At 60.7% G+C, this 56,915-nt stretch carries 52 protein-coding genes and 1 pseudogene; 32 read left to right on the forward strand and 21 right to left on the reverse strand.

Annotated features, from left to right (window positions below):
* Window positions 1-119: 119 nt before the first annotated feature.
* Complete coding sequence (locus C0Z16_RS26200; RefSeq protein ID WP_102634978.1) at window positions 120-587, reverse strand: Rieske 2Fe-2S domain-containing protein; 468 nt, start codon at window positions 585-587, stop codon at window positions 120-122.
* A 68-nt stretch (window positions 588-655) separates the two neighbouring features.
* Here C0Z16_RS26200 and C0Z16_RS26205 point away from each other — a divergent pair, with 68 nt between their 5' ends.
* Window positions 656-1,597 carry a LysR family transcriptional regulator gene (locus tag C0Z16_RS26205; RefSeq protein ID WP_102634979.1) on the forward strand — a complete coding sequence of 314 codons (942 nt, stop codon included), beginning with the start codon at window positions 656-658 and terminating at the stop codon, window positions 1,595-1,597.
* A gap of 140 nt (window positions 1,598-1,737) precedes the next feature.
* Here the strand turns inward: C0Z16_RS26205 and C0Z16_RS26210 are convergent, their stop codons facing one another.
* Window positions 1,738-2,514 carry a CbtA family protein gene (locus tag C0Z16_RS26210; RefSeq protein WP_102634980.1) on the reverse strand — a complete coding sequence of 259 codons (777 nt, stop codon included), beginning with the start codon at window positions 2,512-2,514 and terminating at the stop codon, window positions 1,738-1,740.
* An 11-nt stretch (window positions 2,515-2,525) separates the two neighbouring features.
* On the reverse strand, window positions 2,526-2,735 hold the full coding sequence (locus tag C0Z16_RS26215; RefSeq protein ID WP_102634981.1) for a CbtB domain-containing protein: 210 nt from the start codon (window positions 2,733-2,735) through the stop codon (window positions 2,526-2,528).
* Window positions 2,736-2,947: 212 nt separating this feature from the next.
* On the opposite strand from C0Z16_RS26215, the gene C0Z16_RS26220 reads away from it, so the two are divergent.
* The gene (locus C0Z16_RS26220) at window positions 2,948-3,538 is read left to right on the forward strand and encodes a histidine phosphatase family protein (protein WP_102634982.1); all 591 of its coding nucleotides are present in this window, start codon (window positions 2,948-2,950) and stop codon (window positions 3,536-3,538) included.
* Window positions 3,539-3,560: 22 nt separating this feature from the next.
* Here C0Z16_RS26220 and C0Z16_RS26225 read toward each other — a convergent pair whose 3' ends face one another.
* Window positions 3,561-4,001 (reverse strand): hypothetical protein, encoded by a 441-nt coding sequence (locus C0Z16_RS26225; protein ID WP_102634983.1) that lies wholly within the window; start codon window positions 3,999-4,001, stop codon window positions 3,561-3,563.
* A gap of 171 nt (window positions 4,002-4,172) precedes the next feature.
* Here C0Z16_RS26225 and C0Z16_RS26230 point away from each other — a divergent pair, with 171 nt between their 5' ends.
* From C0Z16_RS26230 to C0Z16_RS26260, 7 genes are all read left to right on the forward strand, one after another.
* A complete protein-coding gene (locus C0Z16_RS26230; RefSeq protein WP_102634984.1) occupies window positions 4,173-5,690 on the forward strand; it encodes an ATPase domain-containing protein in 1,518 nt (505 codons plus the stop codon).
* A gap of 4 nt (window positions 5,691-5,694) precedes the next feature.
* Entirely contained in the window at window positions 5,695-7,353 is a 1,659-nt protein-coding gene (locus tag C0Z16_RS26235; protein ID WP_102634985.1) for an ATP-binding protein, read from the forward strand.
* An 81-nt stretch (window positions 7,354-7,434) separates the two neighbouring features.
* A complete protein-coding gene (locus tag C0Z16_RS26240) occupies window positions 7,435-8,001 on the forward strand; it encodes a MarR family winged helix-turn-helix transcriptional regulator (protein ID WP_102634986.1) in 567 nt (188 codons plus the stop codon).
* A gap of 6 nt (window positions 8,002-8,007) precedes the next feature.
* Window positions 8,008-10,110, forward strand: coding sequence for an FUSC family protein (locus C0Z16_RS26245; protein WP_102634987.1), 2,103 nt, complete (start codon window positions 8,008-8,010; stop codon window positions 10,108-10,110).
* 33 nt (window positions 10,111-10,143) lie between these two features.
* Window positions 10,144-10,353, forward strand: a complete 210-nt coding sequence (locus tag C0Z16_RS26250) for a DUF1656 domain-containing protein (protein ID WP_013341883.1) — start codon at window positions 10,144-10,146, stop codon at window positions 10,351-10,353.
* 7 nt (window positions 10,354-10,360) lie between these two features.
* Window positions 10,361-11,326 (forward strand): efflux RND transporter periplasmic adaptor subunit, encoded by a 966-nt coding sequence (locus tag C0Z16_RS26255; protein WP_102634988.1) that lies wholly within the window; start codon window positions 10,361-10,363, stop codon window positions 11,324-11,326.
* Complete coding sequence (locus tag C0Z16_RS26260; RefSeq protein ID WP_102634989.1) at window positions 11,323-12,882, forward strand: efflux transporter outer membrane subunit; 1,560 nt, start codon at window positions 11,323-11,325, stop codon at window positions 12,880-12,882. Before C0Z16_RS26255 ends, C0Z16_RS26260 begins: the two co-directional genes overlap by 4 nt.
* Window positions 12,883-13,105: 223 nt before the next feature.
* On the opposite strand, the gene C0Z16_RS26265 is transcribed toward C0Z16_RS26260, so the two are convergent.
* The 6 genes from C0Z16_RS26265 to xylA all read right to left on the reverse strand — a co-directional run bounded on the left by C0Z16_RS26265 (window position 13,106) and on the right by xylA (window position 21,405).
* Window positions 13,106-13,564, reverse strand: coding sequence for a (2Fe-2S)-binding protein (locus C0Z16_RS26265; RefSeq protein ID WP_102634990.1), 459 nt, complete (start codon window positions 13,562-13,564; stop codon window positions 13,106-13,108).
* A gap of 19 nt (window positions 13,565-13,583) precedes the next feature.
* Window positions 13,584-15,851, reverse strand: a complete 2,268-nt coding sequence (locus tag C0Z16_RS26270; protein WP_102634991.1) for a xanthine dehydrogenase family protein molybdopterin-binding subunit — start codon at window positions 15,849-15,851, stop codon at window positions 13,584-13,586.
* A 221-nt stretch (window positions 15,852-16,072) separates the two neighbouring features.
* Window positions 16,073-17,272, reverse strand: a complete 1,200-nt coding sequence (locus tag C0Z16_RS26275) for a sugar ABC transporter permease (protein ID WP_102634992.1) — start codon at window positions 17,270-17,272, stop codon at window positions 16,073-16,075.
* The gene (xylG, locus tag C0Z16_RS26280; RefSeq protein ID WP_102634993.1) at window positions 17,269-18,828 is read right to left on the reverse strand and encodes a D-xylose ABC transporter ATP-binding protein; all 1,560 of its coding nucleotides are present in this window, start codon (window positions 18,826-18,828) and stop codon (window positions 17,269-17,271) included. The genes C0Z16_RS26275 and xylG overlap by 4 nt, the downstream gene beginning before the upstream one ends.
* A 78-nt stretch (window positions 18,829-18,906) precedes the next feature.
* Window positions 18,907-19,935 carry a D-xylose ABC transporter substrate-binding protein gene (gene xylF, locus C0Z16_RS26285; protein ID WP_102634994.1) on the reverse strand — a complete coding sequence of 343 codons (1,029 nt, stop codon included), beginning with the start codon at window positions 19,933-19,935 and terminating at the stop codon, window positions 18,907-18,909.
* A 147-nt stretch (window positions 19,936-20,082) separates the two neighbouring features.
* Window positions 20,083-21,405 carry a xylose isomerase gene (xylA, locus tag C0Z16_RS26290; RefSeq protein WP_102634995.1) on the reverse strand — a complete coding sequence of 441 codons (1,323 nt, stop codon included), beginning with the start codon at window positions 21,403-21,405 and terminating at the stop codon, window positions 20,083-20,085.
* A 278-nt stretch (window positions 21,406-21,683) separates the two neighbouring features.
* Here xylA and C0Z16_RS26295 point away from each other — a divergent pair, with 278 nt between their 5' ends.
* The 5 genes and pseudogenes from C0Z16_RS26295 (at window position 21,684) to C0Z16_RS26315 (ending at window position 27,213) form a co-directional block, all read left to right on the forward strand.
* A complete protein-coding gene (locus tag C0Z16_RS26295) occupies window positions 21,684-22,907 on the forward strand; it encodes a XylR family transcriptional regulator (protein WP_102634996.1) in 1,224 nt (407 codons plus the stop codon).
* A 34-nt stretch (window positions 22,908-22,941) separates the two neighbouring features.
* Window positions 22,942-24,021: an aldose epimerase family protein gene (locus C0Z16_RS26300; protein WP_102634997.1), complete on the forward strand. Its 1,080-nt coding sequence runs from the start codon at window positions 22,942-22,944 to the stop codon at window positions 24,019-24,021.
* A gap of 173 nt (window positions 24,022-24,194) precedes the next feature.
* Complete coding sequence (locus C0Z16_RS26305; protein WP_102634998.1) at window positions 24,195-24,488, forward strand: DUF4148 domain-containing protein; 294 nt, start codon at window positions 24,195-24,197, stop codon at window positions 24,486-24,488.
* Window positions 24,489-24,757: 269 nt separating this feature from the next.
* On the forward strand, window positions 24,758-25,138 hold the full coding sequence (locus C0Z16_RS26310; RefSeq protein ID WP_102634999.1) for a hypothetical protein: 381 nt from the start codon (window positions 24,758-24,760) through the stop codon (window positions 25,136-25,138).
* A 282-nt stretch (window positions 25,139-25,420) separates the two neighbouring features.
* Window positions 25,421-27,213 (forward strand): annotated as a pseudogene (locus tag C0Z16_RS26315) (methyl-accepting chemotaxis protein).
* Window positions 27,214-27,437: 224 nt separating this feature from the next.
* Here the strand turns inward: C0Z16_RS26315 and C0Z16_RS26325 are convergent.
* Both C0Z16_RS26325 and C0Z16_RS26330 read right to left on the reverse strand, forming a co-directional pair.
* Window positions 27,438-27,896 (reverse strand): hypothetical protein, encoded by a 459-nt coding sequence (locus C0Z16_RS26325; RefSeq protein ID WP_102635070.1) that lies wholly within the window; start codon window positions 27,894-27,896, stop codon window positions 27,438-27,440.
* Between the two features lie 135 nt (window positions 27,897-28,031).
* Window positions 28,032-28,523: a hypothetical protein gene (locus C0Z16_RS26330; protein ID WP_244201367.1), complete on the reverse strand. Its 492-nt coding sequence runs from the start codon at window positions 28,521-28,523 to the stop codon at window positions 28,032-28,034.
* 334 nt (window positions 28,524-28,857) lie between these two features.
* Between C0Z16_RS26330 and C0Z16_RS26335 the strand changes: the two genes are divergently transcribed.
* Complete coding sequence (locus C0Z16_RS26335; RefSeq protein WP_102635001.1) at window positions 28,858-29,490, forward strand: helix-turn-helix domain-containing protein; 633 nt, start codon at window positions 28,858-28,860, stop codon at window positions 29,488-29,490.
* A gap of 9 nt (window positions 29,491-29,499) precedes the next feature.
* Here the strand turns inward: C0Z16_RS26335 and C0Z16_RS26340 are convergent, their stop codons facing one another.
* A complete protein-coding gene (locus C0Z16_RS26340) occupies window positions 29,500-30,633 on the reverse strand; it encodes a 4-hydroxyphenylpyruvate dioxygenase family protein (RefSeq protein WP_102635002.1) in 1,134 nt (377 codons plus the stop codon).
* A gap of 252 nt (window positions 30,634-30,885) precedes the next feature.
* Window positions 30,886-31,890, reverse strand: coding sequence for a pca operon transcription factor PcaQ (pcaQ, locus tag C0Z16_RS26345; RefSeq protein WP_102635003.1), 1,005 nt, complete (start codon window positions 31,888-31,890; stop codon window positions 30,886-30,888).
* 105 nt (window positions 31,891-31,995) lie between these two features.
* On the opposite strand from pcaQ, the gene pcaH reads away from it, so the two are divergent.
* Window positions 31,996-32,700: a protocatechuate 3,4-dioxygenase subunit beta gene (gene pcaH / locus C0Z16_RS26350; protein WP_102635004.1), complete on the forward strand. Its 705-nt coding sequence runs from the start codon at window positions 31,996-31,998 to the stop codon at window positions 32,698-32,700.
* 3 nt (window positions 32,701-32,703) lie between these two features.
* Window positions 32,704-33,285, forward strand: a complete 582-nt coding sequence (gene pcaG, locus C0Z16_RS26355; RefSeq protein WP_102635005.1) for a protocatechuate 3,4-dioxygenase subunit alpha — start codon at window positions 32,704-32,706, stop codon at window positions 33,283-33,285.
* A 139-nt stretch (window positions 33,286-33,424) separates the two neighbouring features.
* Here the strand turns inward: pcaG and C0Z16_RS26360 are convergent, their stop codons facing one another.
* Window positions 33,425-34,699, reverse strand: coding sequence for a serine hydrolase (locus C0Z16_RS26360; RefSeq protein WP_102635006.1), 1,275 nt, complete (start codon window positions 34,697-34,699; stop codon window positions 33,425-33,427).
* A gap of 164 nt (window positions 34,700-34,863) precedes the next feature.
* Window positions 34,864-35,127, reverse strand: coding sequence for an H-NS family nucleoid-associated regulatory protein (locus C0Z16_RS26365; protein ID WP_102635007.1), 264 nt, complete (start codon window positions 35,125-35,127; stop codon window positions 34,864-34,866).
* A 24-nt stretch (window positions 35,128-35,151) separates the two neighbouring features.
* Here C0Z16_RS26365 and C0Z16_RS37505 point away from each other — a divergent pair, with 24 nt between their 5' ends.
* The 5 genes from C0Z16_RS37505 (at window position 35,152) to C0Z16_RS26385 (ending at window position 39,076) form a co-directional block, all read left to right on the forward strand.
* Complete coding sequence (locus C0Z16_RS37505) at window positions 35,152-35,565, forward strand: hypothetical protein (protein ID WP_146014354.1); 414 nt, start codon at window positions 35,152-35,154, stop codon at window positions 35,563-35,565.
* Window positions 35,566-35,644: 79 nt separating this feature from the next.
* Window positions 35,645-36,280 carry a LysE family translocator gene (locus tag C0Z16_RS26370; RefSeq protein WP_102635008.1) on the forward strand — a complete coding sequence of 212 codons (636 nt, stop codon included), beginning with the start codon at window positions 35,645-35,647 and terminating at the stop codon, window positions 36,278-36,280.
* 304 nt (window positions 36,281-36,584) lie between these two features.
* On the forward strand, window positions 36,585-36,788 hold the full coding sequence (locus tag C0Z16_RS26375) for a cold-shock protein (protein ID WP_006047703.1): 204 nt from the start codon (window positions 36,585-36,587) through the stop codon (window positions 36,786-36,788).
* A 291-nt stretch (window positions 36,789-37,079) separates the two neighbouring features.
* Window positions 37,080-37,304, forward strand: coding sequence for a hypothetical protein (locus tag C0Z16_RS26380; protein ID WP_102635009.1), 225 nt, complete (start codon window positions 37,080-37,082; stop codon window positions 37,302-37,304).
* 212 nt (window positions 37,305-37,516) lie between these two features.
* The gene (locus tag C0Z16_RS26385) at window positions 37,517-39,076 is read left to right on the forward strand and encodes a methyl-accepting chemotaxis protein (protein ID WP_102635010.1); all 1,560 of its coding nucleotides are present in this window, start codon (window positions 37,517-37,519) and stop codon (window positions 39,074-39,076) included.
* Between the two features lie 188 nt (window positions 39,077-39,264).
* Here the strand turns inward: C0Z16_RS26385 and C0Z16_RS26390 are convergent, their stop codons facing one another.
* Window positions 39,265-40,395, reverse strand: a complete 1,131-nt coding sequence (locus C0Z16_RS26390; protein ID WP_102635011.1) for a porin — start codon at window positions 40,393-40,395, stop codon at window positions 39,265-39,267.
* An 881-nt stretch (window positions 40,396-41,276) separates the two neighbouring features.
* On the reverse strand, window positions 41,277-41,450 hold the full coding sequence (locus C0Z16_RS38260; RefSeq protein ID WP_167403561.1) for a hypothetical protein: 174 nt from the start codon (window positions 41,448-41,450) through the stop codon (window positions 41,277-41,279).
* 424 nt (window positions 41,451-41,874) lie between these two features.
* Between C0Z16_RS38260 and C0Z16_RS26395 the strand changes: the two genes are divergently transcribed.
* From C0Z16_RS26395 to C0Z16_RS26405, 3 genes are all read left to right on the forward strand, one after another.
* Window positions 41,875-43,194: an MFS transporter gene (locus C0Z16_RS26395; protein ID WP_102635012.1), complete on the forward strand. Its 1,320-nt coding sequence runs from the start codon at window positions 41,875-41,877 to the stop codon at window positions 43,192-43,194.
* Window positions 43,195-43,246: 52 nt separating this feature from the next.
* On the forward strand, window positions 43,247-44,206 hold the full coding sequence (locus C0Z16_RS26400) for a dihydrodipicolinate synthase family protein (RefSeq protein WP_102635013.1): 960 nt from the start codon (window positions 43,247-43,249) through the stop codon (window positions 44,204-44,206).
* A gap of 90 nt (window positions 44,207-44,296) precedes the next feature.
* Window positions 44,297-45,421 (forward strand): LacI family DNA-binding transcriptional regulator, encoded by a 1,125-nt coding sequence (locus C0Z16_RS26405; protein ID WP_244201368.1) that lies wholly within the window; start codon window positions 44,297-44,299, stop codon window positions 45,419-45,421.
* Here C0Z16_RS26405 and C0Z16_RS26410 read toward each other — a convergent pair.
* Window positions 45,410-45,883 carry an Lrp/AsnC family transcriptional regulator gene (locus tag C0Z16_RS26410; RefSeq protein ID WP_102635014.1) on the reverse strand — a complete coding sequence of 158 codons (474 nt, stop codon included), beginning with the start codon at window positions 45,881-45,883 and terminating at the stop codon, window positions 45,410-45,412. The two genes, C0Z16_RS26405 and C0Z16_RS26410, sit on opposite strands and share 12 nt — an antisense overlap.
* A gap of 308 nt (window positions 45,884-46,191) precedes the next feature.
* On the opposite strand from C0Z16_RS26410, the gene C0Z16_RS26415 reads away from it, so the two are divergent.
* Genes C0Z16_RS26415 through C0Z16_RS26445 form a run of 7 tightly spaced genes read left to right on the forward strand, consistent with a single transcriptional unit; the run spans window position 46,192 to window position 54,382 of the window.
* Complete coding sequence (locus tag C0Z16_RS26415; RefSeq protein WP_158244523.1) at window positions 46,192-47,835, forward strand: tryptophan 2,3-dioxygenase family protein; 1,644 nt, start codon at window positions 46,192-46,194, stop codon at window positions 47,833-47,835.
* A gap of 26 nt (window positions 47,836-47,861) precedes the next feature.
* The gene (gene kynU / locus C0Z16_RS26420; protein ID WP_279635079.1) at window positions 47,862-49,067 is read left to right on the forward strand and encodes a kynureninase; all 1,206 of its coding nucleotides are present in this window, start codon (window positions 47,862-47,864) and stop codon (window positions 49,065-49,067) included.
* Between the two features lie 53 nt (window positions 49,068-49,120).
* The gene (locus C0Z16_RS26425; RefSeq protein WP_407070701.1) at window positions 49,121-50,524 is read left to right on the forward strand and encodes an amino acid permease; all 1,404 of its coding nucleotides are present in this window, start codon (window positions 49,121-49,123) and stop codon (window positions 50,522-50,524) included.
* Window positions 50,521-51,585, forward strand: coding sequence for a carbon-nitrogen hydrolase family protein (locus tag C0Z16_RS26430; protein WP_102635018.1), 1,065 nt, complete (start codon window positions 50,521-50,523; stop codon window positions 51,583-51,585). The genes C0Z16_RS26425 and C0Z16_RS26430 overlap by 4 nt, the downstream gene beginning before the upstream one ends.
* The gene (locus C0Z16_RS26435; RefSeq protein ID WP_102635019.1) at window positions 51,578-52,678 is read left to right on the forward strand and encodes a cupin domain-containing protein; all 1,101 of its coding nucleotides are present in this window, start codon (window positions 51,578-51,580) and stop codon (window positions 52,676-52,678) included. The genes C0Z16_RS26430 and C0Z16_RS26435 overlap by 8 nt, the downstream gene beginning before the upstream one ends.
* 18 nt (window positions 52,679-52,696) lie before the next feature.
* Window positions 52,697-53,611 (forward strand): fumarylacetoacetate hydrolase family protein, encoded by a 915-nt coding sequence (locus tag C0Z16_RS26440; protein WP_102635020.1) that lies wholly within the window; start codon window positions 52,697-52,699, stop codon window positions 53,609-53,611.
* Window positions 53,612-53,623: 12 nt separating this feature from the next.
* Window positions 53,624-54,382 (forward strand): maleate cis-trans isomerase family protein, encoded by a 759-nt coding sequence (locus C0Z16_RS26445; protein WP_102635021.1) that lies wholly within the window; start codon window positions 53,624-53,626, stop codon window positions 54,380-54,382.
* Window positions 54,383-54,498: 116 nt separating this feature from the next.
* On the opposite strand, the gene C0Z16_RS26450 is transcribed toward C0Z16_RS26445, so the two are convergent.
* Window positions 54,499-55,713, reverse strand: coding sequence for an aminotransferase-like domain-containing protein (locus tag C0Z16_RS26450; protein ID WP_102635022.1), 1,215 nt, complete (start codon window positions 55,711-55,713; stop codon window positions 54,499-54,501).
* A gap of 27 nt (window positions 55,714-55,740) precedes the next feature.
* A complete protein-coding gene (locus C0Z16_RS26455; RefSeq protein WP_102635023.1) occupies window positions 55,741-56,913 on the reverse strand; it encodes an NAD(P)/FAD-dependent oxidoreductase in 1,173 nt (390 codons plus the stop codon).
* Between the last annotated feature and the right edge of the window lie 2 nt (window positions 56,914-56,915).

Genomic DNA, 56,915 nt, shown 5'->3' on the forward strand with positions numbered 1-56,915 from the left:
CGCGTTCCGCCGCAGCCAGCAAATGAAGAAACGGGCGCGGTTGGCCGCTGCATTCGGAGAACTGGGAAACGGCTGCTGGTGCAGCCGGGGATGTGGATTGCTCACTTGACACCGGCCCGCTAATGGGTGTCAGCAATCAGAAGGTAGTTGACGTCGTAATGCAGATAACCCGGCAAGGAGCGCCACTCCGAATGATCGAGCCACCGCGTATCGGGAATCAGGCTGGGGTCGGCCTTCTCAGGTTCGCCCATCCAGATCCACGTCCAGCGATGCTGCTGCACGACCGGATAGGCGCGAACCCGAGCCTGTGGCGGAATGCGGCTCTGTGCGGGCGCGCCTACGCACCGGCCGGTCCGGTCGAAGACCAGCCCGTGATACATGCAGCGCACACAGTTGCCCCCGTCCTCCTGCCGTCCCTTCGACAGCTTTGCGCCACGGTGACAGCACCGATCCTCCAGGGCGATGACTTCGCCCTGGGCGTCACGCCAAAAGATCAGTGACGTGCCCGTGATTGTTCGGCTCAGAAAACCCTCGGATGGAACTTCGTGGTCCCAGGCGGCCACGTACCAGCAATTGCGGATGAACACGACTCTTTCCTCGTGAACATCGTGGGAGAGCCGCAATTAGATGATTTGTGTCAAAATTAGTAAAGGTCATGACATTAATAGATACTATGAGCGAAATTCATCTACACGAGGCGATGGACCTCAACCTGCTTCGCGTCTTCGACAAGATCTACGAGCATCGCAATCTGACGCAGGCGGCCGAACAACTCGGCGTCACGCAGTCGGCTCTAAGCCACAACCTGCGGCGTCTGCGCGAGGTGTTTCATGACGATTTGTTTGTGCGGCGAGGCATGTCGATGGAACCCACGGCGAGGGCAAACGCATTGCATGAGCCAGTACGCCGCATCATGGAGACACTTCTTTCGGAAGTATTGGCGATGTCGCAGTTCGATCCGGGAACCGCCCGGCGCGAGTTCTCGCTAGCGATGGTGGACATGGCCGAAGTCGTGTTCTTGCCGCCGCTCATGCAGCATCTGAAAAAGCACGCACCCATGTGCACGCTGCGAACGCGTCGCATGCCGAACGAAAACATCGCGGATGCTTTGGAAGCCGGCTCTGTTGAGTTAGCGCTCGGCAATATCACGACGGTGAAGGATTCGATCTATCGGCAAACACTGTTTCAACACGACTATGTAGTGCTCGCCTGGAAGCACCACTCGCGCATCCGTTCAACCCTGAACTGGAAGGCTTACCAAACCGAGGAACACGTTGTCGTAGCCTCCGGCTCAGACGACCATCTGCGCGGCAACATCCTTGAGCGCAAGGGCATACGGCGCAAGATCTTCGTTACAGTCGGCGGCTTTCTTTCGGTGCCCTGGCTCAAAGGCACTGATCTGCTTGCGACGGTTCCGACCCGGCTGAGCGAGGACATTGCGACAGCCGCGGACGTCAAGCAGTATCCATTGCCCGATCGGGCTTCACCGTACGGGCTGTATTCGCTATGGCATGCCCGTCAGCATAACGATCCGGGGCACCGATGGCTCCGCGAATCCATCTTCGAATTAATGCACCGCTATCCGGCTATTTCCTAATGAGTTTCCGAAGGATAGTTGCCCTACAGTTTCAATTGTCGATATCACGCGGGAAGGCGCAAGCCTCTCGGCAATGAGTCATTGCCCGTTCACGATGTCGGCATGCTATCGAGGCACCCCTCAAGCAAACACCAGAGACATCAAACTGACGGAGCCGCCGTCCGGCTCCCCGAACGCATAAACGAACTCCGCTCAACAATTGCCCCAAACAGCAGCCCAATCGTCGTCCACATAATCGCCTGCATGCCGAGCGCCGCCACGCGGAATTTCCACAGCAGCGCGGCAGGAAAACCGGCCGGCACTTCGTCGATAACGGGCATCGAGATCTGCACCACAGCGATGATCGCGATGAACACCAGCCCCGCCACGATCGAGCCGTTCCATGCGCCGAGCTTCAGCGCCGCACGACGCCGCACCTTCACCGAAAAGACCAGCGCCGTCAGCGAGATCGCGATCATCAGGAAGAACAGGCCCGTGCGCGTTCCGATCGTCTCGGGGTCGCCGACCGCTGGCGGATTCGCCGGGTACTTGATGTTCGGAACAATCACCAGCGCGACGAAAGCGCCCAGCGCAAGCCACGCCGACAACGCGCGTGCGCTCATCGCGCCCACTCGCCCGTACGCGTAGGCGAACACCAGCGAAAACAGTCCGCCGAACGCCGCGCCGTATGTCACGACGCCGGCCAGCAGTCCCAATCCGGCTTGCGTATCGCGACTGACGAGTTCCTGCTCGTGCGCATGCTGGTGTTCATCCGCATGTTCATGTTCATGCGCCGCGCCGCCTGCGGCCTCGGCTTTTTCTTCGAAGGAAATCGCCTGATTCACCTGCGGCTCGCCTGCCACGCGGGCAAACGCGAACGTGAGCAGTCCCGCGGCGATGCCTGCGAGCATCCCGCGTAACAGCAACTTACCGACCATGTTCTGCTCCGTTAGTGGCAGGGAAAGCCGAGCAGATGGCGGCCGTCGTGCACGAACTCATGCACGTACATGCCAGGCACTAAAGAAGTCGCGCCCTGTTCCGCACCGACGAAGTACAGCGCGAGCAACAGCAGCAATCCGCCGAATAGGGCCCAAGGCAGCAATTCACGCAGGGGAATCGGCGTGGGCTGAATGGCGGGATCGAAAACAGCTTCAGTCATGATGGACATCTCCTGGGGTAGCGCGCCCCGTTGTCGAATGCAGAGGATGGTGCGAAGCTCAGGTCTGGCTTTCGGCTTGCGATGCCGATTACAGTGGCGCGACCGCGCCGGGCTCTCACCGGCTTCCGCGCTTCGCGGTCCGGCTATTCTACGCGCTAAACTTCGGCGCGAGCTATCGCGGGCACGCAAGCGGTATTCATGGGAAGTGGAGAATGAACATACGGCTGTTACTGGTCAGCCATGCGTCGACGGCGGCCCTGCGCACGGGCCGCATTCCCGCCGACGATCCGCTCGACGCTCGCGGCCTTGCCGAAGCGCAAGCCGCGCGCGCGCGCTTGTCGTTTGCCGGCGATGCAACCGCTTTCGTCAGCCCGGCCGTTTGCGCGCGTGAGACGGCGTTAGCGCTCGGACTGACTGCGACGGTCGATGCCGCGCTCGCAGATATCGACTGCGGCGACTGGCAAGGCCAGCGCCTCGCGGACCTTGCCGCGCACACGCCAGGCGACCTGGCCGCCTGGACGCACGATCCCGAAGCCGCGCCTCACGGCGGCGAGCCGTTCACTCAGGCCCAGCAGCGAATCGGAGAATGGCTTGACGCACTAGACGTAGCGCCGGACCGCGCGATGGCCCATACACGCGAAGTCGTCGCGATCACCCATGCACCGCTGATCCGCGCGGCGCTCGTGCATGTGCTGGGGGCACCCTCGGCCATATTTCCACGCATTGAAATCGCGCCGCTCACCGTCGTGGAATTTCAGCGCTCGCCGCTGCGCGGCTGGACATGGTGGCCCGCCTCATACTGAGCGTCGTTGCGCACATCCACCCTCACCTTCCCGATATCGACAGGCGCAGCTTGCCCGAACCCGCGGAGGTCAAGGTAATTTCAGTGCGCTTGCCAGGCGTGCCAAGATAAAAGTGCTGACGTCCCGGCGAATTCTGATCGTGCGTCGCGTCCGGCAGACACGAAGCAATGTCGGCCGCGACGGCTTGCAACGCATCGGCGGTCGAACCTGAATCGCGATGCGGCGTCCACACGCACTGGTAGCTTCCAGGGGCCGCCGAGCATTGCGCGTCCTCGCCATACGGTTGAGCGACGCCTTTGCCGTCGTCCGGCGTGAGGGAAGCGAATCCGCCCGGCCCAGCGGCCACGATACGTTTGAGGGACGCGCAGGGGGTCGGCGAATCGTCGGCATTCGCTGCGCATGGCACGATGCCGGCCAGCGAAGCAACAGCGAACGTCGTGAAGAACAGCTTGCTGGTTTTCATATCGGCACAGTCCTCCAAAGTGGTTCACGGGTCGATTCGCGGTTTGTGCTGTTCCCCGGCCATCTCCCGCACGCATTTCGCTCCGCGTGGCTCGCAGATAGGCATACAACTTGCGTTCTGGTGTTACGGCTGACCGACCTTCAGTCCAATCATTGATCCCACAACCACGCTATGTCCAAAGACGCTGCCAGTCATACGCCGATCCGCCTTCGCTCGGGAATCGATGGAATCGATAACGTCCTCGGAGGCGGTCTCACGCCACACCGCATGTATCTCGTGGAAGGCGCGCCCGGCACGGGCAAAACTACCCTCGCCTTGCAATTTTTACTCATGGGCGTCGAAGAAGGCCAGGTCGGCCTTTACATTACGCTGTCCGAGACGCGTGCGGAATTGATCTCAGTGGCCAACAGCCATGGTTGGGACATCAGCCGGTTCACCATTCTCGAGTTGCTTTCCGACGAGGGCCTCGATCCGCAATTCGAGCAGACCGTGCTGCATCCGGCCGAAGTCGAACTCGGCGAGACCGTGCGGCATGTCATCCAGCAAGTCGAAGAAATCAAACCGTCGCGCATCGTGCTCGACAGTCTGTCAGAGCTGCGTCTGCTGTCGCAGAATGCGCTGCGCTACCGGCGGCAAATCCTCGCGCTCAAGCGCTATTTCGCCACGCGCGCCTGCACGGTGCTGCTGCTCGACGACAACAAGTCCGACCCTGGCGACGTGCAATTGCACAGCATCGCGCACGGCGTGATTGCGCTCGACAACGTCGTGCACGGTTACGGCGGCAATCGCCGGCGCATGCGCATCGCGAAGATGCGCGGCATCAAATTTCGCGAGGGCTATCACGACTTCACGCTCGACACAGGCGGCATCCACGTGTATCCGCGCCTCGTCGCCGCCGAACATCACGCGGACTTCGACTCGCAAGTAATGAGTACCGGCACGCAAGGCCTCGACTCGCTGCTCGGCGGCGGACTGATACCCGGCACCAATGCACTGTTGATCGGGCCGTCGGGCGTGGGCAAAACGACCACCGTCGTTTCGTGTCTGATTGCGGCCCTCGAGCGCGGCGAACGTTGTGTGTACTACGTCTTCGACGAGACGCTCGTCACACTGACCGCCCGTTGCGCGACGGTCGGCATGATTCTGCAGCCCTATGTTCAGAGCGGACTGCTAACGCTGCGCCAGATCGACCCCGCCGAAATCTCGCCAGGCGAATTCGCGAGCGACGTGCGCAATTCGGTCGAGAAAAGGGGCGTGCGATATGTCGCGATCGACAGTCTGAACGCATACCTGCAAGCCATGCCCGGCGAGCGCTACCTGCTTCTGCAGATGCATGAACTGCTCGGTTATCTCAATCAGCAAGGCGTTATCACGATGCTCGTGCTGGGGCAGCACGGGATCATCGGCGAAGTTCAAAGCGATATCGATATCAGCTACCTGAGCGATGTCGTCATATTGTTCCGCTACTTCGAACACCACGGCGAAGTTCTGACCGCCGTGACCGCCGTGAAGAGCCGCGCCAACGCACACGAACGCTCGATCCGCCAGTTCCGGCTCACGAACCAGGGCATCGAAGTGGGCGAAGCGCTGCGCGACTTCGAAGGCGTGCTATCCGGGCTGCCGTCTTACCGTGGCAGCACCGCGCTACTCGGCGCGACGGAGCACATCATCGACACGTCGCGGCAGTAACGTGATGGAGCAACGCGTCCTCATCCTCGCGCCGTTCGGCCGCGATGCCGATGTCATTGCCGAGGTGCTGAACAAGGACCATCGCGTATGTGTTGCCTGCCGCGATACGAACGCGCTCACAGAAGCGCTGAACGCCGGCGCCGGCAGCGCGTTGATCACCGAAGAAGCGCTCGCGGACGAACACGCGGTGCGTCTCTTCAATTGGCTGGAACAACAGCCAGCATGGTCCGACTTCCCGTTCATTCTGCTCGCGGCCATGCGTGTCGGGCATCGCTCGGCGCACGGGATAGAAGTGCTGGAGCGGCTTGGCAATGTCGTCGTGCTCGAACGTCCGTTGAACTCGGAGACGCTGCGGCGCGCAGTGGCGTCGGCGCTGCGAGCGCGCGCGCGGCAGTATGAATCGCGCCGTCATCTGGCGGAACGGATCGAGGCGCAAGAAGCATTAGTCCAGCTAAACGATTCGCTGGAGAGCCGGATTACAGAACGTACGCAGGAGCTGGCTTCGGCGAACAACCGGCTGATGATGGAAATCCACGAGCGCTCGAAAGTGCAGGCCGTGCTCGTGCAATCGCAGAAGATGGAAGCACTCGGGCAGCTCACCGGCGGCATCGCGCACGACTTCAACAATCTGCTGAACGTCATCATGGTGAATGCGGAATTGATCGCGCGGGTCAGCGGCGACGAGCGCATTCGCGGCATGGCCGCGACGGTGAAGCGCGCGACCGAACGCGGCGCGAAGCTGACGGGGCAGTTGCTGACCTTCTCGCGCAACAGCAACCTGGACCTGAAAGCCGTAGACGTGGTCGCGTTGCTGCAAGGCATGCGCGACATCATCACCGTGTCGCTCGGATCGGGAATTCATTACACCAACGACTTCGAAGGCGACGAGATGTGGACGCAGGCCGACGCGAATCAGCTGGAGCTGGCCGTGCTCAATCTCGCGATCAACGCGCGCGATGCGATGCCGGGCGGCGGCCAGCTCAGCATCCGCGTGAAGGAGCGCGCGGCGCCTGACCAGACACTCGTGGACGGCCGTTATGTCGTGATCGAAGTCACCGATACCGGCTCGGGCGTGCCACCCAATGTCGTGTCGCGCGTGTTCGATCCGTTCTTCACGACGAAGCCGATCGGCAAAGGCACCGGACTCGGCTTAAGCCAGGTCTACGGCATCGCGCGGCAAGCCGGCGGCACCGCGCGGCTCTTCAGCGAGGAAGGCGTCGGCACTACGGTCGAAGTCTGGCTGCCGTTGCGCGACCGCGTGGCGCCGCAGACCACCGAGGCCTCCGATACCGAAGCGAATGCCGTCGGCGAAAAACGCGTGCTCGTGATCGAAGACGACAGCGAAGTGCGGGCGATGCTCGTCGAGTCGCTGAAAATGCTCGGCTACAACGTGACAGAAGCCGCCGACGGACGAGCCGGTTTGAACCGCTTGCAGGACGACAACCCCGACCTGCTGATGGTCGACTTTGCGATGCCGGGCATGAACGGCATCGACGTGATCGCGGAAGCGCGCAAGCTGCGCAGGGATTTGCCGGTGATTCTCGCGACGGGTTACGCCGACATCGATATTTCCGGTCTCGCGGTGGAACGCTGCACCGTCCTGCGCAAACCTTTCCAGCTCGACGACCTGGCGCGTACGATCAGGCTTGGGCTCGCCGCCTGAAACGCATCTCCCGTCCCGCTTCGTCAAAAATTCCCAATTCGATAGTTTGCTAACGATTGTTTTGGAAATACAATACCGGCCATGACGAATCTCGATGCCTTGCGCCGCAAAGTTAGCAGCACGTTGGTGATCGCTGCCCGAAAATGGCGGCGTACGAGTCATGGCGTGCTGTCCGCCTTCAATGTCTCGGAGGCGTGCGCCACGCCGCTGCTCACCGCGGGCCGGCTCGGCGCGGCGGTGCGTCAGGTCACACTGGCGGATTACATCGGCATCGAAGGGCCTTCGCTTGTGCGGCTGCTGGATCAGCTTTGCGCCGCCGGCCTGATGCGTCGCGACGAAGATCCCGAAGACCGGCGCGCCAAAACGGTGGTGCTGACGAAGGAAGGCCGCGCCGTCACCGCACAAATGGAAGAGGAACTGGTCACGCTGCGCGCGCAAGCTTTGAAAGGCGTCTCACGCAGCGATCTGGAAGCCACCTTGCGCGTTCTGGCCGCCTTCACCGCGGATTCCGCCGAGTTCCCTGATGAAGCCAAAGCCGCCGGGTCGACCAGGGCTAGTAAGGCGACCAATCCTGACAAGCCTTTGAAAAGCAGAACAAGCAGTAAACCCCGCGCAACCGCGCCGCGCAACGTCAGAGGTTCGGCGTAACGCGTCATGATCTATCCCTCCGTTCGCGACTGGCTCTTTTCGGTCAAGACATTCGCCGCCGCGATGATCGCGCTTTACCTCGGCCTCGCGCTCCAACTGCCGCGGCCCTACTGGGCGATGGCGACGGTGTACATCGTGTCGAATCCGTTTGTCGGCGCGACGCGTTCGAAGGCAATCTACCGCGCGCTCGGCACCGTGCTCGGCGCGTCGGCGGCCGTTCTGCTGGTGCCGCCTTTCGTCGAATCGCCGTATCTGTTCAGCGTGATCCTCGCGCTATGGACCGGCACGCTGCTATATCTGGCCGTATCGGACCGCACCGCGCGCAGCTATGTGTTCCTGCTGGCGAGCTATACGATGCCGATCATCGCGCTGCCGGCCGTCACCAATCCGTCCGGCGTGTTCGACCTCGCCGTCAGCCGCACTGAAGAGATCACGCTCGGCATCGTCTGCGCGAGCATTGTCGGCAGCGTGCTGTTTCCGAGCCGGCTGGCGCCGACCATCATCGAGCGGACCGACGCATGGTTTCGCGACGCGGCGTTCTACGCCACCGAAACGCTGTCGGGCCGCATCGCGGGCTCGGCGATCTCGAGTGCACGGCAGCGGCTTGCGACCACCATCAACGGTCTGGAATTGCTGCTGAGTCAACTGGCTTACGACCACACACGCCCCGACATACTCAGGCGCGCGCATGAACTTCGCGGACGCATGCAGTTGCTGCTGCCAATCATGTCGTCGCTCGCCGATCCGCTGATCGCGCTGTACAACAGTGGCAGCCACAAGTGGCCCGAAGGTCTGGAAGCGCTGCTCGCCGATGTCATCGAGTGGTTCAATGCGCCGCTGCCCGCGGCCAGCGAGGGCTACCATCCCGACCCCGCCGCGAATGCCCTGCGCGAGCGTATTGCCGCAATGCAGCCGCCGCCCGCCGCGCTCGCCACATGGGACGGCGCATTGCTTTCCAACGCGCTATGGCGCATGAAGCAGGTGATCGATGTGTGGCAGGACTGCCGCTCGCTGCGCATCAGCATCACGCGTGAAGAAGGCTTCTGGCGTCCGCGTTTTCGCCACTGGCGGCTCGGCGGCACGGAGCGTTTTTACGATCGCGGTATGATGCTGTTTTCGACCGGCTCGGCCGGTGTCGCCGTGATTCTCGCGTGCAGCCTGTGGATCGGTTCAGGCTGGGCGGACGGCGCCAGTGCGGTGACGTTGGCTGCGGTAGCCTGCTGTTTCTTCGCCGCGCTCGACGAACCCGCGCCCATGGTGTTCCGCTTCTTCGTCGCAACCGCAATCAGCGTGGTGGCAGCAGGCGTCTATCTGTTCGCGGTGCTGCCGCACGTGCATGACTTTCCGATGCTCGTCATCATGTTCGCCGCGCCGTTCATCCTCGTCGGCACACTGATTCCGCGCCCGCAGTTCAACATGGCCACGGTGCTCGTCGCGGTGAACACGGCCACGTTCATCAGCATTCAGGATGCGTACGACGCCAATTTTCTGACCTTCCTGAACAGCAATCTTGCGGGCCTCGCGGGGCTTCTCTATGCGTATTTGTGGACTCGCGTCACGCGCCCGTTCGGCGCGGAACTCGCGGCGGCGCGACTGTTGCGCTCGAGCTGGACCGATGTCGCATTGACCGCGTCCACGCGGCCAATCGAAGACCCGCGCAATCACGCGGCGCGCATGCTCGACCGTCTGATGCAATTGATCCCGCGCCTCGCCGCGACCGACGACCATCGTCATCCTTCCATCGAGAGCTTTCGTGATCTGCGCATCGGCTTCAATGCCATCGATCTGCGTCGTCTCACGCACAAGCTCGGCGGCGAAGCGCCGGCCGCGATCGAGCACGTGCTCGACGGCGTACGCGCTTATTACGAAAGTTGCGTGGACCGCCACACGCGCGAACCGGTGCCCGAGAGCCTGATGTCGTCGATCGATTCCGCCGTGGGACGCGTCATCACCCAGGGCCTTGCCAATGCAGAAGCGCGCAGCGCGACATCGCAAACTTCGGCACGCCACTTGCGCGATGCGCTGCACGCGCTGGTCGGCTTGCGCCTTTCGCTGTTTCCGGCCACGCTCCAGACACGCACGCCGCCCGCATCCGAGGCCAGTGCCTGATGCGCCGCTCAACACCTTTCCCTCTTCCCTGCGATGATCGGTGAAATAGATATTTTCGGCGTGTTCGTGCCGGCCGTGCTCGTGCTGATGTTGGTCGCGTATCTGATCAACCTCGCGATTCGCACGGTGCTTGCGCGCGTCGGTTTTTACCGCTTCGTGTGGCATCGCTCGATCTTCGATCTCGGCATCTATGTGCTGGTGTTGGGCCTTGTCGTCGTCGTTTCGCACAGACTCGTTTCGTGAAATCAACGTGAAAAAAACCTGGTTCTCCGTCGGTCAGATCCTGCTGACCCTGATCGTCGTCGTGGCCGCGGCTCTGGTGCTGTGGAAGCTGATCGGCTACTACATGTTCGCGCCGTGGACTCGCGACGGACACGTGCGCGCCGACGTGATCCAGGTGGCGCCAGATGTCTCGGGACTGATTTCATCCGTCGAAGTGGTGGATAACCAGCAGGTCAAGCAAGGCCAGGTGCTGTTCGTCATCGATCAGGCGCGTTACGCGCTCGCGCTGCGTCAGGCGCAGGCCACCGCGCAGCAACGCCGCGCCACGCTGGATCAGGCGCGCCGAGAAGATACGCGCAATCGCAAGCTCGGCAACCTGGTCGCCGCCGAAGTCGCCGAAGAAAGCCGCTCACGTGTCGATCAGGCGGAAGCCGCGCTCGCCGATGCGAACGTCGCCATCGACACCGCAAAGCTGAACCTGCAACGCGCGACGATTGTGAGCCCCGTCGACGGTTATCTGAACGACCGCGCGCCGCGTGCCGGCGAATTCGTCGCGGCGGGGCGCGCGGTGCTGTCCGTGGTCGACATGCATTCGTTTCGTGTGGACGGCTACTTCGAGGAAACAAAGCTTGGCGGCATCAACATCGGCCAGCCGGTCGACATCGACGTGATGGGCGAGCCGCACAAGCTGCGTGGCCACGTGCAAAGCATCGTCGCGGGCATCGAGGACCGCGACCGCACGCAAGGCTCGAGTCTGCTGCCGAACGTGAATCCGGCCTTCAGTTGGGTGCGGCTCGCGCAGCGCATTCCGGTACGTGTCGCGCTCGATGAAGTGCCCGCCGATTTCCGCATGATCGCGGGACGCACCGCGACTGTGTCGGTGCGAGACATGTCGAACGCGCGCGCTTCACGTGTTGCGGGTGCTTCGAGTGTGTCGAGCGCCTCAACTGCGCAGCCTGCGTCTGCTGCGATCGCTTCGGGCGCTTCGCAATGAAAATGCCGCGCACCGTGCCGTTTCCGCGTTCGCTCGCGCTGCTGCGGCTGTTGCCGCTACTGCCGCTATTGTCTGTGTTGCCTCTCACGGCGGCGCTCAGCGGCTGCATGAATGTCGGCCCCAACTACTCATTGCCGAAAGACGCGCTCGTCAACGCGCCGCTCGCGAATGCACCGATCGAGGGCGCGGACACTTCGCTCACGTCACGCGGCAATGTGCGGGCCGTGTGGTGGAAGCTCTACGACGATCCGGTGCTGAACGGTCTCGTCGACGAAGCGCTGCAATCGAACACCGACTTACGCGTGGCCGCCGCGAATCTCGCACGCTCGCGTGAAGCATTGGGCGTCGCGCAAGCGCAAGGCGGCTTTTCCGGCAAGACGTCCGCTGTGGTTCAGCGCGCGCAGGAATCGGCCGAACAATATTTGCTCACCGAGAAGTTGCCGGTCGTGAATGAAGGCGACATCGGCGTCAGCGTCGCGTATGAAATCGATCTGTTCGGCAAACTGCGGCGCGGCGTGGAAGCGGCGCAAGCGGACACCGAGGCCGTGCAAGCGGCGGGCGATCTCGCGCGAATCTCGGTGGTGGCCGATGTGGTGCGGGCTTACGTCGAACAATGCTCGGCGGCGGAGGAATTGAAAATCGCGCAGCAGTCGCTCGCGTTGCAAAGACAGCGCGTGGATGTATCGCGCCGTCTGCGCGATGCGGGACGCGGCAATCAGACAGAAGTCACGCGCGGACAAACTCAGGTGGACACGTTGTCGGCGGATATTCCGCGCTACACCGCGCGTCGCAAGATCGCGCAGTACCGCCTCGCGGCGCTGCTCGCGCGCGCGCCGTCCGACCTGCCGTCCGCCGTTCTTGCTTGCGAAAAGCTCCCGCAGATCCGTCAGCCGATTCCGGTCGGCGACGGCGCTGCGCTGCTCAAACGCCGGCCGGATGTACGCGAGGCGGAGCGTCAGTTGGCGGCGTCCACGGCACGAATCGGCGTTGCCACTGGCGCGCTATATCCGACCGTGAGCATTGGCGCATCGGCGGGTTTGACCGGCGTGCTCGAAGACCTCGGCACTTCGCCCACCGCGCGCTGGGGCTTCGGTCCGCTGATCAGTTGGACGTTCCCGGCAAACGGCGCGCGTGGCCGCGTGCGTGAAGCGCAGGCGTCGAGTCAGGTCGCGCTCGCCCGCTTCGATGGCGTCGTGCTGACCGCGTTGCGCGAAACCGAAACCGGCCTGGCCACGTATGCATCGGACTACGCTCGCGCCGAGGCGTTGCGTGCCGCGCTGAAGTCGGCGGCGCAATCGGCCGATGAAACGCATCGGCTGTATCGCGCGGGCCGCGAGTCGTTCATTTCCGATCTGGATGCGACTCGCACGCTGACGTCGACGCGATCTCAGGTGGCTCTCGCCGAAGGCCAGGTGGCCATCGACCAGGTGAATCTGTTCCTTGCGCTCGGCGGCGGCTGGGAGCAGGTTCAGCAAACGGCGCGGGATTCCTCGACACCATCAGCGGCGGCACCGGCCAAAACCCAGCCGATACCGCCGACGATGAAAGCCCCATAAACGCCACCGGCTCAACTTACGATTTATTTTTGGCGAGCTTTCTTTTGCCTTTCATTTACGGTTAAATACCTGCCACCAACCATACGTTACGAGGCTAAGGTATGTCGTCCTTCATGAAAAGCGCAGCAGCATTGGGCGGATGCATCGGCATCTTCACGGCCGTAGTGGCCGTGGTCGAGATGCTGGCAAGCTAAGGCTTACTGCTCGTGAGGCGCCGGCCATGCTATGCGGGCCGGCGCTTCGCCGCTTGATGAATCGCGGCCCGCACACGCGGATAAGTGCCGCAACGGCATACGATATTGCTCATTGCCGCGTCGATGTCAGCGTCGGTCGGATTGGGCTTCTGTTTAAGCAACGCGCAAGCGGCCATCAGTTGCGCGCTTTGACAATAGCCGCACTGCACCACATCGAGGTCGATCCACGCAGCCTTCAGTGCTTGCGCTTCGGTGCCCTGCATTCCTTCGATCGTTGTTATCTTCTGCGTGTTCAAACTCGACATGGGCGTCTGACATGACAGACATGCCTTGTCGTTCAGATGTACCGTGCACGCCCCGCAAATGCCGACGCCGCAGCCGAACTTGGTGCCCGTCATACCGAGTTCACAACGCAGCACCCACAGTAGCGGCATATCGGGCTCCGCTTGCACTGCCACCGCGCGGCCGTTGATGTTCAGCGATCCCATGCGCGTCTCCTGTTCGGTGCTATGTGAGTTTCAAAGGCAATGTGCGCAGTCGCTTACCTGTCAATGCGAACACCGCGTTGGCGACAGCGGGCGCAATCGGCGGCACGCCCGGTTCGCCGACGCCTTGCGGATGCAACTGACTCGGCATAATGTCGGTTTCGATTACCGGGCAATCGTTGATCCGCACCACCGGAAAGTCGACGAAGTTCTTCTGCTCGACCTGGCCGTTCACGATCGTGATCTCGTCCTGCAACGCGGCTGAGAGACCGAACACGATTCCGCTTTCCATCTGCTGACGAATCAGATTGGGATTCACCGGCAAGCCGCAATCGATTACACACGCCACGCGATGCACGCGAATGCGGTTGTGCGGCCCGATCGACACTTCCGCCACTTGCGCCACCACACTGCCGAACGCCTCATGAAGCGCGACGCCACGAGCACGCGGCGCGCCATCGGCGGCATGCGTCAGCGGGTGTTCCCACTCGGACAATGCAGCGACGCGCTTTAACACCGCTAGATGCCGCGGATGCTCGGCAAGCAGCGCGGCACGAAATGCGATAGGGTCCTCACCGGTCGCGGCGGCGAGTTCGTCGGTAAAGCTCTCGGTGAAGAACGCCTGATGCGAGTGGCCGACCGACCGCCAGAAGCCAACCGGCACAGGCAATTCCACGATCTTGTGTGCAACGCGCGCAGCGGGCCATTCGTAAGGCTGATCGAATGCGCCTTCGGAAGTCGTTTTGTCGAGCGGAACGCGCGGCGCGCTGTAGTAACGCGCGAGTGCTTCAGGAACGATAGCCTGACTCGCGGATGCGCTGTGCCATGCAACCAGTTTGCCGTTCTTGTCGAGGCCGGCCTTCAATCGCGATACGCATGCCGGTCGATAGAAATCATGCGTGAAGTCCTGTGCGCGCGACCATAGCGTTTGCACCGGACGACCGCCGGCCTGGCGCGCAATCGCCGCGGCTTGCGCAATGTAATCGAGTTCGAGACGCCGCCCGAATGCGCCGCCGAGCAATTGGGCATTCACATGGACTTTATCGTCGTCGAGGTCCAGCACCTTCGCTACATGATGCCGCGCGAGCGCCGGCATTTGCGTGGACACCCAAACGGTAGCCGCGCCGTCCGCGACGTGCACCGTGCAATTGAGCGGCTCGACCGCGCCATGCGCGAGATACGGCGCGTGATATTCGGCGGCGATGGTGCGCGCCGCGCCGCTCAATGCGTCGTTGACGTCGCCGCGATGGTAGTACGCGTGGCCGTCGCTATCGTCGAGTGCCAGCGCGAGGCGGCGCTCCACTTCCGCGCTCGACAGCGACGCCGCGGCGCCGTGTTGCCAGGTGACGTCGATCGCGTCGACCGCGTTCATCGCGCGAAACGGGTTGTCCGCGATCACCGCGACGCCGCCCGTGCCGCCGTTGTACGGCGCAACGGAGAGCGCCTTGATGAAGCCCGGCATTTTCGCCGCCGAAGCCGCGTCGAAACTCGTGACCGTGCCACCGAGCGTGGGGCACATCACGACGCTTGCGTAGAGCAGGCCATCAGGCAACGCGTCAATGCCGAAGCGCGCGCTGCCGTTGATCTTCGATGCTGCCTCAATGCGACGCAGCGGTTTGCCGATCAGCTTGAAATTGGCGGGGTCTTTTAACGTGGCCTTGTCGGGCAAAGGCTGCTGTGCCGCCAACGACGACAACTCGCCGAAGCTCGCCTTATGTCCCGATGGGTGCATCACGTAGCCGTTTTCCGCAGTGCACTCGCCGGCCGGCACATGCCATTGCGCAGCAGCGGCTGCTATCAACATTGCGCGCGCTGCCGCACCGGCTTCGCGCATCGGCGTCCATAGATCGTTGATGCTCGATGAACCGCCCGTCATCATTGTGCCGACCTCGCGCACCAATTTGCGGGTCAACCAGACGACCGTGCGCTTGGTGACGCTGTCGAGATCGGGACGAAACGGCAGATCGTCGACGACGTTCTGCACGCTGTTGTAGATGTTGTCGACCGGCGCGTCCTCCACACGCACGCGCGACCAGTCGGCGTCCAGTTCTTCGGCAAGCAGCATCGCGAGGCCGGTGTGAACGCCCTGCCCCATTTCCGCTTTGCACATCATGATCGTCACGGTGTTGTCGGCGGCAATCTTGACCCAGCCATTGAGCGCCGCTTGCGTGCCCTGAACGGGCAACGGCGTGACCGTGGTAAAGCGCTGTCTCACGGGCAGCACGGACCAGCCGACCAGCAACGCGCCCACCGCGCCCGCGCCGCCAACGAGGAAGGTTCTGCGCTTCATATGAATTGGCTCTATCCGCCTGCTCGCCGGTAACAAGCTGTGAAGGCGCCGGTTCGCGCCCTTGTGTCTCACGCAATAGTAGTAAGACGGGCGAATGGGAGAGAACTTAAATTCGTCGGATGAAGCGGTGTGGGCGTTAGTGCGATGCGCGCGGTTCGGTCGGAGTCGTGGGGCGTTTCATTAAATGTAGGGAGATCGCCTCCCTATTCAGCCAGCGCTACTCACCGCCGGTTCGACCCCGACACCACATCGATCCACACAGCCAGCACGAGAATGCTGCCCTTCACGATCATCTGCCAATAGGCGTCGACGTCGAGCATCGACATGCCATTGTCGAGGCTCGCCATCACGAGCGCGCCGATCAATGCGCCATACACCGTGCCCGAGCCGCCACGCATCGAGGTCCCGCCAATAAAGCACGCGGCGATCGCATCGAGTTCGCCCATCGATCCCGCCGACGGCGAACCGGCCGCGAGCCGCGCCGTATTGACAATGCCGGCGAACGCGCACATCAACCCCATTAGCGCGAAAATGGCGAGCTTCACGCGATTCGTGTTGACGCCTGAAAGGCGCGTCGCTTCGAGGTTCGAACCGACCGCGTAAATGCGCCGCCCGAACACGGTTTGCGTCGCAATCCACGTGAAAACGCCGAGCAGCGCGAGCAGCAATAGGACCGGCACGGGAATGCCGCCGTAACGATCGAGGGTGGCGACGAAGCCGGCGAGAATCACGCCCGCGCCAACCACCTTCGCGGCGTCCTGCCACACCGGCACCACGCTCAACTGATAACGCTCGCGATTGCGCCGCTGACGTATGGTCAGAAATGCCAGCAATAGAAATAGCACCACGGCCAACGTATCGCCGGCAAGCTTCGGCAGATATCCTTGCCCCACGAACACGAAACTCTCGGACACCGGCGCGATGGTCGAGCCGCCTGTTACGCCGAGCAGAATGCCGCGATACGCGAGCATGCCGCCCAGGCCAACAATGAACGAAGGCACGCGCCGGTACGTGGACCACCATCCGTTGAAGAGGCCGACGAGCACGCCAAGCAGCATCACCACCGGCAATGTGACGCCTATCGGCCAGTGGCGGTTCACATCGAGTATCGCGGCCACGCCGCCGAGCAAACCAAGCAACGATCCAACCGACAGATCGATCTCGCCCGCAATGATTACGAACACCATCCCGCATGCAAGCATGCCCGTAATCGACATTTGCCGCAGAAGGTTCGACAGATTGCGCGGCGTGACAAAAGCGCCATGCGTGAGAACCGAAAAGAAAATCCAGATTGCAGCCACAGCAATCAGCAACGCGAGAATCTTGTAGCGCGCGAATAATTGCTGAATGCGCTGCGAACCGCCGAATGCGTGTCGCGGCGCGGTATCGTCGGCGCGTTGGGAAGTAACGTCGGGCGTCATGCGGCACTCGCTGCGGTTGGGTTCGGGACTCGCTGCACAGGGCGGATGGCGGCGCTGAGAATGTCTTCCTGCGTGAGGCCCTCGTTCGCGAAATCGCCACGCAACTCGCCTTCGCCGATTACCAGCACGCGATCGCTAATGCCGAGCACTTCCGGCAATTCTGAGGACACCATCACGATCGACATACCGCGCTGCGCCAATTGGAAAATCAGTTTGTAGATTTCGTATTTCGCACCGACGTCGACGCCGCGCGTGGGTTCGTCGAGAATCAGCACTTTCGGATTGGTCAGCAGCATGCGCGTAAGCACGGCCTTCTGCTGATTGCCGCCCGACAGGCTCGCGATGGACAACATCGGATGAGCGGCGCGCACAGAAAGCCGCTTCATTTCCGTATGAATCGTGTCCAGTTCAGCCGCTGAATCGATACGCCCGCCTGATGCAAAGCGCTGCAACACAGCGAGCGTGATGTTGTGCCCCACGCTCAAACCCGGCACAATGCCGTGCCGTTTGCGATCTTCCGGCACCATGCCAATGCCCGCGCGGATTGCATCGATAGGCGCGCGAATCCTGAGCGGCTTGCTTTCCATCACCACAGTCGCTTCACTCACGCCGGGATAGGCGCCGAAAATCGCCTGCATCAATTCCGTGCGCCCCGCGCCGACCAAACCGGCGACGCCGAGAATCTCTCCGCGCCGTAACGCGAACGAGACATCGTTCACACGCTTGCGGCGCGGATTCGTCACGTCGAAACAGGTTACGTTGCGGGCTTCGAAAATCACATCGCCGATGGGATGCGGCTCGCGCGGAAACAGGTTTTTGATTTCGCGCCCGACCATCAACGAGATAATGCGGTCTGTAGTGAGCGCGTGCATCGGCTCAGTGGCGACATGACGTCCGTCGCGAATCACGCTGATGGTGTCGCAAACCGCGGCGACCTCGTCGAGTTTGTGCGAGATGTAGACGCAGGCCACGCCGCGCCGCTTCAAATCCCGCACGATGTCCAGCAGAATCGCAATCTCAGCCGAAGTCAGCGACGATGACGGTTCATCGAGAATCAGCAGCTTCGCGCGTTTGTTCAGCGCCTTGGCAATTTCAATCAACTGCTGATGGCCGCCGCCATAGTTCATTACCGGTTGCGCCGCATTGATTCCGCTAATGCGCAGTTCGCGCAGCAATTCGTCGGCGCGCTGGTACATTGCGGCGTAGTTCATGCGGCCGCCGGGCAGCGTGATTTCATTGCCGAGAAAGATGTTCTCCGCCACCGACAATTCGGGCACCAGCATCAGTTCCTGATGAATGATGATGATGCCGGCGCGTTCGGTGTCTCGTATGCCCGTTGCCTTTAGCGGCTTGCCTTCCCAGGTTATTTCGCCATCCCAGGTATCGTGCGGATATACGCCCGACAATACTTTCATCAGCGTCGATTTGCCTGCGCCGTTCTCGCCGCACAGGCCCACGCACTCGCCCGGCGCGACCGTCAGGTCGATGCCGTCGAGTGCTTTCACGCCTGAAAACGCTTTGACGATGCCGCGCATTGTCAGTAACGGTTGCGTCATTCGCTATGCCTCGCTGCAAGGCGCGCGGTCATGCCGATACGCGCTACATGTATCGACGCAAACCGCGCGCGCGTTACGTCATTGGCTCGCGAGCTGGGCCTGACTATAGAAGCCGTCCTTGACGACTACGTCGACATTGCTCTTTGTCAGCAACGTTGGCTGCAGCAGCACGGTGTCGACTTTCTTCTTGCCGTTGTCGTATTGCGCGTTATAGGCGGGCTTCTCGCCCTTCGCAAGCGCGACGGAGAGCTTTGCCGCTTCGCCCGCAATCAGTTTCAGCGGCTTGTAGACGGTCATGGTCTGCGTGCCCGCAATCACCCGCTTGACCGCCGCGAGGTCCGCGTCCTGGCCCGACACAGGCACCTTGCCCGCCATGTGCTGCGCAGCGAGTGCCTGGATCGCGCCGCCAGCCGTGCCGTCATTCGACGCGACGATTGCGTCGATCTTGTTGTTGTTCGCGGTCAGCGCATCTTCGACAATGCGCAGCGCCGTGGAGGCACTCCACTCCGGCACCCACTGCTGCCCGACTACCTTGATGTCGCCCTTGTCGATTGCCGGCTTCAATATCTTGAGTTGCCCTTCGCGCAGCATCTTTGCGTTGTTGTCGGTCGGCGCGCCGCCCAGCAGGAAGTAGTTACCCTTGGGTTGCGCGTTAAAGACGCCTTGCGCCTGCAATTCACCGACCTTCTCGTTGTCGAATGAAATGTAGGCGTCGACGTCGGCGTCGAGAATCAGGCGGTCATACGAAACGACCTTGATGCCCGCTTTTCTGGCTTCGGCGACGACATTGCCGAGCGTCTTCGAATTGAACGGCACGATCACGATCACGTCCACGCCGCGCGAGATCAGGTTTTCAATCTGCGAGATTTGGCGCGCCTCGCTAGCATCCGCGGATTGCACCGACACTTTCGCGCCGAGCTTTTCCGCAGCGGCCACGAAATAGTCACGATCGCGCGACCAGCGCTCGACGCGCAGATCGTCGATACAGAAGCCAATCTCGGGGTGGTCCTTGCTTGCATGCGCCAGCGGCGCGACAAGCGACAGGCTGGCGAGCACCGCTCCACATACGAGCGAACTTAGTACAGTACGACGCGTTGCGAATTTCATCTCTGTCTCCTTCTTCTGATAGCCGGAATACCGGATTGGACGGCCTGCGCTGCGAGCCGCAGGTCCGGACAAGCGACAACCCAAAGCTTCTTTTTTATGCGCGCGGTCGGCATGGCCCGCGCGGTTTTCTAATTGCAACGATGCTCTTTAACGTCCGCTATAAATGGCCTGATTCACGATGTTTTCCATGCGCTCCTGCTGACCGCTGGCGCGTTGCGGATTCAGATCGCGCGAGAGTGCATCGGTGGCGAGTGCCGACAGCGAATAGTCGCCGGAAAGAATCTTGCGGCCGAATTCAGCGTTCCAACCCGCATAACGCTGGCGTTTGAATTGCTCGAGACGGTCGTTTTCAATCAGCACGGCCGCGCGTTCAACGGCGAGCGCCAGATTGTCAATTGCGCCGACGTGCCCATAAAAAAGATCTTCCGGATCGACGCTTTGCCGCCGCACTTTCGAGTCGAAGTTCATGCCGCCCGTTGTGAAGCCGCCGTGCTTGAGGATTTCATAGAAGGCGAGGGTCAGTTCTTCGACACTATTTGGGAATTGATCCGTATCCCAGCCGTTTTGCGGATCGCCGCGATTTGCATCGACGCTGCCGAAGATACCGAGTGCATAGGCCGTCGCGATCTCGTGATGAAACGAGTGACCGGCGAGCGTCGCATGATTCGCTTCGATGTTCACGCGAATCTCTTTCGCGAGGCCGTATTGAAGCAAAAAGCCGTGCACGGTCGCGACATCGTAATCGTATTGATGCTTGGTCGGCTCCTGTGGTTTGGGTTCGATCAACAGCGAGCCTTTGAAACCGATCTTGTGCGCATGATCGACGACCATATGCAGGAAGCGTGCGAGTTGATCGCGTTCGCGCACGAGGTCGGTATTGAGCAAGGTGTCATAGCCTTCGCGGCCGCCCCACAACACGTAGTTCTCGCCGCCGAGCCGTTGCGTCGCATCGAGCGCATGGCGCACTTGTGTAGCGGCGAACGCGAACACTTCAGGGTCCGGACTGGTCGCCGCGCCGGCCGCATACCGTGGATGCGAAAACAGATTGGCCGTGCCCCACAGCAGTTTGATGCCGGTATCCTGCTGTTTGCGCGCGAGACAGTCCACTATGAGAGAAAAATTCTCGCTGTATTCCTTCAGGCTCGTGCCTTCGGGCGCAACATCGGTATCGTGAAAGGTGTAATACGGCGTGCCCAGCTTCGAGAAGAATTCGAATGCGGCGTCCGCTTTCAGAAGCGCCATTTCCATTGCGTCGCCGGCTTGCTGCCATGGACGCCTGAACGTGCCTTGCCCGAAGATATCGACGCCGGGCCACACGAACGTATGCCAGTAGCAGACCGCGATACGCAGATGTTCTTCGAGCGTTTTGCCGAGCACCTTCCTGCTTTTATCGTAATGGCGGTACGCAAGCGGGTTGTCCGATTGCGGGCCTTCATAACGGATCTCGGGAATGTGTTCGAAGTAGGACATCGGCGTCTCCATTCAAAGGAATTTGTTGCACTGCAACCCGTGCGACGTGGCCGCGCCGGTCGATAAGGTGACGCCATGCTGCCGCTTGCGGAGAGCCTCGGCAATTGCGAAATTGCGCAGCGTGCTTGATGTTTCTTACCGCCCGCGGTTTTGTTTTGCACCGGCGCGCGATTCGCGGCCTAGAATAACCGGACGCTTAAAAAACGCGGCTGCACTAGCGGCCTACCCAGAGGAGACATAGGATTGCGGATTTAACGATCCGCACGCCGCTCACCGCTATGACCCGTCCGCAAACGCCACAGACGACCCATCGGATCGCGCTGCTGTTCAACGCGAACAAGGTCTACGATCGTGAGATCATTACCGGTATAGGCAATTACCTGCTGTCCACGCGCGTGGCGTGGGATCTCTTTCTAGAAGAAGATTTTCGCTGCCGGCTGACGGGCATCGAGCGCTTCGACGGCGACGGCATCATCGCGGATTTCGATGATCCTGCCGTGAGCGAAGCGCTACGCGATTGTCCCTTGCCGGTGGTCGCTGTGGGTTCGTCGTTTGAAGATCCTGCGCACTACCCTCCGGATTTACCCTATATCGCGACCGATAACAGCAAGCTCGTCTCGCTCGCTTATACGCATTTGATCGGTACGGGCCTCGAACACTTTGCGCTATACAGCCTGCCGCAAGCGCAAGAGAACCGCTGGGCGCAGCAGCGCGAACTCGCGTTCGCTCATTTGCGCAGCGCGGATGGCCGCAGCGCCGAACAGATTCACAGCGAGATTTATCGCGGCCTGTCGACCAGTGCGCCGTCATGGAATCAGGCGACCGAGCAACTCACCGCGTGGCTTCGCCAATTGCCGAAGCCGGTCGGCATCATCGCTGTGACCGATGCGCGTGCGCGCCATTTGCTGCAAGCGTGTTTGATCGCGGGGATTCCTGTGCCGGAAGAAGTCGCGATTATCGGCATCGACAATGATCCACTCACGCGCACCCTCACACGTATTCCGCTTTCTTCAGTCATTCAAGGCACTGAGGAAATGGGGCGCACTGCCGCGCATCTGTTGCATCAAATGCTGCGTGGCGCGCGCTTTCCTGGGCGGCGCATTCTCGTGCCGCCAGTCGGCATCAACGTGCTTGAATCGACGAAGCATCAACCGCTTGCAAGCCCGTATGTGATGCGCGCGCGGCACTTCATTCGCCAGTACGCGTGCCAGGGCATTCGCACTGAACAGGTGGCCGATTATGTGGGCGTGTCGCGTTCGTCGCTCGAAGAGTACTTTCGACGTGAACGGCAGTGCACCGTGCATCAGGAAATCTTGCACCATAAACTCGATGTCGCGAAGGCGCTGCTTGCGAAGCGCGATGCGTCGAGTGCGGAAGTGGCGATACGTTGCGGCTTCACCTCGCTGCAATACATGTACGCGGTGTTTCGCCGTGAGCTCGGATGCACGCCGCGCGAGTACCAGGAGCGCGCGAATTCGAGTCAGGCTTCTACGCCAGGCTGAGCATGCCTCTACTCTTTTATTTTTTATCGACGACATGATCAGCATCGCACAACTTTCTTCCGAGCCGTGGGGCGCGCTGAATGGCGGCGATCCCGTACGGCTCTTCACGCTGCGCAACGCGCACGGCATGAAGGTCGCGATCAGCGATCTGGGTGCGACGCTGGTTTCGTGGCACGCGCCGGATCGCGCCGGACGTCTCGGCGATATTCTGCTCGGCCACGACACGCCCGCCGAATACGCTGCGGCCACGACTTATATGGGCGGACTGATTGGCCGCTGGGCGAACCGCATCGCCGATGCCCGCTTCACGCTCGACGGCATCGAGTACACGCTTGACTGCAACGAAGGCGCGAATCTGCTGCATGGTGGCAGCGTCGGTTTTCATCGGGCGATGTGGGAGGTGAGCGAGGACAATGGCTCGCTGCTCATGCGGCTCGAGTCGCCCGAAGGCGACGCCGGTTTTCCCGGCAACGTCACCACGCAAGTGCGTTATACGCTCGATGACGACGGCACGTTGACCATTGCATACGAAGCCGTCACCGACGCCGCGACGCCGCTCAATCTGACGAGTCATCCGTACTTCAACTTGACGGGCCGGTCTGGCGCGGATATTCGCGGCCATGTGCTTTCAATCGATGCCGACCAGTTCTTTGAGGTCGATGCAGCAATGATTCCGTGCAAGCTCGCCGACGTAGCGGGCAATGCATTCGACTTCCGGCACAGCGCGCCGATCGGCGCACGCCTCGACTGGCCGCACGCGCAACTCGTTCAGGCGGGCGGATTCGATCACTGTTATGTGCTGCGCGATACGGCTGATGGCGCCAGCGGCGCTGGCGATGTACGTGAAGTCGCGTGTCTTTACGACCCCGGCAGTGGACGCGAATTGACGGTATCGACCGATCAGCGCGGCTTACAGTTTTACAGCGGCAACTGGTTGAAAGGCGACGCGGGACGTGGCGGACTTGCCTATCAAGCGCATGCTGGACTCTGTCTCGAAGCGGGCGGCTTTCCGAACGAGGTCAATATGCCGGGACGACAAGACGTTATCGTGCGAGCGGGCGAAATGTACCGGCAGGTGACTGCGTATAAAGTGGACGTGCGCCACGGCATCTGACAAATCGGCTTCATTCTTTACGCCGTGGATTACAGCACGCCGACTTATCGTTTGCTGCAAGAGTGAATTACTGTATTGGGGGTTTTCCCTGGAATAACCGCTTCCTACAATCCGCGCATGGTGCCGACGATTTGCCGCGGCATCGGAAAACACCATTCCCGGAGGGAAGAATCATGAAATCGCTGATTAACACCATCGCGCTGGCCGTCGTTCTTGCTGCGCCGCTCGCTTCGTTTGCACAGTCCGAGCAGCCGCTCACGCGCGCAGAGGTCAAGGCTCAATTGAAGCAGATTGAACAGGCTGGCTATAATCCGGCCGCTGCCGTCGATGCCAACTATCCCGCCGATATTCAGGCAGCCGAGGCTCGTATTGCCGCGCAGAATGCTATGGCTCAAAGTGATAGCACCGGATACGGTTCTACGGCTACGGGGTCCTCGCAGACGGGTTCTGCTGCGCCGGCTCAGTGAGGGCGGTTTTTTGCTGGTTGGGGTTGCTGGCTTAGGTTCCTCGCCTAGGTTGCTTGCCTAGGATGCTTGCCTAGGTTGCTTGCCTAGGTTGCTCGCCTCGAGTCGCGAGCTGATGTGCGAAAGGCGCAGTTTGCGAACTGCGCCTTTTTCCTTGGCGCGATCAGTTATAGGCTATTTATCGGCGCTGATGCGGCTTTGAAACACGCCCTTCGCTTCCACTCAGTCCACAGTATTCACTTTAAGATGACCCTTCGCAAAGAGGAGCGGTCATGGGATCAACCGTTAAGAATTCGCTGTTGTGGGTTTTCGAGCCTATCGAGGACGATCCTGGGTTCATGAGGAGGCGGTTGTTCGGCTTCGAAGCGGCTTATGTCGATGGTTTGCTTTGTCTCGCGGTCGGGAATGGCGAGGAGCCCTGGAATGGGCTGCTGGTGTGTACGTCGCGGGATCGGCAGGCGGATATTACTAGCGAGTTTCCAGAGCTCGCGCCGCACCCGGTGCTCGGGAAGTGGCTTTATTTGTCGCAAAAGGAAGAGGAGTTTGAAACGGTTGCTGCAGCGCTTGTGAAGTTGGTGAGGAGGCGGGATCTGCGGGTGGGGGTTGAGCCGAGTGCCAAAAAGAAGCCGGCGAAAAAGGCGATCGGGAAGTAACCGCTCTTGCTATATCCAGCAGCGTGCTCGAAAGACGAGCCAAGCTTCAGACCATCGGTGCCCCACGTCCGACACTGCCTTGGCCCGGCGGCTTCGCCCCTGATCCGCTTTCGACGCAACCTGGCCTGGCACCGCCCACCGCCCGCCGCAAACCTCAAGTTCTCCGTTTTTCCGCCGTAGTCCGAGAAGATGACGCTAATACCGCGGCCCCGCAGTGTGGTGCCCAGGCGTCGCAAGGCATGAAATTCGTGCAGCACTCTTCCTCTCTTCACGGACCCGACGATGTCCTCTCTCCGCACCCGCATTCTGATCATTTCCTCCGCGACAGTCATCGGCGCGCTCGCGCTCTCGGGGGCCGCTGCCTACATCACTGTGCGCGCCAACACGATGGAGACGATCGGGCAGAACCTGAGCGCGATCGCCGGCGCCAATACGCTGGCCATCGACAAGTGGGTGGCTGCCAAAGCACAAGCCGTGAAGGCAACCGCTGAAGAGGTCGAGCACGGTGATCCGCAAGGCTTCGTCAAGCACATGGGTAACGCGGACGGCTTCCCGATCACCACAGTCGGCTGGACGGACAAGAGCTATTTTCCACCAGCAGCACCACGCCCAAGGACTACGATGCGACCGCGCGGCCCTGGTATAAAGCGGCGGTCGCGGCGGGCACGCTGATTGTCACGAAGCCGTACGGCGATGCATCGACGGGCGTGCCGTATGTGTCGTTTTCAGCGCCCATGATCCGCAACGGCGAGGCAACCGGCGCACTGAGCGGCGCCGTGCCGCTCGAAGGCGTGCGCGAAGTGGTCGCCGCCGTGCATCCGACGCCGTCGAGCCTCGCCTTCGTGGTCGCGCGCGACGGTCAGGTGATCGCGCATCCGGATGCCAAGCTGATCCTCAAGCAGGCGACCGACATCTCCGCAGCGCTCACGCCTGAGGCGCTGGCCTCGCTCCCGCAAGCCGCTGCGCCGCTGCTGGTCGACTTGGGCGGGGCCGCCAAGCTGCTCAAGGCGCAACCGGTACATGGCACCGACTGGTATCTGGTGATCGCACTCGACAAAGCCGAGGCCACGGCGGGTCTCTCCAATGTGCTGCAAGCGCTCGGTGTGGCGATGGTCTTGCTGACGCTCGCTGCCGTGGGCATTGCCGCATTCTTCACTTCCCATTCGTTCCGCAGCCTCTCGAAGGTCCGAGATGCCATGGATACGATTGGCTCGGACAGCGGCGATCTTTCGCATCGCCTGCCTGTCGTGGGCAACGATGAAGTGGCGCAGATTTCCGCGTCGTTCAATGCCTTCGTGGACAAGATCGGCACCCTGCTGCTGGAAGTGCGGGCGGGCGTCGAGAACATGAAGACGGCGACCAGCGAAATCGAAATGGGCAATCGCGACCTGTCGCAGCGCACGGAGACTTCCGCCTCCAATTTGCAGAGCACGTCGGCAGCGCTCACGCAGTTGACTGCCAGCGTGAGGCAATCGGCCCAGGCGGCGGTGGAAGCCACGCGACTGGCGACCTCGGCGAGCGAGGCAGCGGCGCGCGGCGGAAAAGTCGTGACGAGCGCAGTCAGCACGATGGACGACATCGCCAGGTCTTCTGCGCGCATTACCGAAATCATCGGCGTGATCGACAGCATCGCGTTTCAGACCAACATTCTTGCGCTGAACGCGGCTGTTGAAGCGGCGCGGGCCGGCGAGAACGGCCGGGGTTTTGCCGTTGTGGCGGGCGAGGTGCGCACGCTGGCGCAGCGCTGCGCGACCGCCGCGCGCGAGATCAAGGACTTGATTCAGGCATCGGAAGCCAGCGTCGGGACCGGCGCGCAGCGTGTGCAGGCGGCGGGTGCGGCGATGCAGGAGATTGTCGAGGGAATCGATCGTGTGAATCGCGTGATCGGGGAGATCGACGGCGCGATGAATGAACAGAGCGCCGGGATCAGCCAGATCGATCGGAGCGTTGCTGAGATGGATCAGGCGACGCAGCAGAATGCGGCGCTCGTGGAACAATCCACGGCAGCCTCAGCGACGTTGAGTGAGCAGGCGTATGGATTGTCGCGGGTGGTGGGGTTGTTCAGGTTGAGGTAGGGAAGCTGTGGTGCGAGCTGAAATTGCTGCGGCCATTCTTTTTCTTGCGCCGGATGCATCCCAATACATGACCGGCGCCGAGCGCGATTTCGCGAGGATGCCATTGTGGGCCGCCTTGTCAGGTGCCGCATGAAGCAACACGTAAGTGGCGCCCATTACCGGCCACGCATCCGTGCCCGGTCTGGGACACGGGTACGTTTCCCTGCTGAAACGAATGGACCACCTCAGGCCTTTGTGGGGCGCCCCGTTTTCACCTGCTCAACGGCAGAGACTGCAGCCAGCAGGCGCTTCTCTGCGGCCGATTCGAGCATCAGCAGCCCTGCGCGCAAAATCTCACTCTTCTTGACCGAAACCCCCGCCGCCAGACATTTCTGTTTGAGGGCTGCGATTTTTTCGTAGTCGGACTTCGGCATGGTGAAGCTGTCGCGTACCACTTTGTCCTTTTTCCCGCGCTTTGCTTTCGCGCCTCCGTCCGTCTTGACAAGCACTGCTTCAACTTTGACTGGCGCCGCCTCAACCGGAGCGGCGGGCTTCGGCGCCTTTTTTGCTGTCGCTTTCTTTCCGGCAGTACCCGCGCTTGTAGCTATAACCTGCGCTGCGCCGTTTCCGTTGCGCGCGCCATCGCCTGCCTTGGGGAAATGAAATGTCTTCTTCGTTGCTTTTTTGATAGTTGCTTCGGTCATCATGTGCCCCGTTGTGGATATACTGCATAAACAGTATATACCGTTTTGACCGAGACCGCGCAAGGGAAGCCGCTTCCCGGGGAATGTCGCAACCTCAATTCAACATATCAGTGCGACGGCGACAGGCGCTCTGCCTTACCACGGCGCCCTCCTCTCACTTCTCGCAAACCGCACAACACGCGATTCAGCTTCATGGACAGCAAACACCGGCGCACAAAGCAACTGCTGCTCATGCAAATCGAGAATCTCGATAATCGGCCGACAATCCGCGTTTTCAATAATCCAGACATCACGGCTTGCGCTATGAGCAGCCGCATCCAGAATACCCTCAGCCTCAAGATAAACCTCGCGCTTCACCGCACCAAAACCCGCGTCCTGAAGATACCAGGTGAGATAAAGTGCTTTAACGAGTTTCGCCAGCAGATCCCCGTTTCCCTTTCCAGCTTTAAACGCCGCCAATGACAGATGCCAGCACAGCAACTGTTCGCGTACATGCGCGGCGGTATACGGCAGGAGTTCCGCTTTGCCAAGCGGCTTTCTGCGCGGCTGATTCCCCGATAGCGATTTTTTACGATTCTGCGGCATGGACCGATTTATGTTCTTGATGCAACCTTTCAGTTTCAGCATCGTAATGCATTGGAACGGCAAATCAATCGGTACTCGTGCCTTTTAACAAAATTATCAATATGCGCTACACATATTAAAGTCTACCAAACACATGTTTATGTCACCTTGCGTTCTAACGCCGGTTAATACCGGTCAATTCGAGACAGGGCCTGAAAATATCAATTACGCCGCCGCAGACAACTGTCCCGTTTCCAATCAGAAAGCCCAAGCACCCGCCCAGCATTTGCCGACGCGTGGCCGGCATCCGCTCCCGAACCTTCCCACCACAGGGGCCAATGTTATTATCGGAAACACGAAATACCCGCCCGCCACTGGCCACAAAAGCAGCAACCCCATGGACACCCACATCTCCAAGCCCGCCGAACCCTCGACAACCGACCTCGGCCGCCGCGTCCGCGCCGCGCGCCAGTCGCAGGACCTGACTCTGGAAACCGCGAGCCGCCTCTGCGGCGTTTCGCGCTCGACGCTCTCCAAAGTCGAAAACGGCCTGATGTCCCCAACTTTCGACGTGCTCCAGAAAATCGTCCTCGGGCTGAAGATTGAAATCGGCGAGTTGTTCGGCTCCACGCCGAAGGTCAGCGCAAGCGGCCGTCGCGCGTTGACGCGCAAAGGCGAAGGGCAGCGCCACGCGTATCGCGGCTATCAGATGGAATTGCTCGCGACCGACCTCGCGCACAAAGCGATGCTGCCATTCCGCATCCGCATCTCTGCGCACACACTTGATGCCTTCGACGACTGGGGCCGTCATGAAGGTGAAGAATTCCTGTACGTGATCAGCGGCAGCGTATGCCTCTATTCCGAGCTGTATGCGCCGACGCATCTGAACGCCGGCGACAGCCTTTACTTCGACAGCCGCACCGGCCATGCCGCAGTGTCGACAAGTGAAGAGGATGCCGAAGTATTATGGATGGCGACCAGCGCCGACATTCCGCAAGCACCGGCCGTCAGTGAATCGCCGAAAAAATGACGCGGGCCGTCATGCGCCCGCTTGCTGGCGCGCCTGCGCGAGCGCGCTGAGATTGCCTTCACCAAATCCATGATGCCCCTGGCGCTGAACGATCTCGAAGAAAATCTCGCCAGGGCTGCGGCGCACGAAAGTCTGAAAAAACAATAGCGGCACACCGTCAGCGCCAATCTCACCATCCACCAGAACGTGCGTGCGCTTCAGCCGCTCGACGTCGAGACCATGGCCCGGCAAACGCGCGTCGAGCTGATCGTAGTAGCGCGGCGGCGGCACGACGAATTCCACGCCGTTCGCGAGCAATTGCTCGACGCACGCGAAGATATCGTCGGTCGCAAGGGCAATGTGCTGCACGCCCTCGCCCGGATGATCCGGCAGATACTCGTGCATCAAATTCGTCCGGCGCGTGCCCTCTTCATACAGGGGAATGCGGATTGCGCCGCACGGCGACACCATCACGCGCGATTCCGCCGACACGTGCCAGTTCGCATGCAGTTCGTGAATCTCGCGGAAGTTGAGCAGGTCACGATAGAAGTCGAGCCATTCCTGCATGCGGCCTTCGCCGACCGTTTGCGTCAGATGATCCACCGCAACGAGGCCGAGGCCCGCGTGGCTCAAGTCGGCATGCGCGGTGTCGATCTCGATCGGACGAAAATCGATATCGAAGATCGAGATATCGCCAAGCCCGCCACGCTGGCCGCCGCGTCCGCGCCAACGGTCGACGAAGTAGATATGCGAGTCGCCAATGCCCTGAATCGCCGGTATCAGCAGTTCGCCCGCGCCGATCCTCTCGCCTTCGAAAGCCCACGCGCCCAGTTCGATCGCGCGGTCGAACGCGCGCTGCGCGTCGGCCACGCGAATGCCGATTGCACAAATGCCTGCGCCGTATTCTTCAGCGTAGCGCGCGGCGAACGAATCGGGTTCGGCGTTGATGAGGAAATGCATCTCGCCCTGGCGATACAGGGTGACGTTCTTGCTGATGTGGCGCGCAATCGCCTTGAAACCCAGCTTGGCGAAGGTCTCGCCGAGTGCCTGCGGATCGCGCGCGGCGAACTCCACGAATTCGAGGCCGGCAGTGCCGAGCGGATTGTGCTCAGGCGCGGACACGGCGCGCAGCGCGGCGTCTGGAGTGGGCAAGTCGCTGGGCATGGCAATCTCCTTGTGCTGTCTTTCGACGCTGTTTCCAGTGTTCCCGATGTCGGTGCAAGCCGTCATTAACTCGCAGTGTGACACCGCTCGTGTGGTGTGGCGCAGCATTGCTGCGGTCCGCGACGGCGTTTGCACCGTGTTTGTACACCGGCTCGCGGGACGTTCGCAACCTCATTTTGTACTGGATGGTTCACCACCGCCGCGAACGGCCCGCTCGCGTGCGTAGTCACTCGGCCGCCGCCGTTATGCGCTTCAAGTCGTCGGCATCCGCGGCGTGCGGCGCGTGCGCTTGCGTGCGATCTTGCCCGCCGGCTTGGCGGCGCCCGCTGCCATTCGCAGTTGCGCGACCTCGCGCACCGCGTCGATAAAAGCCCTTCCCACCGGCGACGGCTGCGTGTCCGAGCGCCGGATCAATCCAACGGGCTCGTCCGTGCCTGCAAACGGCAATTGCAAGCGCACCAGCATGCCGTGCGCGAGCTCGTATTCCACAGCGCTTAGTGGCACGAACCACACGGCGTCGTTCTGGAGGGTCAGCGCACGGCCCGTCGAAACCGACAACACTTCGACGAACGCCGACAACGGCGGCACGCCCCACGCGCTCAGCAGACTGTCCGCCGACTGCCGGATCAACGTACCGAACGGCGGCAGCACGATCGGAAAGTTTTCCAACGCCGCGGACGGCAAGCCCGGCGCGGCACCGAGCGGATGCCCCGCGCGCACGACGGCGATCAGCGGCTCGCTGAACAACTGCTCGAAGCTGAGTCCGACCATCCGTTCCGGATCGGCGAGGCGTCCCACCGCGAATTCGATCGTGCCCGCTTTCAGACGCTCGAGCAATTCGGGATTGGCACCGGTTGCCAGGCGCACGATCACGCGCGGCCAGAGCGACCCGAAACGCTTCAGGACGGGCGGCATCAGTGCGCCGGCGACGGTGGGCAAGATCCCGACTTCGAGCGTGGCCGCCGCCGCGCCTTCCGCGCGCGAGAGCAGATCGACGCCTTGCCGCAACGCGCTGACGCAGGCGCTGGCGTGCGGCATGAAAAGTTGACCTTCACGGGTGGGCACCGCTCCGTGACGGCCGCGCTCGAACAGTTTTACGCCCAGAATAGCTTCGAGTTCGGCGATCGTCTTCGACACAGCCGGCTGCGTAATCGACAGGCTGTCAGCGGCCCGCTGGACGCTCCCGAATTGGGCCACAGCCAGAAAGCACTGAAGATGACGGAATTTGACGCGGCTGTCCGCGAGGCTGCGTTGCATAACAGAAGGTTATACGAAAAGCGCCAAAACGTCATTTTTCATAACCGCACAGTTTGGATAAAGTCACTTCACACGCCCTATCCCACAAATGCCAAGGAGACACTGATGGACGATTCCTTTCTGAGCGCGCGTGACTTCGCGTCGCATCCCGAATACATCTACCCAGGCTACGGTTCGTCGGTCAAACGCGGCCCGACGCGTCCGCTGATCCCGCTGAAGGAAAAGCTGCGCGATCAGCGCGTGCCCGTCTACGGCACCGACGACCTCGGCGCGCTCGACAACGATCTCACGCGCAATGCGGTGCGCAACGGCGAGCCGCTCGGCGAACGCATCATCGTGACGGGTCGTGTGCTCGACGAAGGCGGCCGCCCGGTACGCAATACGCTCGTCGAAATCTGGCAGGCGAATGCGGCTGGCCGCTATGTGCACAAGGTGGATCAGCACGACGCGCCGCTCGACCCGAATTTTCTCGGCGCGGGCCGCTGCATCACCGACAACGAAGGCCGCTATCGCTTTCTGACGATCAAGCCCGGCGCGTATCCGTGGGGCAATCATCCGAACGCCTGGCGTCCGAATCACATTCACTTCTCGCTGTTCGGCGAGCATTTCGGTTCACGCCTCGTCACGCAGATGTACTTTCCCGGCGACCCGCTGCTGGCGTTCGACCCGATTTTCCAGGGGACGCCCGAGCATGCGCGTGAGCGCCTGATCGCGGGCTTCTCGCTCGACACGACGCAAGAGTCGTATGCGCTCGGCTACGACTTCGATATCGTGCTGCGCGGTCGCAACGAAACTCCCATGGAGCGCTAAGCCATGACTACTCTCAAGCAAACGCCCTCCCAGACGGTTGGCCCGTACTTCGCGTACGGCCTGTGTCCGCAACAATATGACTTTGACTTCAAGAGCCTGTTTACGCCGGTTCTGGCCGACCGTGAAGCGGCCGGCGAGCACATCACGATCGTGGGCCAGGTGTTCGACGGCGACGGCAACGTCATCGGCGATGCCATGCTCGAAGTGTCGCAAGTGGACGCTGACGGCCGCTATCCGGAATCGCGCGAGGAAATCCTCAAAACAGGTTTTCGCGGCTTTGCGCGCGTGGGCACGGGCACGGACCCGCACAAGCGCTTTGTCGTGGAGACGGTGAAACCGGGCCGCGTGAGTCCCGACGAAGCGCCGCATCTGAATGTGATCGTGACGATGCGAGGCATGTTGCTGCACACGTTCACGCGCATCTATTTCGAGGACGAAGCCAATGAGCGCGATCCGGTATTGACCGCTGTTCCGGCGGACCGGCGCGATACGCTGATCGCGCGCCGCGATCCGAATACGGCCAACGTGTATCGCTTTGACATCCATATGCAAGGCGACAAGGAAACGGTCTTTTTCGACCTGTAACGCGGACGCTCTACACTTTCACATAGCTTTCATCTACACTGAAGCTGATCCGTCTAGCGACTGGATCGCGAAACTCCGAGTAGTTGAGCCCGCCTTGTGCGGGCTTTTTTTTCGCCCACTGACATGCGCCGACATTCGCTTACGTCAACGAGCAACGCAGCCAACGGCTGATTCTGGCGACGTCCGCAATGTGATCGCGCGGACCTGGCGCACCCAGCACGACGATGTCGATCGGCCTGCCGTGCACCATCATTCGCACGACGACACAGTGTCCGGCCTCGTTGATATAGCCGGTTTTCTGCAACACGATGGACCGGTCGCCGCCCCTCACGAGCGCATTCGAGTTGTGATAACTCAGACGTGCGCGGCGGCCGCCAGGAAACACCCACTGATCGCGGTCCGTCGAATAAGCGCGAATCAACGGATAGCGGCTCGCCGCCGCCACGAGCCGGGCCAAGTCACGCGCCGTCGAAACGTTGTGCGGCGACAATCCCGTGCCATTCACGAACGACGTATGCCGCATGCCGAGCGCGCGCGCCTTCGCATTCATCGCGGCGACAAATCCCGGCCGCCCGCCCGCGTAATCACGGCTCAACGCGGCAGCCGCGCGATTCTCCGACGACATCAGCGCAATGTGCAGCATGTCGTGGCGCGACAGAACAGAACCGACGCCCAGACGCGAGCCGGTGAACTTGTCGAAATCCTGATCCTGAACGGTGACGTTGAGCGGCGCATTCAATGCGTGTTTCGTATCGAGCGATACGACGGCCGTCATTAGTTTGGATATCGAAGCAATCGGCATCACCCGATCGGCCTGCTTTTCGGTGAGCACGGTCTGCGTTCGTTCATCCACGACATAGACCGAGCGCGCAGAGAGCAATGCGCGTGACTTTGGCGTATATCCGCAACGCGGCAACAGGCGAAGCCCTGCGTGCCTCGCATGCACAGCATGTGTCGCGTTTGCCGCGTTTGCCGCATCTTTTACGGCCGTATGCGGCGTCGGCGCAGGCTGCCGGTTGCGATTTGCCGCCAGTCCGGCAGAACGTCTCTGGCCGCGCGGCTCACGTGCAATGCGTGCGGCCTGGCGGCGCGATGTGGGCGCGCGCTTGCTGACATGCAGGGAGCGCTCATCCTCGGTGACATGCTTGCGCTTGTGCGCCACACGGCGCTGGGCCTTCTCCGTAGTGATTTTCTTCGCTTTGCTCGCTGTTCGCGGTTTCGCTTTGGAGGTGTGGCTCGCGGGCGGCGAAACATGAGTCGCGCGAACCGACGAATGCCGCACAGGCTCGTGAGCCGCGCCGAATGACCAGCCGACGTTCAGCCACAACAGGCCAAACACCGCGATATAGCGGAGCCACGCAGAGAAACGATAAGCAGGGGTTGATGATGAAGGAGTTGGTCGACGGTACGGCATGCAGCTTCCAATTCTGTGCCGCGTGCGCTCGTAGTGAGGAGAATCGATCGGGCGCGGCGTCGGCAGTGACCCATGGATATTAAGGGAGATCGCGCGCACGATCAACGGCAAAGGTCCACGCCGGCTGAACGACAACCGGCATACGCGCTGCAATTGCTTCCTTCTCAGCAGCGGAAGTGGTCGATGTTTTGCCCCGCGTAAATCGCGCGAGCGAGCCAGTCCGGCTTATCGCCATGCCCGTCCCACTTATTACCGTAGGCGTCGCGATACATGACGGCTCGCGTCGCTGCGGCATCTGCCTGGATCGCGTCGGAGAGCGCATCCATCGTAATGCCGTATTCGTCCATGCGTCGGCGTATCCACACAATCAGGCGCTCACGCGCATTGCCGTCGAGGTCGAGCAGCAGTTGTTCTTCTCGCTCTTTCATAACGTACCGGTGTCGCGGCTAATAATGCTCGCGGTGGAAATAAAAAGCTTCGCAAAAGAACGCGGAGCCTATGCGGACTCGCGCATGATTTGCATGGGCCAGGTGCAAGCAGAACATGCGGCGACTTTCCCGATGTCCCGATGCACAAAAGCACAAAAGCACAAAAGCACAAAAGCACAAAAGCACAAAAGCACAAAAGCACAAAAGCACAAAAGCACATCGGGAAATCATGCCCAACAAATCCTGGATTTAGGGGAATTCGCCGCGAATGATCGAATGGCACCCGCGTGCCTCGGTGCTCCAAGGCAGCTTCAGCGTATGGAAGGCGATTCTAGCATTCAAGTTATTTCGCCTTCAGCGGGCGTGCATGTTTGCATTGCCAGGCTTCTTATTCGCTATTGCTTTACGAGTATCATCATCGGAAGAAGGATGCAATAAAGCCGAAGCCGGAGCCTCTACTCTCATGCCATGTTTCAATCACGTCGACTACTCATTGCAGTAGACAGGAGACACAACCATGCCAGCCTCAACTGCCATCATCACCATTCTTACAGCGCTGTTATTGGGGGCAATGAGTCCTGGACCGAGCTTCGTCATCGTCGCGCGCAATGCGATCGGTTTGTCGCGCGGCGACGGGCTCGCGACCGCGCTCGGCATGGGTATCGGCGGCGTGTTCTTTAGCGGCATTGCGTTGCTCGGCTTGTACACGCTGCTTGCCACAGTTGAATGGCTTTATATCGGCCTGAAAGTGGCCGGCGGACTTTACCTGATTTATCTGGCGTCGAAGATCTGGCGCGGCGCCGCCAAACCGCTCGCATTCGACGCCACCCAAACCGTCCTTACGAATCCGCGTAAATCTTTCTGGAGTGGCCTCAGCACGCAACTCAGCAATCCGAAGACAGCGGTCTACTACGGCAGTATCTTCGCGGCGCTTCTGCCACAACATCCATCGCTGTGGTGCTATTTCGCGCTGCCACCTGCGATCTTTGCCATCGAAGCGGGCTGGTACACGATCGTCGCACTGTGCTTTTCCAGCAAGCGGCCGCGCGAAATCTATCTGCAATGGAAGGCCTGGATCGATCGCGTTGCAGCGAGCGCAGTTGCCGCCCTTGGATTGCGTCTGGTGCTGACCGCGCACAAAGTGGGGATCTGAAACGGCCGTCGCACGAGCGGCTTGCCCTGAGTCGAGGTACGACACGCAGCACGGCAAGCCGCGAAACAGGGCCGCATGCAAAGCCGCCGCCACGCTGAACGCCGGCCCTCCAGCCGGACAGTTACAAGTTAAGTGTTGACGCTGATACGCCATAGCGGTTACTGTGGCACCCGAAGTTCAAGAAGTTCGATTGCTGTTCATCAATGTCTCGCTCCTCAGCGGTATTCGTTGTCCTCTCCCTCCTTGACGCTTCTAGCGCTCCTTTACAGAGCAAATTTTCAATTTCATTCCTCAAGGATTCTTCATGGATACCGGTACCGTTAAGTGGTTCAACGACAGCAAAGGCTTTGGCTTCATCACCCCGGACAAGGGCGGCGACGACCTGTTCGCGCACTTCTCCGAAATCAGCGGCAACGGCTTCAAGACGCTCGCTGAAAACCAGAAAGTGAGCTTCGAAACGAAGCAAGGCCCGAAGGGTCTGCAAGCGGCTAACATCACGCCGCTGTAAGTTTGAAGGGCTCGATGTCCGGCAACGGACATCGGGCTGCAGCGACATCCTCGCGGAGCTTCGTCTCCCACAGTTGGCGCGCGATCGCTTTTGAGTTGCATGTATTCAGGCAACTCGCTCAAGCGCCAAACGCCTCGTTGCACCTCATTCTTCTCCCCTCGGCTTCAACGCCAATTTTTAGCTTTCCGGCTGCGTTCAGATTCGGCTCGCAATGGCTTTGAATCGGCTCGTCCGCGCGACTCATGGAAGTTCGCACGGCAGGCCCGCACTCGTACATTATTAAAATATAAAATGCAAAACAAACATATTCATCACTACAACGGCTATGCCGTCCAACCTTCGGCGCATCGTTTGCCCGACGGTACGTTTTCATCCAACCTGTTGCTCGAACGCGCCGACAGCGCGCGTGCCGATGGGCGCTACCAGTTCTATTCGCTCGATTACTTCACCAACGAAGAGCAGGCATTGCGGCATTCGGCGCAATGGGCACGCGAGTGGGTCGATACGCGCGGTTGAAGGCTGAATAAGCCCTGAATGAGTGCGCGAAGTTCGAAGTTCTGAATTTTTCGCGCCAACGCAAAAGAGCGCCGCGCGCAGCGGCCGCTCTTTACGCTGCCTGACTTTTCGGCACACGGATAAAGAATCCGCTTCGACAGCCGTTATGCGAATCAGGGCGCCGCTTGCCAGCCGCGCCCTATTCCGCGTCCAACGTACTGTCGAATCCGATAATGAACCGTCTGACACTGAAACAGAAGTTGTGGGTGCCCCTGCTGCTTTGCTGGGTGGCGCTGCTGATCGTGACCGTTGTCAACGCGTTCGAAGCGCGTGGCGCCCAGATGGACGCACGGCGCGCAGCGCTCGCCGACGTCACCGACATGGCGGCCTCGATCGTCGCGGACTACGCGAAGCAGGCGAACGCCGGCAAGCTTTCCGTCGACGAAGCACAGCAGCAGGCCATCGCGCGCGTCAATGCACAGCGTTACGGTGCATCGGGCTATGTGACGATCGTGCGCGGCGACTCGGTGATGGTCGCTCATCCAATGAGCCCGCAACTCAACGGCAAGGAGATGAGCGGCTTTCGCGACGCCAGAGGCAATGCGCTATATCACGACATTGCCGCAGCCGGCAGCTCGGCGGCAGGTTCAGGCTACCTGCGGTACTGGTGGCCGAAGCCCGGCCAGACCAAACCCAGCGAAAAAATCGGCTATGTAAAGCGCTTTACGCCGTGGAACTGGGACTTCATAGCCGGCGCCTACATGGACGACATTCAGGCACAGTTCTACCTAACACTCCTGCGCTCTGGCGGCATGCTGCTGGTGCTTGGCGTGTTCGTCTCGTTCGTCGCATCGCGCGTGGTGCGCAACGTGTCGCGTTCGATCGGCGGTGAACCGTCCGCGGCGGCCGCAATCGCCATGCGCATCGCTCGCGGCGATCTCGCCACACCTATCGACTTACGCCGCGACGACACATCCAGCCTGCTCTTCTCGCTGCGCGAAATGCGCGATCAGCTCGCGGCCACCGTCGCGCGAATCAAGAACTCGGCCGAAACGATCACGGTCGCCTCGAAAGAAATTGCCGCAGGCAACCTGGACCTGTCGAGCCGTACGGAAGAACAGGCCGCGTCGTTGCAGCAAACCGCTGCCAGCATGGACGAACTCACCAAGACCGTGACGCAGAACGCCGATAACGCTGCGACTGCGTCGAAATTGGCGAAAGACGCATCGAGCATCGCCGCGCGTGGCGGCGAGGTCGTCAATGACGTCGTCGAAAAAATGGCCGGCATCACGGATAGTTCACGCAAGATCGGCGAGATCATCAGCGTGATCGAAGGCATCGCGTTCCAGACGAATATCCTCGCGCTCAACGCAGCCGTGGAAGCCGCACGCGCCGGCGAGGAGGGCCGTGGCTTCGCCGTGGTCGCGGGCGAAGTCCGCAATCTCGCTCAACGCAGCGCAACCGCCGCCAAGGAGATCAAGGTGCTGATCGACCAGTCGGTCGAGCAGGTCGGCGAGGGTTCGACGCTGGCCGGTAAAGCCGGCAGTACGATCGGCGAAGTGGTAGAGGCCGTGCGCCGCGTCACGGCGATCATGAACGAAATTTCGGCGGCATCGAAGGAACAGAGTTCCGGCATCGGTGAAGTGAATCTCGCGATTCGCCAGATGGACGACGTCACGCAGCGCAATGCGGCACTCGTCGAGCAGGCCGCGGCCGCAGCCGGTTCGCTGGATGAGCAGACCCAACAGCTGCGAGAAGCCGTTGCGGTGTTCAGGGTCGAGCAATGCGCGTGATCGCGCGGCGCTGGCATCAGGCGGTACGCGCGTCGCTCTCGCGCGTGACGGAGCGCTAAAGGTTGGCAACCGGAGCGTTCGCGCAATCAATGTCTACAGGCACCGCGGTCTGCATCCGATTCTCCAGCGCATAAAAAAAGGTGCCGCGAACGGCACCTTTTTGCGCAACGAGTAGCTTCTGCTGAAGCTTAGAAGCGGTGACGCAGACCGACCGTAGCAGCCGTCTGGTTCTTCGACGACGACGGAGCTTGCGTGATGTCGCCGCTGTAGATCGAAGCGACGCCGCCGTCGCCCATTGCGTGCTGGTACACGGCTTGAGCGTAGACGTCCGTGCGACGCGACAGCGCGTAGTCAGCCTGCAGGCCGATCTGATGGTAACGGGTCTTCAGATCGTTGCCATCCGCGTTCACACCGTAACCGCGTGCGTCCGTGAACGTGTAAGCGATGCCCAGGCCCAGAGCCGGCGTCACGTTGTACTTGCCGTTAACTTCGTAGTTGTTCGAGCGGCCTGCACGTTGACCCGGCGCTGCGCCGACAACGTTGTCAGCACGCGATTGCGTCCATGCCGCACCGACGGTAGCCGGGCCGAATGCATACGAAGCAGCTGCGCCGAACTCACGTTGACGGAAATTGCCGCTGATGCGCGAGTTCAAGCCGTCCGTAGCGCCGCTTGCGTTTGCGAACGGGTTGTTCTGCTGCGCGTAAGCCGCGCCCAAATGCAGACCTTGCCACTGATACGCAGCACCAACGCTGTATTCACGGTTGTTTGCGAATGCGCCAGCCTGGTTCGAGAAGCCGTACGTGCCGCCGAACGTGAAGCCGGCGTAGTTAGCGCTCGAGTACTTGACCGAGTTGTTGACTGCGAAGCCGCCGTTCGTGTTGAGGTTGTCGTTGTTGAACGGGTGCGCGAAGTACGTGCCGCCCCAGCTGCCCGTTGCGGTCAGCGGTGCCAGGTAGTCTTGAGCTGCGTCGTATTGACGGCCCAGCGTGACCGTACCGAATTGCGCGCTCGACAGACCGACAAACGCCTGACGGTTGAACATGCCGTTGTTGTTCGCGAACCTGCCGTTGTTGACGTTAAAGCCGCTTTCCAACGTGAAGATTGCCTTCAGACCGCCACCCAGATCTTCCGAGCCGCGCAGACCGAAACGGCTTTGGTCGATGCCGCCGCTGCCTGCTGCCCACTTCGAGTTGTGAGCAACGTTGCTCGTGTAGGTCACGCCAGCGTCCAGCAGACCGTACAGGGTGACGCTGCTCTGTGCGTGAGCGACGGAAGCGAACGATGCGGCAACCGCAACAACGATGAGACTCTTTTTCATGCGTGGGACTCCTGTTCGATAAATTTTCGCGGGGGAGCGAGACCTGCCTCGACAGCGCACGAATGCGCCACCGCCCTTGTCGCCGAACCATCGTGGATCGGCCGGGCACCCTCTAAACGAAGCGTGAGTGTAGGTGGACACCCTAATAGCCGCGCCCGCAATTCACGCAACACGGTCTTTCGCATTTCACAATAATCGAACGGCGGTTTCCGCTAAGTACTTGTTTTTGGGAAATTTAATGGAAAGAGGGACAGGCCGTGCGCCTGCTCCGGACATAAATTATTTGCAACTTTTCAATAAATGAAGTTGCGCATCTACAACAGCGTGTAATACCGAAGACGCAACTGGACCGGATGACTTCGGGCTGCGGAAGGGCCGGAGCGCTTAATGATTAGGCAATTCTCTGCGTTACAGATCGGTTATAAATTTATTTACGAAAGACGGGAACTTAACGGGTTTGATAATGTCGCCCCGTTAATCGAAGTTGTTCGAGCCATTGGTTTATCGCGGCATTAAGCGGCGCTCAAGTCCGACTTCCAATCACCGAGCGCGAGTAACGGCTACCTCACAATGCAGATCAGCCCGCGGCTTGGATTGCTCTAGCGCAATAAAAAAACCGCCTTAGGCGGTCCGAGTCGAATTGCGGCAGGTCACCGCGTTAAGTACGGCATACGCAGTTTGGTATCGACGACTGATGGGTGAAGCCTTCAGCACGGGCATGTCCGGAGGTGAATTGCGGCGCCGCGCGCCGCGTGACGAACCCGGTGCTGAAAGCGGACGGCAATGCGTCGACCAGCCTTCCAACTACATTGACGGCACGGCCGTGCGCTTTGTCACACGTAGTTTCCCTAATTTCGGCCAGCCCGCTCTTATGGCTCAGGTTATGACTTGTTCTGCGATCGCCCTAGCGCGTCCTCATCCTCGGGGGAACTGCCGGGCGCCAACGGATCGGTTTCGGGCGGCGTTCCCGGCAGCGGACGCGGCTGCTCTTCCGGCGCGTCGAGCGGTTCGTTCGCGGGATCGGCTATGGGGTCAATGGTGGGATCGGTTTGCATGACGAGACTCCGGTGGATGGGAACATCTCCCGCCACCAGTAGCGCAACCATTATTCCCGCAGTGGGCAGTTCCCCTCCATTAGCCGATGGCTTGGCCGAAACGTCGGTGTTTACCCGCCAACCCGCTCTTTGAGCTTGCACCTTTGCGGGCTCGATCACAGAATGTAAGCGCTATCATGGAGTCCAAAGCACAACGGCACCCAGCTACATGCGGTAAGCGGGAGCGCCCGTCGGTGCGAATGTAAGCGCTAACACGCACACCACGCAACTGGCGCCCCCCACCGCACCACCGCGCCGGCGCAATGCCCAAGCGGCGCAGACCCCGACCGACCGCGCGTCGAATCGACGCGCGCCTCCGGCCGCCCGACATCGCATCGGCGTGGCCCGCTTACCGAAACGCAAACATGAAACGGAGACAACGATCATGAGCGCAATCCCGAACCACGAGCAGGCCCCGCCGAAAATCCGCCGCGCCCAGATCGTGGCGCTCTCGCTGCTGATGGTCAGCGGCATCGTCAACTATCTCGACCGCGGGACGCTCGCCGTCGCCAATCCGCTGATCCGTCACGACATGGGCCTGTCGCTCGGGCAAATGGGACTGCTGCTCTCGGCGTTCTCGTGGAGCTACGCGTTGTTCCAGTTGCCGGTGGGCGGACTCGTCGACCGGATCGGACCGCGCAAGCTGCTGGGCATCGGGCTGATCGTGTGGTCGCTCGCACAAGCGGCCGGCGGCTTCGTCTCGACGTTCGGCTGGTTCATCCTTGCGCGGATTCTGCTCGGCATCGGTGAAGCGCCCCAGTTCCCGTCGGCGGCACGCGTGGTGAGCAACTGGTTCCCTCTGCGCGAGCGCGGCAAGCCGACCGGCATCTTCAACTCGGCGTCACCGCTCGGCACGGCGCTCGCGCCGCTCTGTCTGTCGTTGCTGGTCGTGCATTTCAACTGGCGCTGGGCGTTCATCGTGACGGGCATCGCGGGCTTGATCGTCGCCGCGGTATGGTTCGCGGTGTATCGCGATCCGGTCAAGGCAACCATGAGCGAGACCGAGCGCCGCTATCTGGAAGGCGATCAAGCCGACAGGAAACCCGCGCCCGTCGTCACGTTCGCCGACTGGCGCTCGCTGTTTTCGCATGGCACGACGTGGGGCATGCTGATCGGCTTTTTCGGCTCCGTCTATCTGAATTGGGTCTACCTCACGTGGCTGCCCGGCTATCTGACGATGGAGCGTCACATGAGCCTGATGCACACCGGCATCGCGGCATCGGTGCCGTTTTTCTGTGGCTTTGTGGGGTCGCTCACGGCCGGCTGGTTTTCCGATCTGATCACGAGTGACAGCGCCAGCCCGGTCGCTAGTCGCCGCAATGCCGTGGTCATCGCAATGCTCGGCATGGTTGCGTTCACGATTCCCGCCGCGCTCGTCGAGAGCAACACGATTGCGATTGTGTGCATCTCCGTCGTGATCTTTCTCGCGAACGCCGCGTCCGCGAGTTCATGGGCGCTTGCCACGGCCGCCGCGCCGCCGAACCGCGTCGGCTCGCTCGGCGCGATACAGAACTTCGGCGGCTTTCTCGGCGGCGCGCTCGCGCCGATTCTCACCGGCTACATTGCGCAAACGTGGTCGTTCGTGCCGGCACTGCTGACGGCCGCGGGCATCGCGTTCATCGGCGCAATGAGTTACCTGCTGCTGGTGCGCAAACCGATCGCCGACGAATCCGCCACGAACGAAGCCATGCAGGCGCCAGCGTGAGCGCATGCGCGTCCGCCCCGACTAATGAACTCTCTTCAGGAGCACAAAATCCATGACAGCCGCGAAGCAACCCACGTTGTGCATTGAAGGCATCGTTCCCGTGATGCTGACGCCGTTCGACGATTCCGGCGCAATCGACTACGCCGGCCTCGAACGTCTTATCGAGTGGTACCTCGCAAACGGATCGGACGCGCTCTTCGCCGTCGCGCAGTCGAGTGAGATGCAGTTCCTCACGCTCGGCGAACGCGGCGCGCTGGGACGCTTCGTCGTCGACAAAGTGGCGGGCCGCATTCCGGTCGTGGTGTCCGGCCACATCAGCGACGATCCCGACGCGCAAGTAGAAGAGCTGAACGTCGCGGCGGCGACGGGCGCGCAAGGCGTCGTACTTGTGACGAACCGTCTCGATCCCGCTCGCGAGGGAACGCGGGCGTTCGCCGCGAATCTCGAGCGGCTGCTCGCGCGTCTTCCGTCCGACGTGCCGCTCGGCCTCTACGAATGTCCCGCGCCGTATCGTCGGCTTCTTTCGGATGACGAAATAAAGCTGTGCATCGACACCGGCCGCTTCATCATGCTGAAGGACGTGAGCTGCGATCTGGCGACAGTCAAGCGCCGCGTCGCGCTCGCAGATGGCTCGCCGCTTAAGATTCTCAACGCGAACGCGGCAATCGCATGGGACGCGATGAAAGCCGGCTCGGCGGGTTTTAACGGCGTATTCACGAACTTCCATCCGGACCTGTACAAATGGCTGCGCAACGACGCCGCCCAAGACCCGGCTCTCGCGGATGAACTCGCGACGTTCCTCGTGCTCGCGGCCGTCTCCGAATCGCTCGGCTATCCGGCACTGGCAAAGATCTATCACCAGCGCATCGGCACATTCCGCTCGATTCGCTGCCGCGTGATCGACTACGACGTGCGCGAACGATTCTGGGCACTCGATGCGATCCTCGACAAGATCGTCGCGGGCACCGAGCATTTTCGCGCTCGCATCGCGGCGCTGAATTCGGGCCGCTAGCGCTTGCCGGCTTCGATCATCGCGATCACGCCGTGATGAATGCGGCGGTAAGATGTCAGGCTTCCAGTTTCATCTTTGCTTTCCGATTTCATGTCCGACACGCCTGATTCGCCCGCCTCGCCTGCCTCCGATCCTACGGTGCGAACCCAGACCAACCGTGCGCGCCGCAGCACGGGCCGCACCGTGCTGTCGGATGTCGCCAAGCTCGCGGGAGTCTCCACAGCAACGGTATCGCGTGTCTATAACGAGCCGGATAAAGTGTCCGCCAACGTGCGCGAGCGGGTCGAGCACGCCGCCGTCACGCTCAACTGGTTTCCCAATGCTGCGGGACGCGCGCTCGCGTCCACGCGCAGCCACATCGCCGGCATCATCATTCCAACGCTCGACGACCAGGTGTTCGCCTCGCAGGTGAGCGGCATGCAGGCTGCGTTCGCGGCGCGCGGCATCACACTCGTGCTCGGCTGCTCGAACTACGATCCCGCGCAAGCGCTGGTACAAGTGCGGGCGATGCTCGCGCGCGGCGCCGAGGCAATGGCCGTGGTGGGCGAGGCTCATCCGCCCGAACTATTCGACGCGTTGCGGCTCTATCGCGTGCCGTATGCGGTGACGTACGCATATCGCGAGGACAGTCCGCACGATTGCATCGGCTTCGATAATTTCGCGGCCTACGTGCAGATGACCGAGCATCTGATCGGTCTCGGCCATCGCTCATTCGCCGTCTGCCTTCAGCCGACACGCGATAACGATCGCGTGCAGGCACGCGTCGCAGCCATTCGCGCGACGCTCGAGCGCCACGGCCTCGCGGTGCGCCCCGAACACGTGTGCGAAGGCGAATCGACGATCGGCTTCGGGCGCCGCAGCCTGCGCTCAATCTGGCAAGCGCCGTGCGAACGGCCGAGCGCGATCATCTGCGGCAACGATCACATTGCGCTCGGTGTGCTGCGCGAAGCGGAAGAACTGGGCATTGAGATTCCGGGCGAACTCTCCGTGACGGGCTTCGACGATCTGGAGATTTCGAAAGAGATTCGCCCCACGCTGACAACAATGCGCGTCGACACCTACGAGATCGGACGGCTGACCGCGCAACATCTTCTCGACATACTCGACGGCAAGCGGCCGCAACACGGGCATGAAGTGCGCGCGCTATTAGAGATCAGGGAGTCCACCGGGCCGGCGCCCAACGCCCACGCCGGAGACGCCCGCCTACAGCGATAGAGGCAGCCTGTGCGTCTCCTTGATTGTATGCATGACGAACGCGCTTCTCACCTCACGCACATGCGGCAACGCCGCCAACACTTTCCGACTGAAATTCGCGAACGCGTCCAGGTCCGTTGCGACCACGCGCAACAGATAATCTTCCTCACCTGAGAGGATGAAGCAAGACATCACCTGGTCGACGACCTGCAACGCGCGCTCGAACTCGATCGCGTCACGCTCGTGGTGCGACGTGATTTTGACGAACACGAACGCGTCTATCCCCAGCCCCAACGCCTTGCGGTTCAATAGCAGACTGTAGCCGTCGATCACACCCGATTCTTCCATCCGCTTCACGCGCCGCCAGCACGGCGATACAGAACTGTTCGTCTTGTCAGCGAGCGCGGCCATCGAGATCCGGGGGTCTGTCTGCAGGAACGCGAGTATTTCCCGATCGGCAGACGACAGCATGGCTTGGTCCATGAGAGGCTCCGTTAGCACCATTGATTTGCGAGGCATCGCCTCAACCAGACACGATTTACCTTCTACTCGAATATAAGCGAAATTTCTTGCCGATATCGGCTAGTCAGCAGACAAAGATAGAAAAAACCGATCTCGCTGCCATTCCTACAATGTCCTCAGGTCTGGGAGCGATCATGTGCAACGAATTAAAGCCTGACGATCTTGACTTGGCGTACTCGCCGAGATCAGTCGCAACCAATTATCGCGAAGTCATCGCGGAGTACGGGGCAAGCAGCCAGAGGACGCTTCAGCATGCCAAAGCGATGCGCGTGCCCTATGGTGAAAGTCCCGACGAATACTCGATCATTCTGGAACCACCAGAAGTGCCGTATGCGCCGATGCTGGTCTTTTTTCACGGCGGCTACTGGCAAGAGCTTTCTGCCGACGTGTCGTGCTTTCCCGCGGACTCGCTTCTGTCACGAGGCTGCGCCTACGCGGCCGTGAACTACACGTTGGCCCCGAATGCGACGGTGCCGACCATCGTCGCTCAATGCGTGAAAGCCCTGGTTTCTTTGGCCACCTTCAGACCGCACGCACGAATTGTCATTGCCGGCAGTTCCGCCGGCGCGCATCTCGCGGCGATGCTGATGTCCACCGACTGGCACGCTCACGGACTGAACGACGCACCATTCAGTGGCGCCATCCTCATCTCGGGCATCTACGACTTGCGTCCGCTCGTGACCACCTATATCAACAACCCGCTGGGACTGGATCTTGAAAGCGCGGCCGCCATGAGTCCGCAGTTGCTTGCTCTTCGAGTCGCTGTTCCTACGGTCGTCTGTTGGGGCGAACATGAAACGCTCGCGTTCAAACAACAGAGCCGCGACTATGCGGCCGCTATTTCGCAGTCCGGTGGTCAGGTCTCCCAGTACGAAGTCGCCAATCGAAACCACTTCGACATTCTGTTCGACCTATCGAGCCCAACGAACCAGCCCGGCATCGACACCCTTCAATTACTCGAGAGACAAATCATGAATAGACCACGCAAGCGCGTCATCCCTGAAGTGCGAAACCCCGTTCTCGAACTGTCGCTCGTCAAAGACGTGTCGACCTCTACAAACGAAAGCCGGGAAGAAACGGTCAAGACCACGTCGGGCGAACCGTTGATTGCATTCGGAGGCAAGAGCAACCCATTCATCGACTATCACCGCAACGACCTGCTGCTGAGCATCCAGCATATGCGCAGCGAAGGCCATGACGAGATGGTGTTTATCCTGATGACGCAATGCAAGGAACTTACGTTCAAGGCGATTCACTATGAAGCCTACAACATGCAGTTGCGCATCAAGTCCGACGACGTGGCCGGCGCGCTCGCGTTAGTGCCCAGAATCAAGCGTCTTTTTGAATACCTCGTCAAGACGTGGGACGTGCTCTCGACTATCACGACCAGCGGCTTCAACGAATTCCGCGACTGTCTCGGCGTTTCGTCAGGGCAGCAGTCGTACATGTATCGGCACGTTGAATTCATTCTCGGCAACAAGTCCGTGCGCCTCGCGCAGGCTCATGCGAACAATCCGGATGTCTATCCGCAACTGGAGGGATCCCTGAATGCGCCGAGCCTCTATGACGATGTACTCGCACTGCTGCATCGTCGTGGGATTTCGATTCCCGCCAATGCGCTACAGCGGGACTGGTCCGAGACCTACACGTCGAACCCCGAGGTCGAGAAAGCGTGGCTCGAGGTCTATAGCGATCCGATGCCGGATAACGATCTCTACATGCTGGGCGAAGGTCTCATAGAAATCGCCAACCTGTTCTCGCAGTATCGGTGGCGCCATTTCACGTCGGTCGAACGTATTCTCGGCTTCAAACCGGGCACGGGCGGATCGGCGGGTGTGGGCTGGCTTAAACACGTCGTCGAGCATCGCTTCTTCCCCGAATTGTGGGCCATCCGTACCGTGTTGGGGGCGTGATGGATTGCAGCGCAACAGCCAAGCCGATGATCGACGCGGGCGACATGTTGGCAGAAACACGCGAAAGATTTTGCATTCCCGAAGGCGTCCGTTACTTCGACGGCAACTCGCTAGGCTTGATGCCAAAAGTCGTTCAGTTGCACGCATCCAATGTAATCACGCACGAATGGGGCACGGGCTTGATTCATTCGTGGCATGACGCCGAGTGGCGAACCTTGCCGCAGCGAACCGGCGCCAAAATTGCAGCGCTGATCGGGGCGGAACCGCAACAGGTCGTCGCTTGCGACTCGACGTCGGTCAATCTGTTCAAAGTGCTGGTCAGTGCGGTGCGTCTGCGAGCGGGCCGTCAAAAAATCGTCACGGACTCCGATGCTTTTCCGACCGATCTCTACATAGTCGGGCAGGTTGCCAGGCTCTTCGGCCTCACCGTCGTCGGGGTGCCCGCACGTGAGATCAATGACAACCTCGACGAAGACGTCGCCGCTGTCGTTCTCACGCATGTGGACTACCGCAGTGCCGAGATCTACGACATGCAAGCCTACACACAGAGAGCCCACGAAGCGGGCGCGTTGATCGTGTGGGATCTGTCTCACACCGCCGGGGCCGTACCTTGCGATCTCGACGGCAGCGGTGCGGACTTCGCCGTGGGATGTGGCTACAAGTACCTCAACGGCGGGCCTGGCGCGCCGGCGTATCTCTACGTCGCCGAACGTCACGCCGATGCCTGCGAACAGCCGCTTGCAGGATGGTTCGGTCACGCTCGCCCGTTCGACTTCGCGCCAGACTACAAGCCCGCATCGGGCACTGTACGTTTCCTGTGCGGAACGAACCCCGTCATCGGGCTCTCCGTGCTCTCACGCGCATTGGACATTTTCGAAGGTGTTTGTCTGAGCGATCTTCGAAGCAGAAGCATTCGGCTCACCGCACTCTTCATCGACAGCGTGGACAAGCATCTGAGTTCACATGGATTCGCCGTCGCTTCGCCTCGCGACGCCACGCGGCGGGGCAGTCACGTATCACTACGCCATCAGCATGGTTATGGCGTCATGCAGGAATTGGCGAAGCGCAAGTTCATCGGCGACTTCCGCATGCCCGACTACATGCGATTCGGCTTTGCACCGCTATACAACAACGACGAGGACGTCCACGCGCTGATCGATGCGATAGATCAGATCATGATCTCGCGCGACTGGGAAAAGCCGGAGTATCAGCAGCGGCGCGATTTCACGTAACGCAGTAGCCGGCGCGTCGACCGCGCCGTACAACGATTACAAAACAAGGAGACATGATGTCACCAGGAAACTTCGATTCGATTGCCGCACGCGAGAGCGACCTCGAAAAGCGTCTCACGCCACGGCAACTCACAATGATCGCAATTGGCAGCGCGATTGGGACGGGTCTTTTTCTCGGTAGCGGAGCCGCGATACAGATGGCGGGGCCGAGCGTTATCGTCAGTTATGCAATAGGCGCGCTCGTCGCTCTTCTGCTGATGGGCTGCCTCGCGGAGATGGTGATCGCGCATCCCACGACGGGGTCTTTCGGCGCGTATGCAGAGCATTACCTCGGAGCACGGATAGGCTTTCTGGTGCGCTACACCTACTGGGTGTCCGTCGTGCTGGTGATCGGCGCCGAAGTCACAGCCATTTCCGTGTACATGCAATACTGGTTCCCCGTAACACCGGCCTGGGTCTGGATCACCGGGTTTTCCGCGCTGTTGATCGTGGTCAACGCGAGCAGCGTGAACATTTTCGGAACCGCGGAGTACTGGTTCGCAACAGTCAAGGTGGCCGCGATTATCGGCTTCATTGTCATCGGCGGTCTCACCGTATGGCAAGCGCCGACGGGCGGCGCCGTTGGCCTTGGCAACTATTTCGCAAACGAGGGATTCTTTCCCAAAGGCTTCGCGGGAACGTGGTACGCCGTCGTCATCGCGATCTTCAGTTTTATCGGCATTGAATTCATCGCCGTGGCGGCCGGCGAAGCGAAGCAGCCGCAAGAGGCCGCCCGCACCGCGTTCAAATCCGCTGTTCTCCGGCTATTCCTGTTCTACATCGTCACCATTGCGTTGACTGTTGCAATCGTCCCGTGGCAGCGGGCCGGCACGGGAGAGAGTCCGTTCGTCCTCGTTATGCAATTGCTCGGCATTCCGTTCGGCGCGAGCGTGATGAACTTCGTCGTCGTGACTGCCGCTTTATCGGCGATGAACGCTCAGTTGTACGTAGCGACGCGCATGATTTTTAGTCTTTCACGCAGCGGACAGGCGCCCGCCTTCCTCGGCATCATCGGGCGCAACGGAGTGCCGTCGCGCGCACTCCTCTTCTCGACCTTCGGTGTGGCGTTCGCCGCCGTCTGCAGCGTGATCATCCCTGGCGATTCATTCCTGCTGGTGATGTCCATCGCAATGTTCGGCGCGCTGTTCGCATGGTTCATGATCTTCGTCACGCACTATCGCTTCCGCCGCGTCGCCGAGCGCAACGGCACGCATCTTACCTTCCGCATCTGGGGATTCCCGTTCCTGACAATCACCGGGGGCGTGCTCATGTTCGCCGTGCTCGCGACAACATTGGTGCTGCCCGCATTTCGCATGACTTTGCTCACTGGCATCCCGCTACTGGTTGTGCTGAGCGTTGTATACCAGTTCGTCAAAGGCCGCACGAATGCGCGCCTCATCGGGAAGGAGGCATTGTGAAAACCTATCCGACACCATTCATCGCCGCCGCGGTCCAGGCGGCCCCCATTTACCTCGACGCGGACGCAACGATCGAACTCGCCTGCTCGCTGATCCACGAAGCTGCAAGACAAGGCGCACGTCTTGTTGCGTTTCCCGAGGTATTCGTCGCGGGCTATCCGTATTGGAACTGGACAATGACGCCGGTTCAAGGCAGCTCGTGGTACGAGCGCCTTTACGTCAATTCGATCGACGTCCCGGGTCCGCACGTCGACCGGCTTTGCGCGGCAGCGCGTGAGGCGAACTGCTTTGTCGTGATCGGCGTGAACGAGCGCGGAGCGCACAGCTACGGCGTGCTGTATAACACCGTGCTGTTCATCGGCGCAGACGGCAGTCTGCTCGGGCGGCATCGCAAGCTCGTACCGACATGGGCGGAGAAGCTGACCTGGACCGGCGGCGACGGCAGCTCGCTGACCGTGTACGACACCGAGATCGGCCCACTGGGCGCACTGGCCTGCGGCGAAAACACAAACACGCTCGCGCGTTTTTCATTGCTTGCGCAGGGCGAACTGATTCACGTGGCCAACTACATCGCACTGCCCGTCGCGCCCGCGGACTACGACATGGTCGAAGCGATCAAGGTCCGCGCGGCTGCGCATTCATTCGAGGGCAAGCTGTTTTCGATCGTCTCCTGCTCGAGCCTCTCAGAAGAGATCGTCGACTGCATCGCGGGTAATGACGCCGCTGTGCGCGCACTGCTCAAACGCGAACACAGCGCCTTCTCAGGGATCTTCGGTCCGGACGGCCGCCTGTTGACCGAGCCCTTGATCGACCGCGAAGGAATCGTCTATGCGGAGATCGACTTGTCGCGCTGCATACAGCCGAAGCAAATGCACGACATCGTGGGTCACTACAACCGCTTCGATATTTTCAGCCTGACCGTGGACAAGCGCTCAAAGGCGCCGGTACAGATCATCGGCCAGCCAGCGGAAAACCCGTCTCACGGTAGACGCGATAGCGCCGCCCTGGAGAGTCTCGCGGCCGGATCGCCCGGTACGATTGAGGGGAAGCGGCATGCATGACGACAACGTAGCCGGACGCGCACGCGTCGTCGAAACGCCCGAGCTCGCCGCGTTCTACCGCGCGCTTGCACAGCACGAAGCCGGCGCGCTCTGGACCGTGGCTAATGACATCGAGCCATGGGAACCCAAGCCGCACGCTATTCCGATGTTGTGGAGCTACGAAGCACTGAGACCCATGGTCTTGCAATCGCTGGAACTAGTGCGGCCAGAGGATGCCGGACGACGCGTGGTGATGCTCGTGAACCCCAAGCGGCGCGACGTCAGCGCGGCGGTTGGCTGGCTCTACACCGGAATTCAGGTGATGAAGCCAGGCGAGGCAGCATCGGCGCATCGACATATGGCGTCGGCGCTGCGCTTCATTATCGAAGGCAGTGGCGCCTACACCGTCGTCGACGGAGAGAGATTGACGCTTCAGGCAAACGACTTTGTGATCACGCCCAACGGTACGTGGCATGAGCATGGCAACGACGGCGGCACCTCGCCTTGCATCTGGCAGGACGGGCTCGACATTCCGCTAATCAACGCGCTGGAGGCGAACTTCTATCAAGTCCACCCGGAGCTTCACCAGAGCGTCGCGCGACCCGTGAACGCCTCGCACCTGGCCTACGGCAACCCCGCGCTGAAACCGCTCGAACCGGATTGGCGCAAACCGTATTCCCCGCTGTTGAAATTCAGTTGGGAGCGCACCTACGAAGCGCTGTCCCACTACGCAGGCGTGACGGATGGCTCACCATTCGACGGCGTCGTCATGGAATACGTCAATCCGCTGACCGGCGGTTCCGTGATGCCGACCATGGGCGCGCAGATGCAGATGCTGCGTGGTGGAGAAAGCACCCGGGCGCACAGGCATACGGGCAACGTCATCTATCACGTCGCAAAAGGGTCCGGTCACTCGGTTATCGGCGGCACGGGGTTCGACTGGAAAGAGCATGACATTTTCTGCGTGCCGTCCTGGACCTGGCATGAACACGCAAACGCATCGGCATCGGACGATGCATGCCTGTTCTCCTTCAACGACTTTCCCGTCATGAAATCGCTCGCTATCTACCACGAGCAGGCCTACGTGCCGAATGACGGCCACCAGGCCTATTAAGCGACCATCGAGGAAAAAATGCAGTTAGTCACCTATCAGGATCTCGCACGTGAGGAAGCGGCGCGCGTGGGCGTTGTGCTTGACGAACATGTCGTCGACGTTGCGCTGTTGGGTTTGCAAGCGAATGCGGGCCTGCCGTCGACGATGCTCGGCCTCATCGACGCAGGGCCAGCGGCGCTGGATCTACTCCGCGATCTGATCGCGACGCATCGAGAACGTTGGCCCGTCGGCACCGCCACCTGGCTCAGCAACGTCAGATTGCTCGCACCGATTCCGCGTCCGCGCAAGAACATCTTCGGCATCGGCTTGAATTATGTGGATCACGTCGCCGAATCGAGCCGTTCGCTCGACACGGAAAAAGAAATGCCCGCAAAGCCGGTGGTGTTCAGCAAACCACCGACTACTGTAATCGGCCCGAACGACGCCATTGAACACAACAGCAAAATCACGCAGCAACTCGACTGGGAAGTCGAGCTTGGCGTCGTGATCGGGCGAACCGCAAAAGGCATCGCCGAAGCCGATGCGATGGCCTACGTATTCGGCTACACAGTGATCAACGACATCAGCGCTCGCGACAACCGCCGTGCCGGACAATGGATTTTTTCGAAGGGCCAGGACACTTACTGTCCTATGGGCCCGTGCATCGTCACGGCTGACGAAATCCCCGATCCGCATAACCTCGAATTGTCGCTGACTAAAAACGGCCACATCATGCAGCAGGCCAATACCGCATTGATGTACTTCAAGATCCCCGCGCTGATCGCCGATATCGCCTCGGCCATCACACTCGAACCCGGCGACATCATCGCGACCGGAACACCGTCGGGAGTCGGCGCGGGCCGCACGCCGCAGGAATGGATGCATCCAGGCGACGTGATCGAAGCATGCGTCGAACGGATCGGCACGCTGCGCAATCCCGTTGTCTCCGTCTAGCAGGAAGACCCCATGATCTCCAATAAAACTTTTCGCATCGGCCAGATTGTTCCAAGCTCGAATGTGACGATGGAAAAAGAGATTCCGGCAATGCTCCGTTTACGGGAAACGGTAGAGCCGGAACGGTTCACGTTTCATTCCAGCCGCATGCGAATGAAACAGGTAACGAAGGAAGAACTCGAGGCGATGGACCGTGATTCCGATCGCTGCGCAGCGGAACTGGCCGACGCAAGAATCGACGTGCTGGGCTATGCGTGCCTTGTCGCCATCATGAGCATGGGTGTTGGATACCACCGCGTCTCCGAAAAGCGCCTATCCAGTGTCGTGAAAAATAACGACTGCGCAGCGCCGGTAGTGACAAGCGCGGGTGCACTCGTCGACGGTCTTCGCGCACTCGGCGTGAAGCGTATCGCGCTCATTGCGCCTTATATGAAGCCACTGACCCAGTTGGTCGTCGATTACCTGGAGCAGGAGAACATCCAGGTAGTGAGCCACGTCGCACTCGAGATTCCCGACAACCTCGAAGTCGGCGCACGCGATCCCAATGCGTTGCGCTCCATCTACAGGCAACTCGATCTGTCACGAGCAGAGGCCGTCGTGCTTTCAGCGTGCGTGCAAATGCCGTCGTTGGAAGCGATCCAGGCCGTGCAGGACGAGTGCGGAAAGCCCGTCGTCTCCGCTGCGGTATGCACCGCTTTCTCGATATTGAAGAAGCTGGGGCTGCGCACTTACGTGCCTAATGCCGGCGAATTACTATCAGGGCGCTATTAGGAAGCGTGCGAGATGAGCCGCTGGCTCACCTCGCACTCATGCATCGAGCTAGCTGGCAATCTCCGGCAGAGCAGCTACAAGATCCGCGACCAAACTCACGTCAGCCACGCGCAAAATCAATGTTTCGGGATGCCGGCTGCGAATGCCGCTTCATACGCACGCTTCAGCCGTTTTGCCCCTTCCTGAATCTCAGCAAGTCCGGGCGCCGCAAACGAGAGGCGCAACGACGCCGGGTCGAGCTTGTCCGCGAAAAATGCCTTGCCCGGAACGAACATGACCTTGTTGTCGATCGCGCGTTTGAGAAGCTCGGACGCGTCGATGCCGTCGATACGCGCCCACACGAACATACCGCCTTCCGGCTGATGAAACTGAATCGCGTCGCCGAGTTGCTCGCGCAGTTCATTGCATAGCGCCTCGCATTTGCGCCCGTACATTGCGGCGATGCGCGGCAGGTGTCGTTCGAGCGCACCGTCGGCAAGATATTCAGCGGCAATGGCTTGTGTCCACGGCGCACTGCACAGATCCACTGTCTGCTTCGCGATGACACAACGGCGCGTGATTTCGGCGGGCGCAATCGCCCAGCCTACGCGCAGGCCTGGGGCAACGATCTTCGAGAGGCTCGCGAAATGAACGACCCAATCACGCGAACCTTCCACCTCTGTCGTGAGAGAAACAATTGAAGGTACCACTTCGCCGGAAAAACGCAGGTCACCGTACGGGTCGTCTTCGACGATAAGAAACTTGTACTGCACCGCGAGCTTCAACAAGGCGATGCGGCGCTCGCGCGTAAGTGTTGCGCCTGTCGGATTCGCAAATGTCGGGACCGTATACAGCAGTTTCGGCCGGGTGACCATACCCGAGGCCAGAAGCGTGGCAAGGTAGTCGACGTCAACGCCGTATGCATCTACGGGCACCGTGACGGTCTTCGCCTGCTGAAGCTTGAGCGCCTGAAGCGTGGCGGGATACGCGGGCTGTTCGGTCAGCACGACATCGCCCGGACTCACCAGCACGCGAAGCAGCAGATCGAGTCCCTGCTGCGAACCCGTGGTCACCAGCATTTCGTTCAGCGCGCACGACACGCCACGGCGCGCCATCAAATTCACCAGTTCGCGCTTCAGTTCGGGCAAACCGTCAGTCGGTCCGTACTGCAGACAACGGTTCGAATCCTGATAGGCGCGCGCTGCGGCCTGCTGCAAACCGTCGACATCGAAAAGATCGCTGGCTGGATATCCGCCGGCGAATGAAATCATTCCGGGCTCGCCCAGGTACTTGAACAGTTCCCGGATCGGAGAGCCGGATGGATTCTGGAAAGGAGCAGTGAATTCGTACATGTCTTCATCCGAATGAACACGCGGTTGCTATACGACGTTCTTTTCGACAATAGGACGGTTTTCGAGCAAGCGGTCCCAACTCAACGAAGACAGATCGAGCGACGTGTATCGTCCATCGAGAATCAGTTCGCTCACCCCGCGCCCTGTCGCGGGACCCTGCTGAAGGCCGTGTCCGCTATAGCCGTTTGCAAACACGCAGTTTTCAATTTGCGGGTGATAGCCGATGATCGCGTTGTGGTCGAATACGTTGTACTCGTAATAGCCCGACCAGCAGTTCTCGACGCGCAGTGCCTCGAACTCGGGTACGCGGTGCGCAAGCGTCGGCCAGATGATGTCGTCGAAGATATTGTGGTCGACTTCATCGAGCGGCAAATCATCCGGGTCGTTGTCCGGGCTCGGCGACGTACCGCAGATATAGGTCTTGCCTTCGGGACGGAAGTAAACACCGGTCGGATCGATCAGCAACGGGCAACCCGAAAGGCGAGCCGGAGACGACACGTTGAAAATGCTTCGGCGGCGAGCAAAGACCGGAATATCGATATCCATCATTTCAGCGATTTTCCGCGCCCATGCGCCTGCCGCGTTCACGACCGTATCGCATGCATAACGCTCACCGTTGTTTGCAATGACGTGCGTGATCTTTCGGCCATCACGAACAAGACCGGTCACGTCAGCCGCAACATATCGCGCACCGAGCGACTGCGCTTTCTTGCGAAGCGCCTGCACGAGCCCGTAGCCGTCGAACCAACCTTCGCCGCTCTCACCGAATGCGCCCGCCACCAGGTCTTCGACATTCAGCCACGCGAACCTGGCCTTCAGCGCCTGCTGGTCCATCAGATTGATGTCCGCGCCGAGGCTCTTCTGCAACGCGTGGTTCTCGCGCAGCGTTGCGTCGCCAGCGGGCGTGGCGAGAAACAGATAACCGCCTTCGTGTAAATCTATCGACGGTTTGTTGCCGTCGACTTCAAGAAGGTCGCCGATATTGCGCAGGAACTGGATACCGTACAGCGACATCTGAATCGACAGCGGCGTGGAAAACTGCTGCCGGATCGAAGCGGCCGACAATGCCGACGACGACTTCGCGTAACTCGGGTCACGTTCGATGACGGTCACGGAAACCGTCGGGTCCGAAGCGCGCAAAAAATAAGCAATAGAACTACCGATTACGCCGCCGCCAACGATAACGACTTGAGAACTCACGA

Source organism: Paraburkholderia rhynchosiae, from assembly GCF_002879865.1.
Classification (GTDB): Bacteria; Pseudomonadota; Gammaproteobacteria; order Burkholderiales; family Burkholderiaceae; genus Paraburkholderia; species Paraburkholderia rhynchosiae.

What these genes read in the sequence shown, in the direction of transcription:
- C0Z16_RS26260 (WP_102634989.1), top strand. Translation starts at nt 11,323, where the DNA reads ATGAAAATGCCGCGCACCGTGCCGTTTCCGCGTTCGCTCGCGCTGCTG.
- C0Z16_RS26215 (WP_102634981.1), bottom strand. Translation starts at nt 2,735, where the DNA reads ATGACTGAAGCTGTTTTCGATCCCGCCATTCAGCCCACGCCGATTCCC.
- C0Z16_RS26330 (WP_244201367.1), bottom strand. Translation starts at nt 28,523, where the DNA reads ATGCTGAAACTGAAAGGTTGCATCAAGAACATAAATCGGTCCATGCCG.
- xylG (WP_102634993.1), bottom strand. Translation starts at nt 18,828, where the DNA reads ATGACGCAACCGTTACTGACAATGCGCGGCATCGTCAAAGCGTTTTCA.
- pcaQ (WP_102635003.1), bottom strand. Translation starts at nt 31,890, where the DNA reads ATGCAACGCAGCCTCGCGGACAGCCGCGTCAAATTCCGTCATCTTCAG.
- C0Z16_RS26395 (WP_102635012.1), top strand. Translation starts at nt 41,875, where the DNA reads ATGAGCGCAATCCCGAACCACGAGCAGGCCCCGCCGAAAATCCGCCGC.
- C0Z16_RS26445 (WP_102635021.1), top strand. Translation starts at nt 53,624, where the DNA reads ATGATCTCCAATAAAACTTTTCGCATCGGCCAGATTGTTCCAAGCTCG.
- C0Z16_RS26335 (WP_102635001.1), top strand. Translation starts at nt 28,858, where the DNA reads ATGGACACCCACATCTCCAAGCCCGCCGAACCCTCGACAACCGACCTC.
- C0Z16_RS26380 (WP_102635009.1), top strand. Translation starts at nt 37,080, where the DNA reads ATGCAAAACAAACATATTCATCACTACAACGGCTATGCCGTCCAACCT.
- C0Z16_RS26250 (WP_013341883.1), top strand. Translation starts at nt 10,144, where the DNA reads ATGATCGGTGAAATAGATATTTTCGGCGTGTTCGTGCCGGCCGTGCTC.
- C0Z16_RS26405 (WP_244201368.1), top strand. Translation starts at nt 44,297, where the DNA reads ATGTCCGACACGCCTGATTCGCCCGCCTCGCCTGCCTCCGATCCTACG.
- C0Z16_RS37505 (WP_146014354.1), top strand. Translation starts at nt 35,152, where the DNA reads ATGCTCGCGGTGGAAATAAAAAGCTTCGCAAAAGAACGCGGAGCCTAT.
- C0Z16_RS26245 (WP_102634987.1), top strand. Translation starts at nt 8,008, where the DNA reads ATGATCTATCCCTCCGTTCGCGACTGGCTCTTTTCGGTCAAGACATTC.
- C0Z16_RS26225 (WP_102634983.1), bottom strand. Translation starts at nt 4,001, where the DNA reads ATGAAAACCAGCAAGCTGTTCTTCACGACGTTCGCTGTTGCTTCGCTG.
- C0Z16_RS26400 (WP_102635013.1), top strand. Translation starts at nt 43,247, where the DNA reads ATGACAGCCGCGAAGCAACCCACGTTGTGCATTGAAGGCATCGTTCCC.
- C0Z16_RS26340 (WP_102635002.1), bottom strand. Translation starts at nt 30,633, where the DNA reads ATGCCCAGCGACTTGCCCACTCCAGACGCCGCGCTGCGCGCCGTGTCC.
- pcaH (WP_102635004.1), top strand. Translation starts at nt 31,996, where the DNA reads ATGGACGATTCCTTTCTGAGCGCGCGTGACTTCGCGTCGCATCCCGAA.
- C0Z16_RS26305 (WP_102634998.1), top strand. Translation starts at nt 24,195, where the DNA reads ATGAAATCGCTGATTAACACCATCGCGCTGGCCGTCGTTCTTGCTGCG.
- C0Z16_RS26385 (WP_102635010.1), top strand. Translation starts at nt 37,517, where the DNA reads ATGAACCGTCTGACACTGAAACAGAAGTTGTGGGTGCCCCTGCTGCTT.
- C0Z16_RS26410 (WP_102635014.1), bottom strand. Translation starts at nt 45,883, where the DNA reads ATGGACCAAGCCATGCTGTCGTCTGCCGATCGGGAAATACTCGCGTTC.
- C0Z16_RS26310 (WP_102634999.1), top strand. Translation starts at nt 24,758, where the DNA reads ATGGGATCAACCGTTAAGAATTCGCTGTTGTGGGTTTTCGAGCCTATC.
- C0Z16_RS38260 (WP_167403561.1), bottom strand. Translation starts at nt 41,450, where the DNA reads ATGCAAACCGATCCCACCATTGACCCCATAGCCGATCCCGCGAACGAA.
- C0Z16_RS26265 (WP_102634990.1), bottom strand. Translation starts at nt 13,564, where the DNA reads ATGGGATCGCTGAACATCAACGGCCGCGCGGTGGCAGTGCAAGCGGAG.
- C0Z16_RS26240 (WP_102634986.1), top strand. Translation starts at nt 7,435, where the DNA reads ATGACGAATCTCGATGCCTTGCGCCGCAAAGTTAGCAGCACGTTGGTG.
- C0Z16_RS26440 (WP_102635020.1), top strand. Translation starts at nt 52,697, where the DNA reads ATGCAGTTAGTCACCTATCAGGATCTCGCACGTGAGGAAGCGGCGCGC.
- C0Z16_RS26365 (WP_102635007.1), bottom strand. Translation starts at nt 35,127, where the DNA reads ATGAAAGAGCGAGAAGAACAACTGCTGCTCGACCTCGACGGCAATGCG.
- C0Z16_RS26375 (WP_006047703.1), top strand. Translation starts at nt 36,585, where the DNA reads ATGGATACCGGTACCGTTAAGTGGTTCAACGACAGCAAAGGCTTTGGC.
- C0Z16_RS26270 (WP_102634991.1), bottom strand. Translation starts at nt 15,851, where the DNA reads ATGAAGCGCAGAACCTTCCTCGTTGGCGGCGCGGGCGCGGTGGGCGCG.
- C0Z16_RS26450 (WP_102635022.1), bottom strand. Translation starts at nt 55,713, where the DNA reads ATGTACGAATTCACTGCTCCTTTCCAGAATCCATCCGGCTCTCCGATC.
- C0Z16_RS26325 (WP_102635070.1), bottom strand. Translation starts at nt 27,896, where the DNA reads ATGACCGAAGCAACTATCAAAAAAGCAACGAAGAAGACATTTCATTTC.
- xylF (WP_102634994.1), bottom strand. Translation starts at nt 19,935, where the DNA reads ATGAAATTCGCAACGCGTCGTACTGTACTAAGTTCGCTCGTATGTGGA.
- C0Z16_RS26210 (WP_102634980.1), bottom strand. Translation starts at nt 2,514, where the DNA reads ATGGTCGGTAAGTTGCTGTTACGCGGGATGCTCGCAGGCATCGCCGCG.
- C0Z16_RS26435 (WP_102635019.1), top strand. Translation starts at nt 51,578, where the DNA reads ATGCATGACGACAACGTAGCCGGACGCGCACGCGTCGTCGAAACGCCC.
- C0Z16_RS26370 (WP_102635008.1), top strand. Translation starts at nt 35,645, where the DNA reads ATGCCAGCCTCAACTGCCATCATCACCATTCTTACAGCGCTGTTATTG.
- C0Z16_RS26230 (WP_102634984.1), top strand. Translation starts at nt 4,173, where the DNA reads ATGTCCAAAGACGCTGCCAGTCATACGCCGATCCGCCTTCGCTCGGGA.
- C0Z16_RS26275 (WP_102634992.1), bottom strand. Translation starts at nt 17,272, where the DNA reads ATGACGCCCGACGTTACTTCCCAACGCGCCGACGATACCGCGCCGCGA.
- kynU (WP_279635079.1), top strand. Translation starts at nt 47,862, where the DNA reads ATGATCGACGCGGGCGACATGTTGGCAGAAACACGCGAAAGATTTTGC.
- pcaG (WP_102635005.1), top strand. Translation starts at nt 32,704, where the DNA reads ATGACTACTCTCAAGCAAACGCCCTCCCAGACGGTTGGCCCGTACTTC.
- C0Z16_RS26295 (WP_102634996.1), top strand. Translation starts at nt 21,684, where the DNA reads ATGACCCGTCCGCAAACGCCACAGACGACCCATCGGATCGCGCTGCTG.
- C0Z16_RS26205 (WP_102634979.1), top strand. Translation starts at nt 656, where the DNA reads ATGACATTAATAGATACTATGAGCGAAATTCATCTACACGAGGCGATG.
- C0Z16_RS26360 (WP_102635006.1), bottom strand. Translation starts at nt 34,699, where the DNA reads ATGCCGTACCGTCGACCAACTCCTTCATCATCAACCCCTGCTTATCGT.
- C0Z16_RS26300 (WP_102634997.1), top strand. Translation starts at nt 22,942, where the DNA reads ATGATCAGCATCGCACAACTTTCTTCCGAGCCGTGGGGCGCGCTGAAT.
- C0Z16_RS26390 (WP_102635011.1), bottom strand. Translation starts at nt 40,395, where the DNA reads ATGAAAAAGAGTCTCATCGTTGTTGCGGTTGCCGCATCGTTCGCTTCC.
- C0Z16_RS26220 (WP_102634982.1), top strand. Translation starts at nt 2,948, where the DNA reads ATGAACATACGGCTGTTACTGGTCAGCCATGCGTCGACGGCGGCCCTG.
- C0Z16_RS26425 (WP_407070701.1), top strand. Translation starts at nt 49,121, where the DNA reads ATGATGTCACCAGGAAACTTCGATTCGATTGCCGCACGCGAGAGCGAC.
- xylA (WP_102634995.1), bottom strand. Translation starts at nt 21,405, where the DNA reads ATGTCCTACTTCGAACACATTCCCGAGATCCGTTATGAAGGCCCGCAA.
- C0Z16_RS26235 (WP_102634985.1), top strand. Translation starts at nt 5,695, where the DNA reads ATGGAGCAACGCGTCCTCATCCTCGCGCCGTTCGGCCGCGATGCCGAT.